General features: G+C 61.3%; 30 protein-coding genes, 1 tRNA gene, 1 rRNA gene and 2 pseudogenes (1 of these 34 running past the window's edge). 13 read left to right on the top strand and 21 right to left on the bottom strand.

Annotated elements, in window-relative coordinates; all coding sequences use genetic code 11:
* From IFT98_RS07530 to dibA, 6 genes are all read right to left on the bottom strand, one after another.
* A protein-coding gene (locus IFT98_RS07530; RefSeq protein WP_122480632.1) for a sulfate/molybdate ABC transporter ATP-binding protein crosses the window boundary here: on the bottom strand, positions 1-440 show its start. Its footprint begins 550 nt before the window's first position; the window shows 440 of its 990 coding nt (coding positions 1-440); it begins with the start codon at positions 438-440; its stop codon lies off the left edge, out of view.
* Between the two features lie 3 nt (positions 441-443).
* Entirely contained in the window at positions 444-1,310 is an 867-nt protein-coding gene (cysW, locus tag IFT98_RS07525; RefSeq protein WP_122480633.1) for a sulfate ABC transporter permease subunit CysW, read from the bottom strand.
* A 14-nt stretch (positions 1,311-1,324) separates the two neighbouring features.
* Complete coding sequence (gene cysT / locus IFT98_RS07520) at positions 1,325-2,143, bottom strand: sulfate ABC transporter permease subunit CysT (protein WP_122714254.1); 819 nt, start codon at positions 2,141-2,143, stop codon at positions 1,325-1,327.
* Positions 2,144-2,272: 129 nt separating this feature from the next.
* A complete protein-coding gene (locus IFT98_RS07515; protein WP_192047929.1) occupies positions 2,273-3,283 on the bottom strand; it encodes a sulfate ABC transporter substrate-binding protein in 1,011 nt (336 codons plus the stop codon).
* A gap of 58 nt (positions 3,284-3,341) precedes the next feature.
* Positions 3,342-3,524: a sulfur starvation response protein OscA gene (gene oscA, locus IFT98_RS07510; protein WP_043191814.1), complete on the bottom strand. Its 183-nt coding sequence runs from the start codon at positions 3,522-3,524 to the stop codon at positions 3,342-3,344.
* A gap of 117 nt (positions 3,525-3,641) precedes the next feature.
* Complete coding sequence (dibA, locus tag IFT98_RS07505) at positions 3,642-5,507, bottom strand: phosphodiesterase DibA (RefSeq protein WP_192047928.1); 1,866 nt, start codon at positions 5,505-5,507, stop codon at positions 3,642-3,644.
* 146 nt (positions 5,508-5,653) lie between these two features.
* On the opposite strand from dibA, the gene desA reads away from it, so the two are divergent.
* The 3 genes from desA to IFT98_RS07490 all read left to right on the top strand — a co-directional run bounded on the left by desA (position 5,654) and on the right by IFT98_RS07490 (position 8,664).
* Positions 5,654-6,838, top strand: a complete 1,185-nt coding sequence (gene desA, locus IFT98_RS07500) for a delta-9 fatty acid desaturase DesA (RefSeq protein WP_122480636.1) — start codon at positions 5,654-5,656, stop codon at positions 6,836-6,838.
* Positions 6,839-6,999: 161 nt separating this feature from the next.
* On the top strand, positions 7,000-7,989 hold the full coding sequence (locus IFT98_RS07495) for a GGDEF domain-containing protein (RefSeq protein ID WP_240998864.1): 990 nt from the start codon (positions 7,000-7,002) through the stop codon (positions 7,987-7,989).
* Positions 7,990-8,268: 279 nt separating this feature from the next.
* Positions 8,269-8,664: a hypothetical protein gene (locus IFT98_RS07490; RefSeq protein WP_192047927.1), complete on the top strand. Its 396-nt coding sequence runs from the start codon at positions 8,269-8,271 to the stop codon at positions 8,662-8,664.
* 78 nt (positions 8,665-8,742) lie between these two features.
* Here IFT98_RS07490 and IFT98_RS07485 read toward each other — a convergent pair whose 3' ends face one another.
* Complete coding sequence (locus tag IFT98_RS07485; protein WP_192047926.1) at positions 8,743-9,960, bottom strand: HDOD domain-containing protein; 1,218 nt, start codon at positions 9,958-9,960, stop codon at positions 8,743-8,745.
* A gap of 143 nt (positions 9,961-10,103) precedes the next feature.
* Between IFT98_RS07485 and IFT98_RS07480 the strand changes: the two genes are divergently transcribed.
* Positions 10,104-10,688, top strand: a complete 585-nt coding sequence (locus IFT98_RS07480) for a hypothetical protein (protein WP_192047925.1) — start codon at positions 10,104-10,106, stop codon at positions 10,686-10,688.
* 45 nt (positions 10,689-10,733) lie between these two features.
* Here IFT98_RS07480 and gabT read toward each other — a convergent pair whose 3' ends face one another.
* Both gabT and gabD read right to left on the bottom strand, forming a co-directional pair.
* Positions 10,734-12,014, bottom strand: a complete 1,281-nt coding sequence (gene gabT, locus IFT98_RS07475) for a 4-aminobutyrate--2-oxoglutarate transaminase (protein ID WP_122714248.1) — start codon at positions 12,012-12,014, stop codon at positions 10,734-10,736.
* Positions 12,015-12,138: 124 nt separating this feature from the next.
* Entirely contained in the window at positions 12,139-13,581 is a 1,443-nt protein-coding gene (gabD, locus tag IFT98_RS07470) for an NADP-dependent succinate-semialdehyde dehydrogenase (RefSeq protein ID WP_122795954.1), read from the bottom strand.
* Positions 13,582-13,889: 308 nt separating this feature from the next.
* Between gabD and IFT98_RS07465 the strand changes: the two genes are divergently transcribed.
* The 3 genes and pseudogenes from IFT98_RS07465 to IFT98_RS21190 all read left to right on the top strand — a co-directional run bounded on the left by IFT98_RS07465 (position 13,890) and on the right by IFT98_RS21190 (position 16,265).
* Positions 13,890-13,966 (top strand) — tRNA-Arg (locus tag IFT98_RS07465).
* A 265-nt stretch (positions 13,967-14,231) separates the two neighbouring features.
* A pseudogene (locus IFT98_RS21195) lies at positions 14,232-15,410 on the top strand (methyl-accepting chemotaxis protein); the annotation flags it as partial.
* The gene (locus IFT98_RS21190) at positions 15,393-16,265 is read left to right on the top strand and encodes a methyl-accepting chemotaxis protein (RefSeq protein ID WP_446730821.1); all 873 of its coding nucleotides are present in this window, start codon (positions 15,393-15,395) and stop codon (positions 16,263-16,265) included. The pseudogene IFT98_RS21195 and the gene IFT98_RS21190, both read left to right, overlap by 18 nt.
* Positions 16,266-16,393: 128 nt before the next feature.
* On the opposite strand, the gene IFT98_RS07455 is transcribed toward IFT98_RS21190, so the two are convergent.
* Positions 16,394-25,408 (bottom strand): two-partner secretion domain-containing protein, encoded by a 9,015-nt coding sequence (locus tag IFT98_RS07455; RefSeq protein WP_192063049.1) that lies wholly within the window; start codon positions 25,406-25,408, stop codon positions 16,394-16,396.
* Between the two features lie 25 nt (positions 25,409-25,433).
* The gene (locus IFT98_RS07450) at positions 25,434-27,143 is read right to left on the bottom strand and encodes a ShlB/FhaC/HecB family hemolysin secretion/activation protein (RefSeq protein ID WP_192047923.1); all 1,710 of its coding nucleotides are present in this window, start codon (positions 27,141-27,143) and stop codon (positions 25,434-25,436) included.
* Positions 27,144-27,772: 629 nt separating this feature from the next.
* On the opposite strand from IFT98_RS07450, the gene IFT98_RS07445 reads away from it, so the two are divergent.
* The 3 genes from IFT98_RS07445 (at position 27,773) to IFT98_RS07435 (ending at position 30,475) form a co-directional block, all read left to right on the top strand.
* Positions 27,773-28,402, top strand: coding sequence for a LysE family translocator (locus IFT98_RS07445; RefSeq protein WP_122714237.1), 630 nt, complete (start codon positions 27,773-27,775; stop codon positions 28,400-28,402).
* A 111-nt stretch (positions 28,403-28,513) separates the two neighbouring features.
* Positions 28,514-29,401 (top strand): bestrophin family protein, encoded by an 888-nt coding sequence (locus IFT98_RS07440; RefSeq protein WP_122714236.1) that lies wholly within the window; start codon positions 28,514-28,516, stop codon positions 29,399-29,401.
* Between the two features lie 78 nt (positions 29,402-29,479).
* The gene (locus tag IFT98_RS07435) at positions 29,480-30,475 is read left to right on the top strand and encodes a zinc-binding alcohol dehydrogenase family protein (RefSeq protein ID WP_192047922.1); all 996 of its coding nucleotides are present in this window, start codon (positions 29,480-29,482) and stop codon (positions 30,473-30,475) included.
* Positions 30,476-30,508: 33 nt separating this feature from the next.
* Here IFT98_RS07435 and IFT98_RS07430 read toward each other — a convergent pair whose 3' ends face one another.
* From IFT98_RS07430 to IFT98_RS07400, 7 genes are all read right to left on the bottom strand, one after another.
* Entirely contained in the window at positions 30,509-31,948 is a 1,440-nt protein-coding gene (locus IFT98_RS07430; protein ID WP_192047921.1) for an efflux transporter outer membrane subunit, read from the bottom strand.
* Positions 31,945-32,835 carry an efflux RND transporter periplasmic adaptor subunit gene (locus tag IFT98_RS07425; RefSeq protein WP_192047920.1) on the bottom strand — a complete coding sequence of 297 codons (891 nt, stop codon included), beginning with the start codon at positions 32,833-32,835 and terminating at the stop codon, positions 31,945-31,947. Before IFT98_RS07425 ends, IFT98_RS07430 begins: the two co-directional genes overlap by 4 nt.
* Entirely contained in the window at positions 32,832-33,041 is a 210-nt protein-coding gene (locus tag IFT98_RS07420) for a DUF1656 domain-containing protein (RefSeq protein ID WP_043191852.1), read from the bottom strand. Before IFT98_RS07420 ends, IFT98_RS07425 begins: the two co-directional genes overlap by 4 nt.
* The gene (locus IFT98_RS07415; protein ID WP_122801310.1) at positions 33,038-35,128 is read right to left on the bottom strand and encodes an FUSC family protein; all 2,091 of its coding nucleotides are present in this window, start codon (positions 35,126-35,128) and stop codon (positions 33,038-33,040) included. The genes IFT98_RS07420 and IFT98_RS07415 overlap by 4 nt, the downstream gene beginning before the upstream one ends.
* A complete protein-coding gene (locus IFT98_RS07410) occupies positions 35,125-35,577 on the bottom strand; it encodes a MarR family winged helix-turn-helix transcriptional regulator (RefSeq protein ID WP_122480647.1) in 453 nt (150 codons plus the stop codon). Before IFT98_RS07410 ends, IFT98_RS07415 begins: the two co-directional genes overlap by 4 nt.
* Before the next feature lie 338 nt (positions 35,578-35,915).
* Positions 35,916-37,292: an HlyD family type I secretion periplasmic adaptor subunit gene (locus tag IFT98_RS07405; protein ID WP_122714232.1), complete on the bottom strand. Its 1,377-nt coding sequence runs from the start codon at positions 37,290-37,292 to the stop codon at positions 35,916-35,918.
* Positions 37,282-39,435, bottom strand: a complete 2,154-nt coding sequence (locus IFT98_RS07400; protein ID WP_192047919.1) for a type I secretion system permease/ATPase — start codon at positions 39,433-39,435, stop codon at positions 37,282-37,284. The genes IFT98_RS07405 and IFT98_RS07400 overlap by 11 nt, the downstream gene beginning before the upstream one ends.
* An 848-nt stretch (positions 39,436-40,283) precedes the next feature.
* Between IFT98_RS07400 and IFT98_RS07395 the strand changes: the two genes are divergently transcribed.
* Together IFT98_RS07395 and IFT98_RS07390 are read left to right on the top strand one after the other, a co-directional pair.
* Positions 40,284-53,279, top strand: a complete 12,996-nt coding sequence (locus IFT98_RS07395; RefSeq protein WP_192047918.1) for a retention module-containing protein — start codon at positions 40,284-40,286, stop codon at positions 53,277-53,279.
* A 121-nt stretch (positions 53,280-53,400) separates the two neighbouring features.
* A complete protein-coding gene (locus IFT98_RS07390; RefSeq protein WP_122714730.1) occupies positions 53,401-53,739 on the top strand; it encodes a tryptophan synthase subunit beta in 339 nt (112 codons plus the stop codon).
* Between the two features lie 68 nt (positions 53,740-53,807).
* On the opposite strand, the gene lapD is transcribed toward IFT98_RS07390, so the two are convergent.
* A complete protein-coding gene (lapD, locus tag IFT98_RS07385) occupies positions 53,808-55,760 on the bottom strand; it encodes a cyclic di-GMP receptor LapD (protein WP_192047917.1) in 1,953 nt (650 codons plus the stop codon).
* An 11-nt stretch (positions 55,761-55,771) separates the two neighbouring features.
* Positions 55,772-56,464: a cysteine protease LapG gene (gene lapG / locus IFT98_RS07380; RefSeq protein ID WP_192047916.1), complete on the bottom strand. Its 693-nt coding sequence runs from the start codon at positions 56,462-56,464 to the stop codon at positions 55,772-55,774.
* A 229-nt stretch (positions 56,465-56,693) separates the two neighbouring features.
* Here lapG and IFT98_RS07375 point away from each other — a divergent pair.
* Positions 56,694-57,336 (top strand): annotated as a pseudogene (locus IFT98_RS07375) (GntR family transcriptional regulator); the annotation flags it as partial.
* A 44-nt stretch (positions 57,337-57,380) separates the two neighbouring features.
* On the opposite strand, the gene rrf reads toward IFT98_RS07375, so the two are convergent.
* Positions 57,381-57,496: ribosomal RNA gene (gene rrf / locus IFT98_RS07370) — 5S ribosomal RNA — on the bottom strand.
* Between the last annotated feature and the right edge of the window lie 175 nt (positions 57,497-57,671).

Here is a 57,671-nt window from a genome sequence, read left to right as displayed (position 1 = left end):
AGGGCAATACGCTGGCGCTGGCCACCGGACAACTGCTCGGGGTAGCGATCGTGCAGCCAGTCCAGTTGCACCATGTTCAACAGCTCATGCACTTTCTGCGCAATCACCGTTTCGGTGGGCCGCTCGCGCTTGGGTTTCATGCGCAAGCCGAACGCGACGTTGTCGAACACCGTCATGTGTCGGAACAGCGCGTAGTGCTGGAACACGAAACCGACGTTGCGATCCCGTACATCGTGGCCGGAAACGTCCTCGCCGTGGAACACGATGCTGCCCTGGTCGGGGGTTTCCAGGCCGGCAATGATGCGCAGCAAAGTGGTCTTGCCGCAGCCGGAAGGGCCCAGCAGAGCCACCAGCTCGCCACTCTGGATGTCCAGATTGATGGAGTCCAGGGCCTGGAAGGCATTGAAGCGCTTGCTGACGTTACGAACTTCGATCGACATTAATCATTCCTCCGCGGCGCTGTTGCGCAGGCGGTCAATACGGGACTCGCTCCACTGCTTGAGCAGCAGGATGAAGAGCGCCAGGATCAGCAACAGGCTCGCAACGGCAAAGGCAGCGACATGGTTGTATTCGTTGTAGAGAATCTCCACGTGCAGCGGCAGGGTGTTGGTCACGCCGCGAATGTGGCCGGACACGACCGACACGGCACCGAACTCGCCCATGGCCCGCGCGGTACACAGCACCACGCCGTAGATCAGCCCCCACTTGATGTTCGGCACGGTGACATACCAGAACATCTGCCAGCCGTTCGCGCCCAGCAAACGCGCCGCCTCCTCCTCCTGCGTGCCTTGTTCCTGCATCAGCGGGATCAGCTCGCGGGCCACGAACGGCACGGTGACGAAGATGGTGGCCAGCACGATACCCGGCAAGGCGAACACAATCTGGATGTCGTGATCCTGCAGCCACGGGCCGAACAGCCCCTGAGCGCCGAACATCAGCACATAGACCAGACCGGCAATGACCGGCGACACCGAAAACGGCAGGTCGATCAGGGTGACCAGAATGCTCTTGCCGCGAAACGAATACTTGCTCACGCACCAGGCGGCGCTGACGCCGAACACCAGGTTCAGCGGCACCGAAATGAGCACGGCGAACACCGTCAGCTTGAGCGCCGATAGCGCATCGGGCTCGAAGATCGCCGCGAAAAAGGTCCCCAGGCCCTGCTTCAAGCCCTGGGACACGACGATCAGCAACGGCAGCAACAGAAACACGGCGAAGACCAGCCAGCCGAGCGCGATCAGCACCCGCCGCGAGGTTGCGCTGCCACGTCGGGCCGCATTGGTGGAGGCAGCAATGGAAGATGCAGACATGTGCGGAGCCTCCTTCAAGGGGTTTCGATGCGCCGCTGCAACAGATTGATCAGCAGCAGCAGAATGAAGGAAACCACCAGCATCATCACGCCGATGGCCGTGGCGCCGGTGTAGTCGTATTGGTCCAGTTTGACCATGATCAGCAGCGGCAGGATTTCGGTCTTCATCGGCATGTTGCCGGCGATGAAAATGACCGATCCGTACTCACCCACGCCGCGGGCGAACGCCAAGGCGAAACCGGTTAGCCAGGCAGGCAACAGCGCCGGCGCCAGGATGAAGCGGAACACCTGCAGCGGTCTGGCGCCCAGGCAGGCCGCGGCTTCCTCGACTTCACGCGGAATGTCGGCGAGCACCGGCTGCACCGTGCGTACCACGAACGGCAAGGTGACGAAGGTCAGGGCCAGGGTGATGCCCAACGGGGTGTAGGCGATCTTGAAACCCAGGTCGGCGGCGAACTGCCCAACCAAGCCGTTGGGTGCATACAGCGCCGTCAGGGCGATGCCTGCCACGGCCGTGGGCAGGGCGAACGGCAGGTCGATCATCGCATCGATGATCTTGCGTCCGGGAAAGGTATAGCGCACCAGCACCCAGGCCAGCAGGGTGCCGATCACGCCGTTGATGATCGCCGCACACAACGCCGTGCCGAAACTGAGTTTCAGCGCGGCCAGTACGCGGGGTGCGGTGACGATGGTCCAGAACTGTTCCCAGGTCAGCTGCGCGGCATGCACGAACATGGCGGCCAGAGGAATCAGCACGATCAGGCTGAGGTACACGACGGTGTAGCCCAGCGTCAGCCCGAAGCCGGGTATGACGGGGGAGATACGACGCGACATAGAGGTCCTTGATGAATACGGTTTACACAATCGGGCCTCTTCGCGGGCAGAGCCCCGCTCCCACAGGCTTTACGGTGACCTGCGGGAGCGGGGCTCTGCCCGCGAAGAGGCCAGTCGCCTCAACGAATCTTATTGAGCCTGATAAATCTGGTCGAACACCCCACCATCGTTGAAGAATTTGGGCTGTGCGGTTTTCCACCCGCCGAAATCCTTGTCGATAGTAACCAGATTCAGCGCTGGAAATTGCTTCGCATACTTGGCTGCCACGTCCTTGTCGCGCGGACGATAGAAGTTCTTCGCAGCGATTTCCTGGCCAGCCGGGCTGTACAGGTGTTTGAGGTAGGCTTCGGCGATTGCCTCGTTGCCCTTCTTCTTCACGTTCTTGTCGACCACGGCCACCGGCGGCTCGGCCAGGATCGACAGCGAAGGCACGACGATATCGAACTTGTCCTCGCCTCCGTCTTCCTTCAGTGCCAGGAACGCTTCGTTTTCCCAGGCCAGCAACACATCGCCCTGCCCGTTGTTGACGAAGGTAATGGTCGAGCCACGGGCACCGGTGTCCAGAATCGGCACGTGCTTGAACAGCGTCTGTACGTACTCTTTGGCTTTGCCTTCGTCGCCACCGCCGGCTTTCAGGCCGTAGGCCCAGGCTGCCAGGAAATTCCAGCGGGCGCCGCCGGAGGTCTTCGGATTCGGCGTGATCACCGAGACATCATTCTTGATCAGGTCGCCCCAGTCCTTGATGCCCTTGGGGTTGCCCTTGCGCACCAGAAACACGATGGTCGAGGTGTAGGGCGTGCTGGCGTCCGGCAGACGGGTCTGCCAGTTCTCCGGGATGGACTTGCCCAAGCGGCTGATCTCGTCGATGTCACCGGCCAGCGCCAGGGTCACCACATCGGCGGGCAGGCCGTCGATCACCGCGCGGCCCTGTTTGCCCGAACCACCGTGGGATTGCTTGATCGACACGGTGTCGCCCGCGTGTTCCTTTTTCCAGAAGTTAACGAACTCGGCGTTGTATTCCTGGTACAGCTCGCGGGTCGGATCGTAGGACACGTTGAGCAGCTCGTAGTCCTTGGCGACGGCGGAGCCGGCAAACACGGCGCTGGCGAGGGCTGCCAAGGCATAACGGCGGATAGACATGGACGAAGCTCCTGGAATGGCGGGTATTTTTCTTATGGCTGCTACGCAGGACGCGTACTCAGCTGGGCTTGTTGCCCGGGTTCTGCAAACGGAATTTTTCCTTGCGTTCGATCTGCACGACTTGAGCGTTGTGTACGGTGATCTCCACCGCACCGAAACGCAGGTCGCGCAGCGCACTCTGAATTTCCCGCAGAATGGTGGCTTCGTCCTGTCCTTCGACGCTGCGTAGCGATGCGCTCATGATCATGCTCCTGGGTAAGGGGTGCCAAGGTGGCGTGAGCGCGATAGTAGAGGGCTCTTATTATTCTTAAAAATACTGTTTAAGAATTTTCATATAACCAGAAGTTTTTATCTGCCCTTATTGGACCGGCCATTGCAGCGCACCGGCTTCCACCGGACGGCCGAACCAATAGCCCTGACCCAGTCCGCAACCGTGCTCCAGCAGGAACTGCGCCTGATTCGCCTGTTCGATGCCCTCGGCATGCACCTGCATGCCCATGCTGTGCGCCAGCGCGATGATCGCCGTGGTGATCGCCACATCGTCCTCGTCGCCGGGCAGGCCGGCGACGAAACCCTGGTCGATCTTGAGCTTGTGGACCGGCAGGCGCTTGAGCCTGAGCAGGGATGAATAACCGGTGCCGAAGTCGTCGATCGCCAGTTGCAAACCCAGATCGCGCAGGTGATGCAATTGCTCGAGGGCGCGGTCCGGGTCATCCATCACCGCACTCTCGGTCACCTCCAGTTCCAGATGCGCAGGTGCCAGTTCCGTCTCGGCCAGAACCCTCTCGACCTGCCGGTAGAGATCATGGTGGCTGAACAGACGGCTGGAGATGTTCACTGCGACGAAATCCAGTGCCTTGCACTCGACCTGCCACTGACGCATCTGTCGGCACGCGGTGGCCAGCACCCAGGTGTCGATCTCGGCGATCAAGCCACTGCGCTCGGCGATCGGTATGAACTGCCCCGGCGGTACCAGGCCGCGCTCCGGGTGTTGCCAGCGCACCAGCGCCTCCACCCCGACCAGGGCCTTGTCGCGCAGCGCATGCACCGGTTGGTAGTGCACGCGCAGCTGGCCATCGGCCAGGGCCTGGCGCAGTTCTGCGGTCACTTCGATCTGCTGCTGGGCGCGGGCGGTCAACTCTTCGGTATACAGGGCATAGCTCGAACGGCCCCGTGCCTTGGCCTGGAACAGCGCCGAGTCGGCGTTGCGCAACAGCTGCTCGGCGCCCTGTGCGTCGTCGGGAAACAGACTGATGCCCATGCTGGCGCTGATGAACAAGGTGTGCCCGTCGATGGCGAAGGGTGCGCGCAGGCCTTCGAGCAACCCCTGCCCCAGCGCAGTCGCCTGCCCTGTGCGCAACTCACCTTCCATCAGCACGGCAAACTCGTCGCCGCCCAGCCGAGCCAGGGTCACCTCCTCGCCCAAGCCGGACTGCAGACGCTCGACCACGGCCATCAGCAACCGATCGCCCACGCCATGCCCGAAGCTGTCGTTGACGTTCTGGAAGTGGTCGAGGTCGATCAGCAGCAACGCGCAGCAGCGTTGGGCAAGCCTGGCCGTGTTCAAGGCGTGCTCGGCGCGGTGGCTGAACAGCAGGCGATTGGGCAGCCCGGTCAGCGGATCATGGTGTGCCAGATGGGCCAGCTCGCGCTGCGAATGCCTGATCGCGCTGATGTCGGAGAACACCGCCACATAGTGGCTCAGCTTGCCCCGATCATCGCGGATCGCGCGGATGGTCTGCCATTGCGGGTAGCTGTCGCCGCCCTTGCGCCGGTTCCAGATCTCGCCGCTCCACTGGTCGTGCTCGGCCAGCGTGCGAAACATCTGTTGATAGAAGGTCGGCGGATGCTGACCGGATTTAAAGGTATTCGGGTTCTGCCCGAGCACTTCGTCCTCTGCATACCCGGTGATCGCCATGAAGGCCCGGTTGACCTGCAGGATACGGCCTGCAGTGTCGGTCACCAGCACGCCGTCGGCGGTGCAATCGAAAACCGCTGCCGACAAGCGTCGGCTTTCGCGGTTGGCCTGCCGCGCGCGCAGCCAGGCAAAGGCGAACGCACTGCCCAGCAGCCACACACCGCAACCGGCCAGGTGAAACCCCCATCCGGTCGGCGAAGCGTCGAAAAGGCCGCTTGCCACACGACCGCACAACAGAAACCACACCACACAGACAATCAGGTAAATCACAACGCCGCGCGTTGTAACCCGAGATAAAACAGACATAGGGTCAATCGGCCACACAAAATGTGTACCAATTATAGAATAGAAACATTCAGCGACTCTTATCTAAAAGAGCGACTGGCTTTATCTGATAGCTAGTCGATAATGCGCTGCACGCATTACCCACCCAACCGAGGGCCTTCCCGCCTATGTGGTACAACGGTTTTCTCGATCTGTCCGCCTGGCAAGTGGTGGCAGTCACGTTGTTGCTGACCCATGTGACCATCATCAGCGTCACTGTCTACCTGCACCGCTATTCCGCCCACCGCTCGCTGGAACTCAACGCCGGGCTCAAGCACTTCTTCCGTTTCTGGCTCTGGCTCACCACTGCCCAGAACACCCGCGAGTGGACCGCCATCCACCGCAAGCACCACGCCAAATGCGAAACCGTCGACGATCCGCACAGCCCGGTGATCAAGGGCCTGGGCACCGTGATGCGTACCGGCGCCGAGCTCTATCGCAAAGAGGCGGAAAACCCCGACACCTTGCGCATCTATGGCAAGAACTGCCCTGAAGACTGGATCGAGCGCAACCTGTACTCGCGCTTCCGCCACACTGGCGTGGTCCTGATGCTGGTCATCGACCTGCTGCTGTTCGGCGCCCTCGGCCTGACCGTGTGGGCCGTGCAGATGATGTGGATTCCCTTCTGGGCCGCCGGTGTCATCAATGGCCTCGGCCATGCCGTGGGCTACCGCAACTTCGAATGCCGCGATGCGGCCACCAACCTGGTGCCGTGGGGCATCATCGTCGGCGGCGAAGAACTGCACAACAACCATCACACCTACCCCAATTCGGCCAAGCTGTCGGTCAAGAAATGGGAGTTCGACATGGGTTGGGCCTGGATCAAGCTGTTCACCTGGCTGCGCCTGGCCAAGGTCCAGCGCGTGGCACCGATTGCCCACCGTGTGGAAGGCAAAGGCCAGCTCGACATGGACACGGCCATGGCGATCCTCAACAACCGCTTCCAGATCATGGCGCAGTACCGCAAGCTGGTGATCGCGCCGCTGGTGCAACAGGAGCTGAGCAGGGTCGACGAATCGGTACGTCACCAGTTCCGCCGGGCCAAGCGCCTGCTGTCGCGTGAAACCAGCCTGCTGGACGAAGGGCATCACCTGCACATCCAGACGATGCTCGAACACAGCCACGCGTTGCGCGTCATCTACGAGAAACGTCTGGCCCTGCAACAGATCTGGGCGCGCACCAGCTCCAACGGTCATGATATGCTCGCCGCCATCAAGGATTGGATCCAAGAGGCCGAAGCCAGTGGCATTCACTCGCTGCGCGACTTCGCGACCCAGCTCAAGACGTACTCGCTGAGGCCTGCTGCAGCCTGAGCCGTTTATCGGTGCGCCTTGGCCCCAAGGCGCGCCGTTCGGAACTTCGTTACAATTTTCCGCTCTCAGACTCATAGCGCTACCGCCTGGGATCATGCCTTGGCCGCGCCTTTTCGCGCATCCGTTCGCAGTAATCCCAACGCCTCTGAGATGCCGTGATGATGGTCAATAAAAAATTACCTTCTACACCCGTCAAACCTCTACCCGAAGCCGCTGAAACCCTATTGGCCTTGATGCATGCCCAGGGTGAGGTCGCGCGGCTCAAGGAGCGCGAGCAGCTGTTCAGCTCGCTGTTGGTCAGCGTCAACGCGGTACTCTGGGCGTTCGATTGGGAAACCCAGCAGATGATCTACGTCAGCCCCGCCTACGAACGGATTTTTGGCCGCTCGGTGGGTTTGCTGCTGGCCGACTACAACGAATGGCGCGACAGCATCTACCCGGATGACTTGGACTACGCCGATCGCAGCCTGGCCGAAGTGCTCGACAAAGGCGCCGTCGAAGACCGCGAATACCGCATCATCAGCGCTGACGGCCAGATCCGCTGGCTCAGCGACAAATGCTTCGTCAGCCATCAGGTGGATGCTGGCCAACGCGTGATCGTGGTGGGTATCGCCGAGGACATTACCGAAAAGAAGCACCTTGAAGGCGAGCTCCAACGCCTCGCCACCACCGACGTCCTGACCCAGAGCAGCAACCGTCGACACTTCTTCGAATGCGCCCACCGCGAGTTCGAACAGTCCCGCCTCAACGACACGCCCATGGCCTTCCTGCTGCTGGACATCGATGATTTCAAGATGATCAACGATACCTATGGCCACCAGGAAGGTGACCACGTGCTGCAACGCATCGCCGAAACCGGCCGCGCGGTACTGCGACGTGGCGACTTGTTCGGGCGCATTGGCGGTGAAGAATTCGCCGCCGTGTTCCCGGGCTGCGCGCCGGACATGGCCATGCAGATCGCCGAGCGCCTGCAGCGCGAAATCCAGCGTCTGAGCTTCCACCACAACGGCAAGAACTACGGCGTTACGGTAAGCCAAGGCCTGACCAGTATTCAGCCGCAAGACGAAATGCTCGACTCCCTCTTCTCGCGTTCCGACGCCGCCATGTACCAGGCCAAGCGCCAGGGCAAGAACCAGATCGTACCGGCCTAGTCAGCGAACCATTGGTGGCCCCGGCCATTCGTTTAATTGCGACATACCTATTTTATGCAACCGTGCTGGATTGATCGCGTCTGGCCCATAAGGGAATTCAACCATGTTGTATCAATTTGCAGAATTATCTACCTAGATCAAAGCCCATTGGGTTGAGGGTATGCTAGCCAACTTCATCATTCTCTATTAGAAAGACATATTCGTTTCCTTGAGCCATACGTTAGGTCATGGTTTACTTTTCCATGGAGCTACGGAGAATTACCACTCAAGGAGTTGCACATGAAACAATTATTTATACTTGTCCAGCTCATACTGCTTTCCACTGCAGCTATTGGAGGCAGTGAGTCAGAGCTCGAATTTCCGCCAGCGAACTCGGTTTTGAGGACAGTAGATCCGGAAGACTGGAAATCTGTAACGCAAGAATTCAGAGATAGTGCGCTATGGAACAAAAGTACTACCAAAATACAATCATGTGACAGCCTTTATACTTTACCTGTATCAGTGTCGCGCGAAGGCAATGTTAGCCTTGGCGGTATCTGCACCATTGCCGGGTCTGGCCAAAAAGCGTTCATATGTGTAGACCGCATGCTCGGCCGCTTTGAGGTATTTCCAGAATATCAGCGTGACCTGCCCTGGATCGCCCAGACAATATTCGACCATTGCTGGGGTGGTTGATCCCCACCTCTCTCGATCACCGCCAAGGCCAGTGATCAGATAGAGGCCTTTATTCATGTCTCGGCATAGCCCAGCACGTCAGCGAATCATTGGTGCCCCCCGCCACCAGTTCAACTGCGACACGCCTATCTTGAGCAACCGTGCTGGTTTGCCTTGGGCTATCTGGGTGACGTCTTCGTCGGCGCCCAGCGATGCCATCTGCGCTGCAATATTCACGATCAGTTTTTCCCTTGTGTACACCCCGCCGCCCAACTGGTAGGCCGCAGCGATCATCTCGCGCAGCTCGAGCGGCAATCGCCAGCGTCGGCGCAATTCCGAGCCATAAGGCGCACCAAACGTTCGTAGCGCGTAAGTCAGCGTCGTCTGGTCAAGCTCACCGCCTGCCAGACGCCATTCCTGCAAAACGCGCAGCAGCGCCAGATCGCCCAGGCAGTGCAACACGCCTGCGCAATAGCAGCGCCACTCGTCCACATTCTGTTGGCGGGCAATGTTGCGAGCGAATTCGGCCGTGTGGGTCGAGCGGTTCCAGCAGATTTCGGCTTGTTCGAGCAGCAGCGGGTCACTCAGGTAGGCACTGGGCCGGGTGGTCATGCCCAGCAGCAGATTCATGCTCTGCGTAGGACCCAGCGCTTGCAAGGCCTGCATCAGCGTCAACACCGGCGCCGCGCCCTGTTTCGCCGCACTGTTGGCGGCGCTGACCAGCACCCCGGTGACTTGCGGGTCGCTGCGAACATTGGCTTCCAGCACCTTCAGGTTCAGGCCCTCTGGCCCCAGCGCCCGCTGTACCGCCGCCTGCACGTCACACAGCAGCGGCCCACCGTCGCAGTCCAGGCGGCGGCGCGTCAGATACTGTTCCAAAGTGGTACCGGCAGCGATCTGCGGAATTCGGCAGACGACCGCCTCAGCGGAGCCAGACAACAGCGTCTGCAGGCGCGCCTTCAAACTGGTCATATTCAAGGGTTTGGTCAGATAGGCCGTCGGTGCCAGGGGAAGTACTTCGCGCACGCTCGCGCTGTCGCTGCGCTCGCTCAACAAGATGAACGGTAAAGCCGACAGACGAGGGCTCTTGCGCACTCCGCGCAGTAGGTCCAGACCGCTGATGCCCAGCAACTCGCGCGCTACAATCACCAAGTCCGGCGGCTCACGCAGATGCTCCAACGCCTCAGGTCCCGTGGCGCACGCCTGCAGGCGCGCATCGCAACGTACACAGAGCAGCATCTGCGACAACAGATCACGCATCCAAGGGTCGGATTCGGCGATCAACACACGAGGGGGCATGCTGGTAGCGGTATTCATAGGCGCACTCCATGGGCCAAGGGTGACAGCATGACTCTCGATAGTGAGTCTGAACGGTACTGCAAAAAACGGATTCAGCAGAGGGTTTTAGCGCATGACGCGCCTGGCTGCAAACGGGTTGCGTTTGCCGCGGGTCGCTTGTCATGCGTTTGGTAACGGCTGCCCAGGACGCCATGGGCAGGCATATCACGTGTTCCGTTTGCTCGCTTCATAATGTGACGGTCAAAGGACTGCACGCCTCGGAAAAACTCAGTAACCGTTGCTTACCAGCGGATACATCAGGGTCGTTGAGACACCTAAGTGATCATGATTTACTTCGTGCTGCATTCGCAAACGCCTGCGTGGTTGTTCATTACAGCTTCAAGCAGCGGAACTGTACTCCGCAGTTCGAATCTTTACGTTCCCTGCTTTCTGTTACCAAGGATGGTGTGAAAAAGTGCTTTGCTCTTACCATGTTAATATCGTTGGCTGTCGAAGCCAATGAAGAAAACGCCATCCAGATACACACATGTGAAAGCCTGGCCTTGCCGTCAAATAAACTATCTAAGTACAAAGAACGCTGGGGCGGTGTATGCGGTGCTGACAATACCAAAGAAAATGGTGGAGTGTGCATCGATCAAATAATAGGAGATCTGACGGTATTGCCTTATTTCGAAAACAACCCCGATTGGATAGCTCGCGCCATACTCGAACACTGCATAAGCAACCAAACTAAAACCACCCCATAAAAAAAACCCGCCGAAGCGGGTTTTTCCTACAAACATTCACATCACTCACGCCAGCTCAGCGAAGCACTCTTCGATGATGGCCAACCCTTGGTCCAACAGCTCGTCAGGCGCCGTCAGTGGAACCAGGATGCGCAGGACATTTCCGTAAGTACCGCACGACAGCAGAATCAAACCCTTGTCGCGCGCCTTGGCTACGACCTGGGCCACTGCTGCGGCATTCGGCTTGTGGGTGTCGCCGCCTTCGAACAGCTCGATGGCAATCATCGCGCCCAGTGCGCGCACATCACCGATCACCGGGTACTTGGCCTGGATGGCGCGCAGGCCCGCCACCAAGTGCTCGCCGACTGCCTTGCTGCGATCGAGCAGGTTCTCTTCCTCGAACACTTCCATCACGGCCAGTGCCGCCGCGCAGGCGATCGGGCTGCCCGCGTAGGTGCCGCCCAGGCCACCTGGAGCGATGGCATCCATGTACTCGGCTTTGCCGCACACGCCGGCCAGAGGGAAACCGCCAGCGATGGACTTGGCGAAGGTGGTCAGGTCGGGCGCAACACCCATCTGCTCCATGGCGAAGAACGTACCGGTACGGCCTGCGCCGGTCTGCACTTCATCGGCGATCAGCAGGATGCCGTGCTGGTCGCACAGGGCGCGCAGACGCTGCATGAAGGCTTTCGGCGCGACATAGAAACCGCCCTCACCCTGCACCGGCTCGAGAATGATCGCTGCGATGTCACGCGGTTCAGCGTCGTTCTTGAAGATGCGCTCGATGCTGGCGATCGAATCGTCGACGCTGACGCCGTGCAGTTCGCAAGGGTACAGCGCGCGGAACACACCGCCGGGCATCAGGCCCATGCCAGCCGAGTACGGCACGACCTTGCCGGTCAGGCCCAGTGTCATCATGGTACGGCCGTGGTAGGCGCCGGTGAAGGCGATCACCCCGGCACGGCCAGTGGCAGCGCGGGCGATCTTGATGGCGTTTTCGACCGCTTCGGAGCCAGTGGTGACCAGCAAGGTCTTCTTGTCGAAATCGCCGGGTACCTTGGCGTTGATCTTCTCGCAGACTTCAACGTAGGGCTCGTAAGCCAGCACCTGGAAGCAGGTGTGGGTCAGCTTGTGCAATTGCGCTTGCACAGCAGCGATCACCTTCGGATGAACGTGACCGGTGTTGAGCACCGCGATGCCGCCGGCAAAGTCGATGAATTCGCGACCTTCGACGTCGGTAACCGTGGCGTTCTGCGCCGACTCGGCAAAGATCGGATGAATCTGGCCCACACCGCGTGGCACGGCAGCCTGGCGGCGTTGCATCAGGGATTCGTTGGTCTTGCTCATGACATTCCTCATTCGCCGCTCATCGGTCGGCGTGATTCAAGGATAAAGCGGCCGGTAAGTACCGCAGCAGCATACGATGATCGACTGCTGCGGCCGCCGGCCGCCAAGGGTTCTGCGCGGTGGGTTACACCGAAATGCAGAGGTATTTTATTTCCAGGTAATCTTCGATGCCGTACTTGGAGCCTTCGCGGCCCAGGCCCGAGGCCTTGATGCCGCCGAACGGCGCCACTTCGTTGCTGATCAGGCCGGTGTTGATACCGACCATGCCGTATTCCAGCGCCTCGGCAACACGGAACACACGGCTCATGTCGCGGGCATAGAAGTACGAAGCCAGGCCGAACTCGGTGTCGTTGGACATGGCAATCACTTCGGCCTCGTCCTGGAAGCGGAACAGCGGCGCCAGTGGGCCAAAGGTTTCTTCCTTGGCCACGGCGGCATCCTTGGAGACGTTGACCAGCACGGTCGGCTCGAAGAAGTTGCCCTGCAGCGCGTTGCCACCGGTGAGTACGGTTGCGCCCTTGCTGACCGCGTCGGCGATGTGTTCCTTGACCTTGGCCACGGCCTTGTCATCGATCAGTGGCCCGGTAGTGGTGCCTTCTTCCAGACCGTTGCCGATCTTGAGCTTGCTCACCGCAACCTTCAGCTTCTCGGCGAACGCGTCGTAAACGCCGTCCTGCACATAGATGCGGTTGGCGCAGACGCAGGTCTGGCCATTGTTGCGGTATTTGGAAATGATCGCGCCCTCGACCGCCTTGTCCAGATCAGCGTCGTCGAACACGATGAAAGGCGCGTTGCCGCCCAATTCCAGGGACACTTTCTTGATGTCCTTGGCGCATTCGGCCATCAACTGGCGACCGATCTCGGTCGAGCCAGTGAAGCTCAGCTTGCGCACGATCGGATTGCTGGTCAGCTCACTGCCGATGTCGCCGGCGCTGCCGGTCACGACGCTGAACACACCTTTGGGAATGCCTGCGCGTTCGGCCAGCTCAGCCAGCGCCAGTGCCGAGAACGGCGTCTGCGAGGCAGGCTTGAGCACCATGGTGCAGCCTGCGGCCAGCGCCGGGCCCGCTTTGCGGGTGATCATCGCGGCCGGGAAGTTCCACGGAGTGATGGCGGCGGTCACGCCGATTGGCTGCTTGATCACGATCAGACGCTTGTCCGGCTGGTGGCCGGGAATGGTGTCGCCGTAGACGCGCTTGGCTTCTTCGGCAAACCACTCGATGAACGAAGCGGCGTAGACGATCTCGCCCTTGGCTTCGGCCAATGGCTTGCCCTGCTCCAGGGTCATCAGCCGGGCGAGGTCATCCTGGTTTTCGATCATCAGTTCGAACCAGCGGCGCAGCTTGTTCGACCGCTCCTTGGCGGTCAGCGCACGCCATGCCGGCAGTGCCTTGTCGGCAGCCTCGATGGCGCGGCGGGTTTCCGCGGCGCCCATTTTCGGCACGGTGCCGAGAATTTCGTTGGTAGCAGGGTTGCTGACCTTGATGGCCTGCCCACTGTCGGCGCCCAGCCACGCACCATCTATATAGGCTTGCTGGCGGAACAACGAGGTGTCTTTGAGCTGCATGTCGGCTTCCTTGATGGCGCCGTACGTGACGGCACGAATGGAGGGATGAAAAGGCGCCCGGGCTGAGGTGAAATACCGCATGGATGAACGCATGCGCATCGGCAACCAGACAAGAGCGTTTGAAATCTCAAACGAATCCTAGGATCTATGGCACCAAAGGACAATAGCCGTTCGAAAAAAAGAACGACACGTCTTGCAAGCCTGGGTATGGTCGGCTTGCGCGAGTGTTACCGTAGCAGATTACAAACGATGTGCAGGTTATCGCAATGGACGACCACCCCCGACATGGGTATCATGGCGCCCGCGTCGCACCAGTAGCTCAGCTGGATAGAGTACTGCCCTCCGAAGGCAGGGGTCATGGGTTCGAATCCCGTCTGGTGCACCATCTTCTCCTTTTCGTCCAACACGTCCTTGTGCTGCACGATCTCAGCTTGATCGCTTCAACCCCTCGCAGCCTTTCAAATCGTCTTCGCATCCAAAAGTGACGCATGCACGTCGCAGACAAACGTCAGTATTCGCGTCTATGGCGTCAAGGCTACTCAAAGGTGACGCTGTTGCTGCCATTTTGCAGGCGAGCAGTAGCTTCCTGGCGCCTCGACCGGCTCAATATTTATCTTTAAATATATTGAACTTTTCATGTTTCAAGCAGCATGTTAGAAAACCTTCTTTTTGTGAAAATCTTCGCTAAAGATTCCCTGTGCGCTGCCGATTGGATGAACGCAGCACTGGCATGGAGTAGCCGACCGGAGAAACTAAAACAGCGATTTCGAGAGGCTAACATGTTGAAAAGTGCTTTAACCAACTTAACGGTCAGATCGAAGTTAATACTTGGCTTCACACTAGTTATCATACTTACCGTATTGATTGCCCTGACGGGCTGGAGAGGCATCGCCTCATTGAGCGAACGCAGCGAGCGTATATCGGATATCGCAAAACTGAGCACCTTGACGCGAGACATGCGCATTGCGCGGTTGGTCTACAGTCAGAACTCGGATGACGCCAACGCCGCGAACTGGCTTGCTGCCTATGACAATCTCGATAACCACCTCACCTACCTCAATGCCGTATTGAACTCCGAACTCAATATTCCTCATGTCCGAACTGCAGCAGCCGCCATGAAGGAATACAAGGATCATTACAACAATATTGTCAATGCCACGCACGCGCGTGAGGACAGCAGAGTAGTGTTGGGCACCCATGCCGACAGTGTGGACGCAAAGCTGCGGCAGCTGAACGGGCGGGCCAACTCGTTGGACGGCGACGCCGCACAGCGCGACGCTGTCATGCGAGCCATCACGCTGTTTCAGAAGATGCGCTTCGATGTTCGCGGATACACTTACACACTGAAGCCCGACGCCCAGCAAATGGCTGTCGCTTCGATAACTGCAGCGTCCGACTACATGCAAAGCCTCACCACCTCAGGCCTTGATGCCAGCGCCGTCGCAGGCCTGTCAGATTCGATGGACAAGTACGCTGCCGCCATCGGTCAATTTTCGTCTGCCCAGGCCACCATCAATCAGGGGCAGGCGGGCATCACCAAGAACATCGAAATCCTGCTCGGTTCGGCCAACCAACTGGCGCAGAACCAGGTCGACCTGCGCCTTGCAGACGTCAATCAGGCCAACCGGATGTTGATTTTGTGGCTCACCGCAGCACTCGTCATGAGTGCACTGGCGGCGTGGATCATCACTCGCCTCATAGTCGTTCCGCTGCGCGACACACTGCAGTTGGCTGACCGTGTGGCCCGCGGTAATCTGACCCACAATGAGCCAAGCACGCGCAAGGACGAAATCGGCATGCTGCAGACCAGCATGTACCAGATGACCCTGAACCTGCGCCAGTTGATCGGCGGCTTGCGTGATGGCGTCACTCAGATCGCAGGCGCGGCCGAACAGCTTTCAGCCGTCACCGAGCAAACCAGCGCCGGGGTCAATAGCCAGCGCAGCGAAACCGATCAGGTAGCGACGGCCATGAATCAAATGGCAGCGACCGTTCAGGAAGTGGCGAAAAATGCAGAGCAGGCTTCGGATGCGGCAGTCAGCGCTTCCAAGGAAGTGCGCGAAGGCGATGCCGTGGTGTCCAAGGCTGTGCTTCAAATCGAAACGCTTGCGGCTGAAGTCGGTCGATCCAAAGTGGCCATGGATGAGTTGAAACAAGAGAGCAACAAGATCGGTGGCGTGCTCGACGTGATCAAGGCGGTTGCCGAGCAGACCAACTTGCTGGCACTCAACGCCGCCATCGAAGCCGCCCGCGCGGGCGAGGCCGGACGTGGGTTTGCCGTGGTCGCCGATGAAGTCCGAAGTCTCGCCCAACGTACTCAGACTTCCACCGAAGAAATTGCCACCCTGATCGACGGCCTGCACAGCCGAACTGCACAAGTAGCGACCACCCTGGAAAACAGCCGCCTGCTGACGGATGACAGCGTTGCCTTGACCCGTGATGCGGGCACCTCCATAGGCAACATCAGCCGATCCATCACGACCATCGAATCGATGAACCAGCAGATAGCCGCTTCTGCCGAAGAGCAGAGCGCGGTGGCTGAGGAAATCAACCGCAGTGTGATCAACGTTCGGGACATCTCCGAGCAGACGGCTTCGGCGAGTGAGGAAACGGCATCGTCCAGCGTTGAGCTGGCGCGACTGGGTGTGCATTTGCAGGCGCTGATGAGTAAGTTTGTGCTGTGATGTAGGGTTTGGAAGAGCTGAGACCGTGGGGAGCCCCAAGTGAGCGCTTGGGGCTTGTTTGGGGTGGTTACTGGAGTTGGGAGGTTTGGTGCAAGATGAGTGATTAGGCTCAGGGGTAACTCTTGGCTTCAAGCGCCTGAGCCGTCCCTCCCTAACCGGTTTTGCAGCTCCTGCACAACCGAATCGACCTTGGCGCCCGCCGTGACCTGTGCCAGGGCGTTTTGAACTTCATGGTTCTCGGCCAGCAGGAGCGAAAAAACGTGCTGAGCATTCGGAGTCACAGCCGTTGCTGCTAGGTCTTTGAGCTGCTCTGCTCTGGCCTGAGCATTGGCTACCATCGACGATGTGCTGGCACAGGAGTCAGGGTTGGCAGCGCAAGACTGGAACGCTGCAATTTCCTGCTCACGGCTCAGCGTAACGAATTTTTGAAGAACATCCTCTGAGCAACCAGCGTCTTTGGCGGCGCAGGCGTTGAGCTCTTTGGCTGCGCGCGTGAGGTCGCTGTGGCTCAGGTGGTTGTATTGGGTGGCTGTCGCTGCAATGTCGGCCGCCACCTGAGGATCGCCGCCTGTCACCACGCTGGACAGCAGGCCTACCACATTCGACATGGCCAGCAGATTGGCCTTGGCCTGTTCGGCGCCCCCTTTGCCGGGCTCATAGCCTTCAGGCACAACCAGGTCCGCCAGGTAGCTGACCATGGCTTCATTCGCGCCACCGGCCAGGGCACCGGTCTTGAAGTCCTCGCCCATGGCCAATGCCTTCATGCCACCCAACAGGGCGTGCGCCGCAACCTTGCTGGGGCTTCCTTCAACCATCGCAGAGCTGCCTAGCGCGTTTGCGCCTTGGGCACCCGCAGCAGTAATAAGTGCGCTGACCATGCTGCTTGCAAAGTTGTCGCTGAGGCTGCCGCCGGTGATGGCTGTCTTGGCCAGTGAGTCGGCACCGGCTTTGGCAGCGACCATACCGGCACTCTCCGCGTTGAGGCCGAGCTGGGTGGGGTCGTAGCCTAGCTGGCCTGCAATGCCAGCGCTGGTAGCAGCGAGTGCATACCCTTTGAGGCTATTACTGTTGAAGGTATCGCTGAGCGTATCGCTGACGTTGCCTTTGTTGTTGATGGCGCTGACGGTTGCGGTACTTGCCATGGACGTAAGCGCGGCAGTCGCTGCCATATTGCCCAGCCCTGCAGAAGCGGTAGCAGTGGCCGCGGCCATGGTGCCGGTGGAAGAAGCGCCTAATGCGGTTCCGGCTGAGGCAGCGGCGCCGCTGGCAACTCCTGCGGTGAGAACCGACACAATGATCACGATGGCCAACATCGCCCCTTGGCCCAGTCCAGAGTGCCCATACTTGAACGACTCGTGCACTTCCTCGATCTGCTGCCAGTTCACATCCCCGCGTGCCTCTGCCTCTTTCAACCAGGCCAATTGAGGGTCCGCCTGGACCATGGTGTCGATGGTCTGGCTAACGGTGTTCTGATCGATATGCTTGATATCGATGTTTAGGCCTTCGGTAGCTTTGATTGCCAAGGTTCCTTGCGCAACCAACTCACTCTGCCGCACTGTCTCATCAGTCCTGCCCTTGCCCCCCATGGACATCCAGGCGAGATCACTGCTGCTCTTCTCGTGGCTCTCCTGCTTGAGATCCTTCACACCTTCGAAATCAACGGCGCCGCCGCTGTCCAGGGTCAGGTCCTTGCCGCTTTCCAGTTTGGCGACCTGATACTTTTGATCGCCGCCGCTTTCCAGGGTGAGGTTGCCACCGGTCTTGATTTCGGTGCCCACGTTGGTAACGGTGGTCGTCTCGTCGCTCTGGGTCTTTTTGCTGCCCAAGCTGCCTTTTTTCTTTTTATCGTAAAGGGAGTGGTCGCTGTCCTGAGCGGCCAGCAATTCCAGGTTTTCACCGGCGTACAGATAGGCTTCGTCGCCTGCGGTGATACGGCTGGAGACCAGGGCCATGTCCCTGCCCGCCGTCAGGGCGATGTCGCCGCCTGCATCGAGCGAAGTGCCGATCTGGCTGACGTGATCTTGCTGTGCGGTGACCTTTTTGGTTTTGGAATAGGTGTGCTGTTCGTTTGCTGCGGAACTCAGCGTGAGATCACCGACGGCTGCCATGGCGATATTGCGTTTGGCGTCGATGTCGCTGGCAATGGCCGTCAGGTCACGACCGGCGGTGGCGATGACGTCCCGGCCTGCGGCGAGGCTGGAGCCGTGCTGGGTGACAGAACTGCTGTGGGCTTTGCGGCCGCGGTCTTTGCTTTCAATCTGCTCGGCTGAAGCGAAGTTGATATCTCGACCGGCGGCCAGTGCCAGGTCGTTGCCAGCTTGCAACACCCCACCCACATTATTGACATCCCGCCCTGCCCACACGCTCAGATCATTCGCCGCCTCGATCCGAGCGGCCGTGTCCGCGAAGTCCCTGCGTTCGCTGCGGTAGCCGCCACTGCTTTGATGGCTGGTCACCGTGCGCTCGTTGATCACGTCGCCGTTGACGGCGGTCAGGCTCACGTCGCGACCGGTGATCACGCCACCGGCCTTGTTGACGAGGGTGTTGCCCGTCAGCAGGTCGAGTCGGTTACCGGCCTGCACCAGGCCGCTGTTGACCAGGTTGTTGCCGGCGCTGGCGCTAAGGTTGTTGCTGGCTTTCAGGGTGCCTGCGTTGGTGAGATCGTTACCGGAAACCAGGTTGACGTCGCGGCCGGCGACCAGCGCGCCGTTGGGGCCGAGGCGGTTGTTGGCATGAGCCAGGTACAGCACGGGCACCAGCACGTTTTGGCCGTTGACCTTGTACTCTTCCAGCCAGACGATGTCGTGGGTTAGTGCTGCGATTTGCGCCGAGGTCAGCGTGGTGCCTACCGACAGGTTGAGCTGTTGCTTGCTGGCGATGGCGTTGTTCATCAGGTACTTGAACAGAGCTTCGTCGGAGTGCTGGCCGTCGATGAAGCGTTGGCCGGTGCGGGCGACTAGGGCCTGCTGGATCAGCTTCTGTTCGTAGAATCCGTCGCCCAGGCGCTTGGCGCTTTCGTCCGGGTTGTAGCCCAGGCCTGCCAGCAGGTAGTCCGAGCTCAGAAATTGCTTGAGGTCGGTGAGTGCCGGGTTGGTTTCGATCAGGTATTTGTGTGGTTGTGAAGTACGCTGCGCATCGGGCAGACCCTGAGCGCGGTTGATGGTGACTGGAATCCCTTCCCCGGCGCGACCGGGCGACGATGCATCCGTCACTGTCGAACCGCCAGCGCCGGAGACGGGGCCGAGTATGTTATCGATGTTCGGAGCCTGGTGAGAGGCAACGTGAACGTCGGGATTGATGACGTCGAAGGGAACTCGGCCCTCTACCTGAAAGGTACGGCCCTGGCTTATATCGGCGGTCTGGGTGCGCTGGGCCACATCGATGCTGGCGCTTCCAAGTGTCCAGTGTTGCGGGCCGCTATCGGTCTGTTTGGCAGCACTGTCCGTGGCGGGTCGGTCACTGAGGCGGAACAGGCCGTTTTGCCCAGTGGGGAGACTGAAGCCTGACAGGGCCAGCGGGTTGATCTGTTGTTGGGCAAGGTCGGGAGGCAGTTGCGCGTCGAGACTGACCCGAGTGCTGAAATCGCTGCCTGAAGCACCGGTGTCGGTGCGGGTGCCGCTGCCGAGGTAGTGGTAGTCGTTGCGTACTACGCTGTTGTCGAAGTTGTTCTGGGTGGTGATGTTAACGTCGCCGATCGCTTGAATGACCGCCGCATAGCCTTGATCGCTGGTCGACAGTTGTGTCACACGGGCGAACTCCGGGAGCTCGGTCTCGGTGTAGGCCAGGAAGTTGCTGATACCCGCTTCCAGACCGCTCAGGTTATTGACGTCGTACCGAGCACCTTCAAGCCAGTAGTGCTCGTTGAAGGCATTGGCTTCCGAAAGCAGCCCGCTGGCACCTCGCTGGCGGCTGGTGCGGAAGGTCCGCACGTATTCGGTATCGCCCGTTTCAATGCCGCGGTTGAACACGTTGGCGACCGAGGCGCTGAGGTTGCCACCCGTGGCAATGGTGCTGCTCTGGTTAAGCAGGTCGCCGCCGTTGAAACTCAGGCTGCCGCCTGCGGTGATGCTCGATGCCTGGCTCGCCTCGGTGACTTCCAGCTTTTGGCGTTCCAGGACTTCGAAGACGAAATTGCGTTTACCAGAGCAGTCGCCGGCGTTGACGCCCTCGACACAGGCCACTTGGTAGATCTTGCCGGTATAGATGCCAGCGTCATTGGCCGTGAGTACTGCGCGCACGTTTTCGATGGTGCTGGCAGCCAGGCTCATGCTGCCGTCACTTTGCAGCGTCGAAGAGCTGTTGCGAATCAGGCTGGCATGGCCGCCACTGCCGTCGCGATCAATACGCAGATTGGCCAGGCTGTAGACGTCGGCGTAACGGTTGGTGAAGCTGTCGACCTGCAAGCCCATGTCACCGCCGCTGAAGAGCAGTCCCCGCTCGTTGAGCAAGGTGCCGGTCTTGAGCGTGAGGGATTGGGCACTGCCGAGGGTGCCGTAGTTGTCGATGTTGCCGGCCGTGATCCCGGCGGCGTCCACAGAAGTGATGCGACCCTGATTGAACAAGGTGCCGCCGATGCTTAGCGACAGGTCACCGTTACTGGCCAGCTTGCCCTCGTTGCTCCAATTGGCGCCTTCACCGCGCAGGCTCTGCGAAGCGAGCAGCTGGCCGCTGGCGGTCTGGTGAAAGTTGCCGACCTTGATGGTCAGGCGCCCGGCTTGCAGCACGCCGCTGTTGGTCCAGCTGTCGGCATTGAGGGTGAGGCCACCACGGGTGACCAGGCTGCCACCAGCGGCGGTGACGTTGGCGCTGGAGATATTCAATTCACCCAGGCCTACGTGCAGCAGAGAGCCGTTGGTATTGCGGAAGCTGCCCGCGTCGATCGTCAGATCGGCGTTCGCAATCTCGATCACGCCACCCTGATTATCCAGTACACCGCCCACGCGATACACCGAGGCACCGTGTGTGCCGAATGCACGCACGGTGCCGCCCTGGTTATCGAAGTCAGCGGCAGTGATGTCGAAGGATGAGTCGCTTTCGATGATGCCGAACGGATTCATCAGCGCGCCGCCTAAAGCGAAACGTACGCGGCCTCCGGCAATTTGGCCCGCGTTGGTGGCGGTGTTGCCGGTCACGTCGATCAGACCTTTGGCATACAGCCCGCCTGCGCGGTTGTTGAAGTGGACGGCGGTGATGCTGGCGTCGCCGCTTTGCGCGACGATGCGGCCATTCTGGTTGTCGAGCCCGGCCAGGGCCAGCAAGGTCAGGCGTTCGCCTTGAAGGGTACCTTGGTCGTTGAGCAGACCGCCAGCCATGCGCACCTCTAGAGCCCCACGCAGGCTTGAGAGGATGCCGCCGCGATTGTCCAGGCTACCGGCCCCAAGTATCAGGTCGTCGTTCTGGGTGATAAGACGACCGTTGGCATTGTTGATCGCGCCACTGATTTGCAGGGTCAGGCCGGTTTGGCTGCGCACGACGCCCCCGCTGTTTTCTAGCGCATCAGCGCTAAGGCTGACGACGCCGTTCTGGCTGTAGATCAAACTGTCGGGGTGGCTCTGCTCGCTGCCACTGGCGTTGAGGGTCAGTTGATCTAGCAGAGCCAGCGGCCTTGGGTTGGGGTTGTCCAAGCTGCTGGCGAACAGGCTGCGCAGGTTATGCCTGACCATCTGCCCATCGTGGTTGTCGATGTTTGGGGCGTGTTGAATGCGTGGGGGTCTGCTGCTGGCGAGTTTGCGCTGAGCATTGATCAAAGTGCCCAGCAGTTCGAGGGTAATGTTACCGTTGCTGGCCAATTGGCCGCCGGTATTGTCCAGCTCCTTGCCGGTCAAACTTAGGGTCTGCTGGCTATTGACGATCCCGGCACGGTTGCTCAGGTCGGTGGCATGGACAGTTAGCTCCGCGCCACTGTCGATCAGGCCGCCTTGGCTGTTGTCGAGCGTGTCGTGCACTGAAAGGCTTTGGCCAGCGCTGCTGCTCAAAATGCCGCCTTGGCTGTTGTCCAGGCTGGCACTGTCGATGTCGAGACGTCCGCCACTGGCCAACGCTCCGGCGTTGCTGTTGAGCAGCGCCCCGCTCAGACTGACCGTCAGGTTGCCGCTGCGGCTGGAAACGGTACCGTTGTCGCGGTTGTCCAGGCTGCTACCCTGCAGATTCACACCCTGCCAGCCGGACAGCAGGCCATTGCTGTTGATGATGGCGCCGCTGACGACGGACAGCTGGCCGCTGCTGATGATTTTGCCAGCACGGTTGTCGAGCTGCGCACTGGCCAGGGTGTAACCCTGATTGCTGGAGATCTCGCCGTTGCGATTGTCGACGGCGCCGATGCCGTTAAAGGTCAAAGGGCCTTCACCGTTGATCAAGCCGGCGCTGTTGTTCAGCGTGCCACCGTTGAGATCTAGACGCACAGCGCGGTTGCCGAGCAACTGGCCGCTCTGGTTGTCGAGGGCGGCGCTGTGGATGTCCAGCACGGTTGCCGCGTTGATCAGGCCATTGTTGCGGTTAAGCAGGCTGCCCCGGCTGATCAGTTTCAGGTCGCTGCGGCTGGTGAGCACGCCTTCGCTGTTGTCCAGGCTACCGGCCTGCACGCTGAGCGCGGCGGCGGCAATCTGGCCTTTGAGGTTGGCCAGGGCTCGCTCGATGTGCAGGGTCAGGGTGTGGTTGCTGAGCAGCTTGCCGGCGTTGTTGTCCAGGCTGCGGGCATTGAGCGTGAAGGCCTGGCCGCTGGAAATTTCACCGCCTTGGTTGTACACGGCACCGACGTTGCGCAAGGTTAATTCCGGTGCGTTGAGCAGGCCTTGTCGGTTATCGAGGTCGGCGCCGTTGAGGTCCAGCGTCAGGGCGCTGTTGCTGAAAAACTGCCCCGCCCGCGTGGCAAGACCTTGCAGGCTGGCAGTCAAGGCCAGTTGGCTACCAATACGACCGCTGAGGTTACTGACCTGCTGTGCGCTCAGCTCGAGGGTGTTGGCACTGCTGACCAACCCGCCATCGTTGTTGAAAGCTCCGGCTGTCAGGTTTACTGCGCCCTTGCCGCTGATGCTGCCGCCCTGTCCGTTGTCCAGGCTGGTGCTTAAGAGGGTCAAGCCTTCATCAGTGACCAGTTCGCCACCACGATTGAGGATCAGGCCGCGACTTTCGAGGGTCAACAAGCCTGCACTGGACAGGCTGCCGCCACTGTTGTCGAGGCTGCTGGCACGCAGGTGCACAGTGCCTTCGCTGCTGATCAGACCTTGCCGGTTAGTGGCCGAACCGGTGAGCGAGACGTCAATGTTGCGGGGACTCAGCAAGCGCCCGCCGCTGTTGTCCAGGCTGCCGGCGTGCAGGCTGATGCCCGTCTTGCCGGATAGCAGGCCCTTGGCGCGATTGAGCATATCGACGTAGGCGAGAGTGAGGGAGCCTTGCGCCAGCACCTGGCCGGCATCTTCGTTGTTGAGCCGGTTACCGGACAGCTCGATGTCAGCCTGCGAAGACAATTCACCGCCACGGTTATCCACAGTGTCGACGTGAAGTTTCAAAGTTCTGAGTGCCGCCACCAAACCGTTCTGGCGGTTGTCGAGTCGCGCGCCCGCAAGCAGGAGCGCGCCTTCGGCGATCAGTTTGCCGTTCTGGTTATCCAGCCCTGCTGTACGAACTTCGACGTCTCGCTTGCCGGCGATCTCACCTTCACGGTTGTCGATGCCGGCCGCCTGCACACGCAGCAGTCGGTCGCCGATCAAGGTCCCGGCGCGGTTGTCGAACAGGCCGCTGGATGTGATATCAACCGTACCATGGCTGCTGAGCAGACCTTGCCGATTGTTCAGGCTGGCGGTTTGCAGGATCAAGTTGCGGGCCGCGATGCGGCCTTTGCGGTTGTCCAGGTTATGCGCGCGCAGGTCAAGACGGGTGCTGCTCAGCGTGCCGTTGCGGTTATCGACGTCACCTGCGCTGACGAGCTTCAGGTTGCGGCTGGCGATCACGCTGTTGCGGTTGTTGAAAGCTTGCGCATCGATGCGTACGTCGCCTCGAGCGTTGCGACTGTTGTCTGCATTGATCCCGGCTTCGATGATGCCGCTGTTGGTCAACTGCCCGCCGCTGCTCAGGGTGATGCTGTCGCGGGCGGTCAGGTTGTCGCTGACGGTCAGGTTGCCACGGGTCTGCACCCGCAACTGGCTGCCTGCATGGACTGGGCCTTGGACGTCGAGGCTTTGCGCCGTGACGTTCACGGCGCCGCTGGCCGCCGCCTGGGCCAGCCTCAGATGGCCGTTGGCGTCGAGCTGGATGTCACCGGCGCTGGCCGCCAGATGACCGGCCAGCTTCACCCCGACGCCGGCTTCGGTGCCCACCAGCTTGATCGCACCTGCATACATGCCACCCAGCGCGGAACTGTCGATGGCCAATTGCGGCTTGGCCGAGCCGTCATCGCCACGGGCGGTGGCCTGCAGGGTCGCGGCATCAACATCGTTGCGCCCTGCGACGATGGCGAGATTGCCAGCGTTGATCCGTGCATTGATGTGGGCCGAGCGGGTGATGATCTCGAAACCATCGACATTGCTGGCGTTCAGGCCCTGGCCGTCGATGGAGATCGCACCGCCATCGACCTGATAGCGCTGCACCCGCCCGTTCTCGACGATCGGCTTGCCGGTGGTCAGGGTCACCTGCGGGGTGTTGATGAAGCCGCAACCATTGCACGTCATGCCATAGGGGTTGGCGACAATGACCTTGGCCGACTGACCGGCGACTTCGGTATAGCCACGCAGCTGGCTGGAATTGCCGCCGGTGACTTCGTTGAGAATGACGTTGGCGGCGGAGCCTGCCAGGTTCGGATTGCCAACGATGATGCCGCCCAGCTGAGTGTTCTGGGTGCGGCCGGTGGCGTTGTTGAGGATTACGCCCTGGCTGCCGACGTTGTAATCCTTGTACTGGTTATGGGACAAGCCTGAGGAATTGGGTGTGGCAATGTTGACGATCGGCACACCGTTGCCGGCCTGTTGCAGGCTGGTGCCTGGACCACTCACCACGATGCCTTCGGCTTGCGCCCACAGCGGTTGCCAGAACATGACGTTGGCCAGCAGTAACGCCAGCGCGCGCTTGGGCAAGCCGCAGAATTGCTCACGGGGCTGAATCCGGGCCGAAGCTTGTCGGGCCAGAAAAGCGAACTGGCGAACGTCCATGTCGATTACCTACTGAAACGTGAAATCAGAGAAAGAGGTCTAGGCGAAAGTAGATCGGTGTTTCGCGATCGCTCAGTGCGTCGGGGCGTTCCAGCGAATGGGCGAAAGTCACCGAAGTCGCGAAATGCTGGCCGCGGGCGAACAACTCGACCGAGTTGCTGGACACGCGACCATGCTGGTCGTCGTTGTGACGATCACTGCGGATCACACCTTGGTCGTAGCCCAGGCCGATGCCATATTCATCAAGGGCAGGTCGTAACCAGGCGAGGCTTACCGGACGCGTCCAGCGCAGGTCGTTGCGCCAATAGCCACCGCTGTCGCCAGACAGGTTCTGGTCCTTGATGCCACGCATCGACGACTGTCCGCTCAGGCTCATGCGTTGCGGGCTGAACAGCACATCTTCACTGCGTTGCCCGTTAGCCAGGCTGGTGAAGCTGAGCGTTTCGCCCCAGAGGTTGAAGCCCTGCAGATAGCTCAAGGTGGCGGTGTATTTGCGATAGCGATCGTTGGGATCGCTGTGCTGTTCGATCTTGCGACTTTGCGCGTCGAAGGCGCCGATGCCTTGCTGCATGCCTAGGTCGAGGTTAACGAACGCATTGCCGATACGGCGGCCGTGGTTGAGCCCGAACTGGGCCTCGCTGATGCGGTTGCTGCTGACTTCCAGGCGGTTGCCGCTCAAGTAGTTGTTGCTGCGCAAGTAGGCCAGGCCGCCGTTGACCGACGTTTTGCTGACCGCGTCGCGATGTATCACGCGCTCTGCACGAAACTGATGATTCTGGCTGTCACCGTTTTGCTTGAAGGCGAACCCGTTGCCATAAGCCTGCGAGCCGTATTCGCTTTGGCTGTAGGAGTAATTTAAGTTCCACCAGCCCCACGGCACGCTGTAGTAAACCGTGGTGCTTTTGGAGCCGCGATGATGGTCGCTGACCGCATCGTGGCTGCCACGCAGCACCAACTGGTCGGCTAGGCCCAATGGGCTGTCCCAATCAAGACCCGCACTCCACTGCTGCTGACCGGTGCTGCGCTGGCCATCGTTGTTGCGCGACAGCGAAGCACGCCAAGGCTTCTGGGTCGTGTTCCTGACCAGCACGTTACTGCCACCCAAAACCTCGCCCGGCGCCAGCTCTATTTGCGCATGGTTGGATGGCAGGCGGTTGAGCTGGTCGACCAGTTGCTCGACTTCGCGCAAGTTGAGCAGTTCGCCTACTTGGCCCGGAAACGCCATGTTCACTTCCCGTGGCGATAACCCGCTGTCATCGGCAGGTCGAATGCCTTCCAGGCGGCCTTCAACCACTTGAAGCGTGAGGATGCCGGTGGACAGGTCCTGTTGCGGCAGGTAGGCACGACTGGTGACCAGCCCCAGTTGCAGATAGCGATCGGTGACGCCCCCCAGCAACTCGTTGAGTTGCGCAACACCCAGGCACTGGCCCAAGTATGGCTGCACGAGTTCGGCCATTTGGGCAGGAGCAAGGGCATCGGCGCCCTGGATGTCGATACGCTGAATGGTGAAGCAGCGAACATCCTCCACGGTTGGAGGCGCAGCAGCGCTGAGTTGCTCACCAGGCAGGTTCTTGAGCTCCTCGAGGCGCTGCCGCTGCTCTTGAAGCAGGCGATCCTGACGGTCGCGAATGAAGTCCTGCTCGCCCGGGGTAGTGGCAGCGGCGAAGGCCTGAGTTACACAGAAAATGCAGGCTACGAAATACCACGTTATATAGCGCGCTGCTATTACCCACATATTCAATCCCTGATACCGGAGAGGTCTTGTATCTACTCAATGCAGCGGAATGATATTTAGCCATCAAATTCACGTCAAAGATCATATGTGTCCATATCCGACAGCATCTGGGCTCTTTGAGATTTTCAGAAATAACTTTATTGATCGCTATGGGTTTTTAGGTCATTAACTAGCAGCACGCACAGCTTCAATATTATATATTTACAAGCTAAATCAGTAGGTTAGCTCAATTCATCGCACTTATCCCGTTAGACCACCGGTGACTCGATGCTTGAACATTTCCCTACCCGCTCGTAGGCAAATTCTTATAGACAGCGTTATGTAGTTCTGACCGATGCAATAAAGCTTGCCGATCTTCGCAACCTCGACAAGTAAAGGGCCAAAATTTTCGAAACAAACCCAAATTTGATAGCAATAAACTTTAACACTTGGTGCAAAGCATGCAGCCCGCCAAATCACAATGAGAACTTCGGCTCGTCGACGCATTGTTGCGTTCACCTTCCTAGCTGATCTGGACCGATGTGAAGCGACGCCTGAGGTATCAACGTTGCGGCTTGGCGAGGGTTTCTCTACATTCTCCAGGTGATCTTCGAGTACCTAGGTTCCCTCTCGCGAAAGAGACGCAGAAAATGGACCTCACCACCCTCCTGCTTTTCATCCCCGCCTGCTTTGCCCTGAACATGGCCCCAGGGCCAAACAACCTGTTGTCCATCAACAACGCCGCCCACCACGGCTACAGGGCCGCGTGCCTGGCCGGGTTCGGGCGGCTGGTAGCATTCAGCGCGATGATCGCGCTGGCGGCCATGGGGCTGGCGGCGGTGTTGTTTGCATCCGAATGGTTGTTTCTGGCCATCAAGACGGTGGGCGCGCTCTACCTGCTGTGGCTGGCGTGGAGCCTGTGGACCAGCGAGCCCGTCGACATGGCAGCGGACTCCACGGCCGGTGGTACCAACCTGTGGCGGATGCTGCGCCGCGAGTTCCTGATCGCCGCGGGTAACCCCAAGGCGATCCTGATATTTACCGCGTTCCTGCCGCAGTTCGTCGATCCGCAACAACCCGTTGGGGCCCAGTTTGCGGTGCTCGGCGCGCTGTTTCTGGTTTTAGAATGGGTTGCGGTTGGGCTGTATGCGTACCTGGGCGTAAACCTCAAGCGCTGGCTGAATACGGTGCAGGCCAAACGTCGCTTCAACCGCGCCTGTGGTGGCTTGCTGGGGCTGGCAGGCGTTGGCCTGCTGTTCGCCCGCCGCGGGCATGCCTGAAGTGCCAGTATTGGCCGGTAGCAACTGGTAACGGCCATTCGTTAGCGTGCAACGAACCTTGTTGCAAAGCCGGCGTCCGACCTAGGCACGCTCATCGCCTAGGGTCCGCTTATGAAAGAAGCCATCGCCAAGAAATACCGTTTGATCATCAAGACCATGGGCTACGTCGGTTGGTCGCTGTTCTGGCTGCTGCTGTGGGATATCGCGGTGACCGTCGACTTCATGCTGTTTCTCAACACCAAGCTGAGCCTGCCGATCATGCCGCTGACGCTGCTGGGTTCGGCGCTGATCGTGCTGATCAGTTTTCGCAACAGCAGCGCGTACAACCGTTGGTGGGAAGCGCGAACGCTGTGGGGGTTGCTGGTCAATGCGTCGCGCAGTTATGCGCGCCAGGTGCTGACCTTGATCGACGACGCGGGCGATGACGTGAATCCGGTCAAGGCCACCTTGCTGCGGCGCCATGTGGCCTATGTGAACTGCCTGGCAGCGCACGTACGGCACATACCCTGCCCACCGGAAGTGGCAGCCTTCATCAGCGCCGAAGAATTCGAACGACGCGACAGCACCAATAACTTTTCCAACGACCTGCTGACCGGCTCGGCGACTCTGCTCGCCCGCGAGTACAAGGCCGGGCGCCTGGACAGCATTCGCCTGGCGCGCCTGGAATCGACGCTGGTGGACATTTCCAACTGCCAGGGCGGCATGGAGCGTATCGCCAACACGCCGTTGCCCTACCCGTATGTCTATTTTCCGCGCCTGTTCATCACCGTGTTCTGCCTGATCGTACCGATCGGCCTGGTAGATTCGCTGGAATGGTTCACACCGCTGGCGTCTACCGTGGTCGGTTTCATGCTGCTGGCCATCGAGCGGATCGGCACCGACTTGCAGAGTCCGTTCAAGGTCAGCGAACATCAGATCCAGATGGATTCGCTGTGTGAGAACATCGAACGCAACCTGCAGTCGATGCAGCGAGATACTCAGGAAATGCGCTCCGCCTAGTCCTCTGCCCTTTTCGTGACCCGCGAGCGCCCTTTGCGAAGGGCGCGCCGACCCATAGCACCCACTTGGGAACCCCTTATGAAAGCCATTGCGTATACCCAGAACGGCACGGCGTCCGTGCTCACCGACCTGCAACTGCCCGCGCCCACCCCGGGCCCGCGTGATCTGCTGGTGCAGGTCCAGGCCATTTCGGTCAACCCGGTCGACACCAAGGTGCGCAGCGGCGCCGCCGTCACCGAGCCGCGCGTGCTGGGCTGGGATGCGGTCGGCGTCGTTCAGCAGGTGGGCGATCAGGTGAGCCTGTTCAAGGTCGGCGACAGCGTGTTCTACGCCGGCGCCATCGACCGCCCGGGCAGCAACAGCGAGCTGCATCTGGTGGACGAACGTATCGTCGGGCACAAGCCGCAAAGCCTGGACAACGCCCATGCCGCCGCCCTGCCGCTGACTTCGATCACCGCGTGGGAGTTGCTGTTCGACCGCCTGGGCGTGCCCGAGGGCGGTGGCGAAGGCCAGAGCCTGCTGATCATCGGCGCGGCCGGTGGCGTCGGCTCGATCCTCACCCAGCTGGCGCGCAAGCTCACCAATCTGACCGTGATCGGCACCGCCTCGCGGGACGAAACACGCCAGTGGGTGACCGACCTGGGCGCCCATCATGTCATCGATCACAGCAAGCCGTTGGTGGCGCAGCTGGAGGCCATCGGCGTCGGCCAAGTCGACCATGTCGCCAGCCTGACCCACACCGACACGCACTTCGCGCAATTGATCGAGGCCCTGCGCCCCCAAGGTCAGCTAGCCCTGATCGACGATCCGAAGAGCCTCGACGTGATGCCGATGAAGCGCAAGGCGCTGTCGCTGCACTGGGAGCTGATGTTCACTCGCTCATTGTTCCAGACCCCGGACATGATCAAGCAGCACGAGCTGCTCGAACGTGTGGCCGAGCTGATCGACAACGGCGTGCTGCGTACCACCCTGGGCGAGCACTACGGCGCGATCAATGCCGCCAACCTGATCCGCGCTCACGAGCTGATCGAAAGCGGCAAGGCCAAGGGCAAGATCGTTCTGGAAGGCTTCTAAGCCCCTCAACCGGCCCGACCAACGTGGCCCGACTCAACGCGCGCCCGGCACCTGCCGGGCGCTTTCCCAACCGCCGCCCAAGGCCAGGAACAGGTTGATCTGCTCCATGGCCACCTGGGTGTTGGCCGCCGCCAGTTCGCCACGCACGTCGGTATAGGTGCGCGTTGCCTGTAGATCCGCCAGGAACGATGCGCGGCCGGCTGTGAAGAACTGATGCGTTTGATCCGCTGCCTGCTTCGCTGACTGCTCGGCGTCGGCCAGGGCATCGCGGCGCTGCAGCAGGGCAGCGTACTGCGCCAGGCCCGTCTGGGTTTCGCGGATGGCGTTGAGTACCACACCGTCGAAATTGGCCAAGGCGGCCTGGGTCGACGCTTCGGTTTCGCGAATCCGCGCACGCGCCCCGTTGGTGGGAACGTTCCAGTTGATCAACGGGCCGATGCCCCAGCGGTTGGTCGCCGGGTGCCCAAGGTCGTCGAGAATACCGACCGTGCCAACCGTGGCGCCAATGCTGATGTCTGGATACAACTGCCCGGTCGCCACACCGATGTTGGCGGTGGCTGCCGCCAGCCGGCGTTCGGCCTGGCGGATATCGGGACGGCGCTTGAGCAATGCGGCACCGTCGCCGACCGGCATCAGCTGGTTGATGTGGGGCAGCTCCGCACACCCGACCACATCGGCCGGAAGCTGTGCCACCGGTGTCGCCAGCAGCATCGACAGTTTGTACAGGCCCGCCTGGCGTGATGCCTGATAGCGCGGCAGCTCTGCACCCAGGGACTTGTACTGGGTTTCGGAGCGGGTGACCTGGGTCTCGTCGCCACGGCCGGCATCGCGCAGGCGCTGGGTCAGCTGCACGCCCTCTTGCTGCAACTGCAGCGAGTGCCGGGCGATCTCGTATTCCTCGTTGGCTGCACACACCTGGGTATAGGCGCGCACCACATCCGCCACCACGGTGATGCGCGCCGTATCGGCAGCTGCCTGGGTGGCATCGGCATTGGCGCGCGCCGCTTCGATGCCACGCTTGAGCGTGCCCCACAGGTCGAACTGGTAGGACAGGTTGAGCGAAGCGCTGCCCAGGTTATCCACCGGCAGCTTTTCCGTCATCAGGAACGCCTCGCCCGACTCCTGCAACCGCTGCGCCTCGGCCTTGGCGTTGAAATCGAAACCGCCTTCGGCCTGGGCCTGCTCGATCTGCGCGCGCGAACGGGCAATGTTGGCGGCCGCCACACGCAGGTCGGTGTTGGAGGCCATGGCCTGACGCACCAGCGCATCCAGGCGCGAGTCGTGGTACAGCTTCCACCAGTCCTGCGGAACCGGTGCCGAGACCACGTTGCTGTCACCTTCGACCAGCGCGCCCTGCAGATCGGCGCGGTTGAGCGCGGCCTCCGACGGGGTGTGGTAGTCGGGCCCGACCATCTGGCAGGCCGACAGCAACAGCGCGGCAGCGAGGCTGGACAGACGCAGGGCCTTGCTCATGGCGTCGCTCCCGCCACCGCACCGTCTTCGATGATGGACACCGTGGCGGTGCGGCCGGCAATCAGGCGATAGCCGTCGGGCAGGTTCTCGAAAGCGATGCGCACCGGAATCCGCTGCGCCAGACGCACCCAGCTGAAGGCGGGGTTGACGTTGGGCAGCAGGTTGCTGCCACTGCTGCGATCGCGGTCCTCGATGCCCGCCGAGATACTCTGCACCCGGCCCTGCAAGCGGGTGTTGTCGCCCATCATGCGAATGTCCACCGCCTGGCCAACATGGATCACGCCCAGTTTGGTCTCCTCGAAATAGCCATCGATATGGAACGAGGTGCCATCCACCACCGCCATCACGGCGCGGCCTGCGGTGACGAATTCATGCGGGCGTGGTGCGCGGTCATTGATGAAGCCATCCACCGGACTGCGGATCACCGAACGATCGAGGTTCAGTTGCGCGGCATCCACCGCAACCTGGGCCTCGGACAAGGCGGCCTGGGCACGCAGCTGGCGCGACTGGCTCTCTTCGAGCTGCTCGCGGGCCACCAGATTGCCGAGGCTGCGGTTACGCCGCAGCTCGCGTTCGGCCTGGGCCACGGTTTCCTTGCGCTCGGCCATGCTCGCCTGGGCCTGGCGCAGGGCCAGACGAAAGCGGTCCTGGTCGATGGTGAACAGCACGTCACCGGCCTTGATCGATTGGTTGTCGTGCACGTTGACGTGTTCGATCAGGCCGGACACGTCCGGCGCGATCTGGATGATGTCGGCGCGCACGTGCCCGTCACGGGTCCAGGGCGCATACATGTAGTACATCACCATGCGCCAGACGATGAACGCGGCCAGGCACACGAACAGCAGGGTCAGGACCAGGCGGCCAAAGGTGAGGATCGGTTTTTTCATAGCATCAGGCTTCGACAGATGGCGTCTACCGCGCCGAGCAGCACAGCGTAGAGAGCGACGTTGAAAAGAGCCCGGTGCCAGACCAGGCGGTAGAAATGCAGGCGGTTGAGCACGCCATGCAGTAGCAGAAACAGGCCGTAGGTGAACACCATCATCACCAGCACGGTGGGCAGGAAGATCCCGCTGATATCCAGTTCACCAATCACAGCGGTGCTCCATCGATGCCATGCGGCAGGTGTTCGGCGGCATCGCCCGCCTCGGTGACCACTTCGGCCCCTGGCAGCAGCGCCAGGCGCAGGCCGCTCAGCGCGTGCAGCAAATGCTCGCGGGCTTCTTCGGCCTCGCCCATGGCTTGCACGGTCAGGCCACGGCGCGCGCGGTCCATGGTCATGAGCAGACCCATGGGGGCCGGCAGGCGTTCACTGGCCTTGCGACAGGCCTGGAAATACCCGCCCACCTCCTCTATCACCTGATGCAGCAACGGCCGTACGGCAGCGGGCACCCGCGGGCTGTAGGCCTGCATGTCGAGCAGGTTCAGCGCCACGCGCACATCGCGCAGCGCAGCACTGGTGTCCTGGCCGGTCATGGTCAGGCGCGGCAGGTGCTGCATCAACCGGTCGAGCATCTGCACGCCCATCGCCCGCTGTTCGGCCAGGCTCGCCGGACGGGTGATATGCACCACGTCGCGCCAACTGAAACGGGTCAGGCGCTTGGCCGCCAGTTCCACGCCGAAGGGGCGCACCACCAGGGTCCAGATGAACGCGAACAGCAGCCCTACGGGGCCTGCCAGGTTGCTGTTGGCAAAATTCATGAAGTCCGCGTCGTAGGCGCCCTGGATGCTGATGAACGACGACGTGTTGACGATGGTCAGCAAGGTGCCGAGGAAGAAACGTGGCTGCACGGTCAGCGTGCCGACGACGATGAAGGGCACCGAGAAGGCCAGCACCAGCATCGGGAAGTCATGCAGGTTGGGCAGCACCAGAAATAGATAGAGGCTGGCAAACACCACCGACATCACGGTCCAGAAGAAGAACCGGTAGATCTGTGGCGCCGGGTCGTCCATGGCGGCGAAAAAACTGCAGGCCACTGCTGCCAGAATCACCGCGCTGGCACCGTCGGTCCAGCCCAGCAGAATCCACAGTACCGAAGCGACGATGATCGCCGTGACCGTGGAAAACACCGAATACAACATCAGGCCGCGATCCAGGAACGGCTTGAGTCGGCCCAGGCGCCAGTGCCGGTAGACCGCTCGCCAAGGCACGCGGCTATCGGTCTTGATCGCCAGTTCCAGGCTGCGCAGGTCCTGCCACAGGTCGATCCATTCGCCCAGTCGATACACCGCGTTGGAAAACAGCAGCTCGCGACGGTCGTCCAGTTGCGCAGGACTCGGGCGGATGGCTTGCAGCTCATCGCGCAGGGCTTGCCAGCGGGCCTGGCTGGGATCGTCGACGCTGTCCTTGAGCCACTGCCGCGCCAGGGCCATGACCGGCGCAAGGCGTGCCACCAGTTCGGGGGTGCGGCGTTCGATGGCAAACAGCGCATCGTCCAGCGCATCGATGACCGGCAGCAGGTGGATCATGCGTCCGCGCAGTTCCCCCGCGTTGCGCACCAACTGCGGCCGCGCGCCTTCGTGGGGAAGCTGGCCGATCATCATTTCCAGCGAGTTGAACGTGCCGACCATGGCCGAACGCAGCGGGCCTACTTCGTCGGCTTTCACGTCGCGCGCCAGAAAGTGGTCGCTGTAGCCGGCGGCATCTTCGAACCACTTGCCGGCGGCGCCGATGAACACCGGCGTGAGCCGACGCGGCCAGAACATTGCGCCCACCACAGCGGCGCAGACGATGCCCAGGCAGATTTCCTGGAAACGCGAGCTGGCGATGTCGAACACGGCGGTGGGGTTGTCCACCACGGGCAGGGCGATCAGCGGCAAGGTGTAGCCCGACAGCATGAAGGCGTAGCTGTTGGCCGTGCGCAGGTGCAACGACAGGTACAGCAGTGTGCCGGTCCACAGGGCGATGACCGTGGCCAGCAGGAAAGGCGTCTGCACGAACAGCGGCACGAACAGCACCGCAGCGGCAGCGCCGGTGAAGGTACCTACCGCACGGTACACCGCCTTGGAACTGGTGGGCCCGACGAAGGGGCTGGAGACGATGTAGACGGTGGCCATCGCCCAGTAGGGCCGTGGCATCTGCAGGAGCATGGCGATGTACAGCGCGATCATCGACGCGGCGAAGGTTCGCACGCCGTAGAACCAGTCTCGGGCCGGTGGCACATCGCTGAAAAAACCTTTCACGGGTAGCCACCCGGCGTGCCCTGTCCTGCTTCCTCGAAGGCACGCACCACACGCAATGCCGCTTCCAGGTCCGCCGGAGCGATGTCCTTGAGCACTTCGCGGCGCAGGCGTACCAATTCGCCTTCGATGGATTCGGCCAGATCGCGGCCGCTGGTGGTCAGGCTCAGGGCCTTGGCGCGGCGGTCGGTCGGGTCTTCGGTGCGGACCACGAAGCCAGCCGTGCAGAGCTGGTCGAGCAGCCGCACCAGCGAGGGGCTTTCCAGGCCGGCCGCCTGGGCAACCGTAACCTGCCGGACGCCGTCACCCAGGCGCACGATGAGCAGCAGCGGCACGGCGCAGGCTTCGGACACGCCATAGTTGGCCAGGGTGGCCTGACAGATACGGCGCCAGTGACGCGAAGCGACCACCATGCCGCTGCTGATGTTCAGCTGGAGCTTGTCGATATTCATCGGAAGGATGCGAATATTCATAGTTTGCTAACTATCTATATTCGCGGAACGGAAACATTTCGTCAAGAATTGGCGACCGAATGCAATCCCTTGTAGGAACGGTCATCGGCCGTGAAAAATACGCCGCAGGGTTTCAGACACACCCTACAAGCCCTTCGCGGCCACAGACCGCTCCCACAGGCGATCGCATTTCACCCGTGGGAGCGGTCATCGGCCGCGAAAAGCGCACAGCGGTATACCAGACACACCCTACAAACCCTTCGCGGCCACAGACCGCTCCCACAGGCGATCGCATTTCACCCGTAGGAGCGGTCATCGGCCGTGAAGGGCTTGCGAACCTACCGCTCGTGCAACGCTTCGGCGCGGGACTTGATGATGGGCTTGAGCAGGTAGCTCAGCACGCTCTTCTTGCCGGTAATGATGTCAACCGACGCCACCATGCCCGGGATGATCAGCAACGGCTTCTCATCGGAGCCCAGGTGGCTCTTGTTGGTCCGCAGCTTGATCAGATAGAACGTGTTCTTCTTTTCTTCATCCTGCACCGTGTCGGCACCGATCTGTTCGAGAGTGCCTTCCAGCCCGCCATAGATGGTGTAGTCATAGGCCGTGAACTTGATCATCGCCTTCTGCCCGGGGTGCAGGAAAGCGATGTCCTGCGGACGAATGCGCGCCTCCACCAGCAAGCTGTCATCCAGCGGCACGATCTCGGCCATGTCGCTGCCGGGCTGGATCACTCCACCCACGGTGTTGACCAGTACCTGCTTGACGATCCCGCGTACTGGCGAGGTCACCATGGTACGGCTCACCCGATCTTCCAGGCCCTTGGCCGTGGCCTGGGTCTTGGCCAGATCGGTACGCGCCTCGTTCAACTGGGTCAGCGCCTCGCTGCGGAACTTGCCGCGCGTTTCGTCGATCTTGCGCTGCACCTCGCCGATGGCCGCCTGGGCCCGCGGCACTGCCAGCGTGGTACCGTCGAGCATGCCGCGGGTTTCCACTTCCGAGCGCCGCAGACGCAGCACTTCGACTGGCGAAATCGCACCCCTGGCCACCAACGGCTCCGACATGCTGATCTCCTGGCGCAGCAGGTTCAGGCTGTTGCGGTACTGTTCGGCCTTGGAGCTGAACTCACGCAATTCCTGCTGACGCTGCACCAGCTGTTGCTGCAAGCCACCGATTTCATCGGCCAACTGCTGGCGACGGCTCATGTACAGCGACTCTTCGTTGGCCGCCTGGTTGGGTACCGACTTGCGTGCCTGGGCGGTAATGTTCAACGGCCGGTTTTCCACCTCGGCACTCAGACGCTCCACGCGCAGCTCCATGGCCACACGATCGGCTTCGGTTTCGCCGACATTGGAAGCGAAACGTGTGTCGTCCAGACGAATCAGCGGTGCGCCCGCCTCCACGATCTGCCCTTCCTTGACGTAGATCTGGGCGACGATACCGCCCTCCAGGTTCTGGATTTTCTGGATCCGCGACGAAGGGATTGCCTTGCCGTCGCCCTTGGTCACCTCGTCGATCACCGCGAAGTGCGCCCAGGTGAGCAGGAACACGAAGAATGCGATGACGCCCCAGATGGTCAGGCGCACGATGCGCGGCGCATCGTCGATCAGCGCCTTCTCGACCTCGGGCAAGGGCTGGCCTTCCAACGAATCGGAGCCCTTGAAATAACGTACGAGGGAATTCTTGAAGCCGCCGGAAGAGGATTTAAGCAACACTGATCTGCCCCTTCTTCAACGCTTCCATGACAGCAGCCTTCGGCCCGTCAGCCAGAATCTGCCCACGGTCGATCACCAACAGGCGGTCGACCAGGCTCAGCAGCGAAGCGCGGTGGGTAACCAGAATCACGGTCTTGTTCTCGATGACGGCTTGCAGGCGCGCCTTCAGGCGCTCCTCGCCGGTGTTGTCCATGGCGCTGGTCGGTTCGTCCAGCAAGAGAATCGGTGGGTTGAGCAACAGTGAGCGCGCCAATGCCACGTTCTGCCGCTGGCCGCCGGACAGGTTCTGTCCGCGCTCGCCGACCTGCAGTTCATAGCCCTGCGGATGCAGGCGGGCGAATTCATGCACGCCGGCCAGTTCGGCGGCCTGCAGGACCATTTCATCATCGACGTAGCGGGCCCCGGACACCAGATTGTCACGCAGCGTGCCGGACAGCAGCTGAATGTCCTGCGGCACGTAGCCGATGTTGTGGCGCAGTTCGCTGACGTCGATCTGACGAATGTCCACGCCATCGACCAGCAAGGAACCGGCATCCGGCTGGTACAGCCCCACCAGCAACTTGGCCAGCGAACTCTTGCCCGAACCACTGCGGCCAATGATGCCGATCTTCTCGCCGGGGCGCACGGTCAGGTTGATCCCGTGCAAAGCCTGGTTCTGCTGATTGGGGTAGGTGAAATCGACGTTGCGAAACTCCATCGCACCCTGCAGCACCTGACGGCTCAGCGGACGCTCGTCGAAGTTGCGCTCCTGCGGCAGCTCCATCATCTGGTCGACCGAGACCATGGTGACCTTGGCCTGCTGGTAGCGAGTCAGCAGACCGGACAACTGTGCCAATGGCGCCAGCGCGCGACCGCTCAACATGTAGCAGGCCACCAGGCCGCCCATGCTCAGGTTGCCTTCGATGATCTGATACACACCGAAAATGATGATCGCCACACCAGCCAGTTGCTGGATCAGCAGGGTGATGTTCATCGCCAGGCTGGACAGGGTCTTGACCCGCAATTCCAGGCGGCTGAGCGTGCCGATGGTCTGTTCCCACTGGTACTGGCGCTCGCTTTCGGCGTTGTTGACCTTGACCGCATCGAGTCCGCCCAGGGTCTCGATCAGGCTCGACTGACGCTCGGCGGCCAGGGCCATGGTCCGCTCCAGGGTCTTGGTCAGCGGCTTCTGCAAGAAATGGCCGATGCCCAGCGCCAGCGGGAAGGCGATGATCGGAATCCATACCAGGTGCCCACCCAGCAGGGCGATGACCAGCAAGATCAGAATGGTGAACGGCAGGTCGATCAGGCTGGTCAGGGTCAGCGACGTCAGAAAGTCGCGCATGCCCTGGAATTCGTGGATGTTCTGCGCGTAACTGCCTACCCGAGCCGGGCGGCTTTTCATCGACATGCCGACGATGCGTTCGAACAGCGTCGCCGAGATGATCAGGTCGGTCTTCTTGCCGGCCAGATCCAGGCACAGGCTGCGCAGGCCCTTGAGCAACAGGTCGAACAGATAGGCACCGCAGATCCCCACGGCCAGCACCCACAGGGTCGCGGTGGCCTGGTTGGGCACGACTCGGTCGTACACGTTCATCACGAACAAGGGTGCAGCCAGGGCGATGATGTTGATCACCAGGCTGGCGGCAATGGCGTCGGCATACAGCCAACGCGAGCGCTTGAGGGTGTCACGGAACCACGAATGAGCGCGGGGGATCAGCGAGCCGTTGGTAACGTCGAACTTGTGCTGCGGCTGAGCGAAAAACACCCGGCCAGTGAAGTCTTGAGTCAGCACCTCGCGCGCCACGCGCACTTCACCGCCATCGCTTTCGCTGAGCAGCAAGCGCGCGGTATCGCCTTCCCAGCCCAGCAGCACGGCGCACCGTGCGTCCTTTAGCATCAGCATGGCCGGCAGTGCGATGGACGGAATCTGATCCAGCTTGCGCTGCAACACGCGGCCCTGCAGACCGGCACGCGCGGCGGCGCGCGGCAACAGGTCAGCGGTCAGGCGCTGCGAAGGCAGCGGCAGGCCTGTGGTCAGCATGGCCCGGCTGGCGGGCTTGTGATGCAGCGAGCACAGGGTCAGCAGGCCATCGAGCAACGGGTCGTCGTGCTGACTGCGTGGATCCTGGCTGAGTAGTACCGAACTTAATTCCGAATCCACGCTGACACTCTCTTATCGCTCATTGAACACCTTGGTCCCATCGGGATCATTTCATCCCGCCTGGTCTTGTAGCGGTTTGGGTTGTATCTGCACAACGGATGCCAGCGTACACGGGGGTGGCTGGCTGCGCATGGGCTCGTTTGATGAATGGCCGTCGAGGGTGTTTCACCGCTGAGCCAAGTCACCCGCTTCTGCAGCCTCATTCGCCAAGCAACGGTCGGTCACCATTGGCTGCTCCGAGTGTCATTCAGAGATTTTCTTCAATAAACACAAAGAGTTAACGGTTATTACTTGCACACTAAGTATTACGAACTTTCTAATACGATGTTTGTCCATCGGTCGGCACTATCAGTGCGGCATTTATCGATGACTTGCCTACATGCGTTTCACATCCCCGACTTGCATCATTGGCACAAGCTTATCAGCGTGCTCATGCACGGGCTACGCGGCGCCCACTCTGTGCCTGGCAGGATTCGTGCTACGTGCAGCCTTTGACTGGACCTGGTCGCGAGAACATCCCTCGTGCCATTGGCTGCGATATTTCACAAGCGACTTTTTTTGTCACATCCATCTGCAAAAAACGTCAGTCGCAGTCGTCTTGACGTCAATGAACTCACCCTGTTGAAGCGTTTTGCATAGCCGAGAAATATCAATGTGACATTACACAATGGATTGTTTAGGATGGCGCCAAATAGGTCAATACATTGTCAGAAAGTTCATTTCTGCGACTTTTAGACAATTAGTTGGCGTCAATATTACAGCATAAAAATGTACCGAATGCCCGTCGCCGTCTCTGGTGATGTTCAGGCACCGTACCAACGAATGGTCACCCCCGGAGAGTCCCCTACATGAGCAGTGTTGTTGCCATCGTCAAAAGCATTGTTGGCCAAGTGTTCGCAGTGTCCCCAGAGGGGATTCGCCGTGTGCTCATCGAAGGGGATCGTCTGTTCGCCGGAGAGCAAGTGGTTACCGGCGCCGCGGGTGCCGTTACGCTGGAGCTGGCTGACGGCCGCACCATCGATCTGGGACGCGAAACGCAATGGAGCGCCAACACCCCGGACTCCAGCACTGATCTGAGCGCGGCCACTGCCCAGGCGGCCCCTTCGGTAGCGGAATTGCAGCAGGCCATCGCGGCCGGCGCCGACCCTACCCAAGACCTCGAAGCTACCGCTGCAGGCCCCGGCGCCAACGACACCGGCGGTGATGGCGGCGGCAGTCACAGTTTCGTATTGCTCAGTGAAACTGCGGGTGAAGTCGATCCAACCGTGGGCTATCCCACCGAAGGCCCAAACGGCGCTGCAGGTCCGAACGCGCGGGAGATCGTGGGCGATACCAACCCGATCAACGCTGATACCGATGCCGACGGGCCAGTCCTGCGCACCGCTACGCTGACCGTGACCGCTACAACCGCCATCACCGAAGCCGGCGGCGTGATTACCTACACCGCCACCCTGACCCAGGCGCCGTCCAGCGACCTGACCGTCACCTTGTCCAACGGCCAGTCGGTGCTCATTCCCGCAGGCCAGACCACGGGCGCGGTCAACGTCACCGTACCGGACACCAACACGCCATATATCGACCCGTCGCAGATTTCCGTGGTGGTCACCGGCACCACTGGCGGTGGCGATCTGGTGGTCACTACCGACCCGACCCCAGCCGTTACCCGTGTCGACGACACCATCGACGTCACCACCGTGACCCTGACCGTGGGCAACAACCCGGTCACCGAAGGCACCACCATCACCTACACCGCGGTGCTCACCAACCCGGCGCAGACGCCGGTGACCGTGACCCTTTCCGACGGCTCCACCATTACCATCCCGGCAGGTCAGTCTTCGGGGTCGGTCGATGTCGCCGCGCCGGCCAATGACGTCTACAACAACCCGACGACCATCAACACCACGATCACCGGTGCTACCGGCGGCAACTTCGAAAGCCTGGTGCCAAGCCCGGCGCCCGCAGTGGTCAATATCGTCGACTCGATCGATCCGACGACCGTCGTCCTGACCGCTACCGTCCCTGCGGGCGGCGCCCTGGAAAACGGCACTATCGTCTACACCGCTACCATCGGTGCGCCAGTGACTGGCTCGCCTGTTGTCGTGACCCTGTCGAACAACCAGACCATCACCATCGGTGTGGGTGAAACCAGCGGTTCGGTTTCTTTCCCTCTGGGCAACGATGTCTACAACGGCGCTGACACCGTCAGTACCGCGATCACCGGCGTAACCGGTGGCAACTATGAGCAACTGACTCCGAACACCACGCCGGTAGTAACGCCAGTCGGCGATAGCATCGACGTCACCAACGTCGTGCTGACCGCCACCGTCCCTGCGGGCGGCGCTCTGGAAAACGGCACCATCGTCTACACCGCCACCGTCGGTGCGCCAGTGACTGGCTCCCCGGTTGTAGTGACTCTGTCGAACAGCCAGATCATCACCATTGCCGTAGGCGAAACCAGCGGCACGGTTTCTTTCCCTCTGGGCAATGACGTCTATAACGGCGCTGACACCATCAGCACTGCTATTACTGGCGTGACTGGCGGTAACTTCGAACAGCTGACTCCGATCACCACCCCAGTCGTGACCCCAGTGGGCGACAGCATTGATGTGACCAACGTCGTGCTCACCGCTACCGTCCCTGCAGGCGGCGCCTTGGAAAACGGCACCATCCTCTACACCGCCACCGTCGGTGCGCCTGTCACTGGCTCCCCGGTTGTAGTGACTCTGTCGAACAGCCAGATCATCACCATCGCTGTCGGCGAAACCAGCGGCACGGTTTCTTTCCCACTGGGCAACGACGTTTACAACGGCGCTGACACTGTTTCTACAGCCATTACCGGTGTGACTGGCGGTAACTTCGAACAGCTGACCCCAATCACCACTCCAGTCGTGACGCCAGTCGGCGACAGCATCGACGTCACCAACGTCGTGCTCACCGCCACCGTCCCTGCGGGCGGCGCGTTGGAAAACGGCACCATCCTCTACACCGCCACCGTCGGCGCGCCTGTTACCGGCTCGCCTGTTGTCGTGACCCTGTCGAACAGCCAGGTCATCACCATCGCCGTCGGTGAAACCAGCGGCACGGTTTCCTTCGCGCTGGGCAATGACGTCTACAACGGCGCTGACACCATCAGCACTGCGATTACCGGCGTAACCGGTGGCAACTTCGAACAGCTCACCCCGAACACCACTCCAGTGGTGACGCCTGTAGGCGACAGCATCGACGTCACCAACGTCGTCCTGACCGCTACCGTCCCTGCGGGCGGCGCTCTGGAAAACGGCACCATCCTCTATACCGCCACCGTTGGCGCGCCAGTAACTGGCTCACCAGTCGTCGTGACCCTGTCGAACAACCAGATCATCACCATCGCCGTGGGCGAAACCAGCGGCACGGTTTCCTTCGCGCTGGGCAACGACGTCTACAACGGTGCCGACACCATCAGCACCTCGATCACCAGCGCCACCGGTGGCAACTACGAGCAGCTGACTCCAATCACCACCCCAGTCGTGACGCCAGTCGGCGACAGCATCGACGTCACCAACGTCGTCCTGACCGCTACCGTCCCTGCGGGCGGCGCTCTGGAAAACGGCACCATCCTCTACACCGCTACCGTTGGCGCGCCTGTCACCGGTTCGCCGGTTGTCGTGACCTTGTCGAACAACCAAGTCATCACCATCGCCGTCGGTGAAACCAGCGGTTCGGTTTCCTTCGCGCTGGGCAACGACGTCTACAACGGTGCCGACACCATCAGCACCGCGATCACCAGCGCCACCGGTGGCAACTACGAGCAGCTGACTCCAATCACCACCCCAGTTGTGACGCCAGTCGGCGACAGCATCGACGTCACCAACGTTGTGCTCACTGCCACCGTCCCTGCAGGCGGTGCTCTGGAAAACGGCACCATCCTCTACACCGCCACCGTCGGCGCGCCAGTGACTGGCTCGCCGGTTGTCGTAACCCTGTCGAACAGCCAGACCATCACCATCGCCGTCGGCGAAACCAGCGGCACGGTTTCCTTCGCGCTGGGCAATGACGTCTACATAGGCGCCGACACGATCAGCACCGCGATCACCGGTGTAACCGGCGGCAACTTCGAACAGCTGACCCCGATCACCACGCCAGTCGTAACCCCGGTTGGCGATATCATCGATGTCACCACCATCGGCCTCACCGGCGATGCGTCGGTCACCGAAGGCCAGTCCGCGACCTATACCCTGACATTGAGCAACCCGACCAATGTCGACACGCAGATCACCCTGAACCTGAGCTACGGCGGCACTGCTTCGCGCAGCGACTTCCAAGGTCCGGATACGATCACCGTGACCATCCCGCGCGGCCAGACCAGCGTGCAATTCCAGCTGCCGATCCTCGATGACAGCCTGGTGGAAGGCCGCGAGAACGTCGTGGTCACCATCGCCACGCCGACCGGCGACAACTTCGAGAGCCTGGTGGTCGATCCCCAGGCGTCCAGCGTCGATACCGCGATCATCGACAACGATGCTCCGGTGGTGGGTGACAACGACGGCGTTCCAGGCAACAAGCTGACGGGCACCGAAGACACCGTACTGGCACTGGACTGGGCCTCGTTCAACATCCAGCCGACCGCCAACCCCGGCCTCGACCTGGGCATCAAATTCACCAGCCTGCCGGCGAACGGCTCGCTGCAGTTCAACGACGGCACGGGCTGGAGAGACCTGACCCAGGCCGATCTGGGCACCACCTTCAGCAAGGCCCAGATCGACACCGGCGCACTGCGTTTTGTCCCGGTAGCCGACGAGTCGGGCAGCGACGCCTACAACAACGGTGGCACAGGCGACCAGCGCAGCGATTACGCCAACTTCACCTTCACCCCAACGGTCGATGCCCTGGTGGGCAAGCCGGGCACCATGGTCATCGACATCAGGCCGGTGGCGGACGTCCCCATGCTGTCCGTGGCCCAGGGTATCTCGGGTCTGATCAAGTACACCTACACCGACTTGCAGGGCCTGGGCACCAACGGCGAAGGCGCTGATCCTGCACTGATCAAGTCCACCATCGAAGCGGCCGGCAGCCGTCCGGGCGTGATCATTTCCGATGTGGGCGACGCCAACATCGTGCAGGGCACCGGGACCAAGGTCACCGGCCTGATCTTCCTCGAAGCCGGCAAGGTCTACACCTTCAGCGGCAAGGCCGATGACGGCCTGCTGATCAATGTCGGCGGCAAGGACCTGGACGGCGCTCACTGGGGCGCAGGTATCGACCCAACCTCGGGCGACTACAGCGGCAGCATCACGCCGACCGAAACCGGCTACTACAGCATCGACCTGTACCACTACAACCAGAACGGCCCAGGCTTCTACGGCCTGAACCTCTCGGTCGACCAAGGTCCTGCGACCTCGATCGGCCAGAGCGGCGTGCCGGTCTACAGCGATATCAGCGACATCATCAAGCAGGGTATCGATGTGGTTCCGCACGTCGACGCCAATGGCGATGGCTACTACGCCGGCTACGAACTGAACCACGGCGCCGAAGACACCGCGATCCAGCTGAGCTCCATCGTTGTTTCCTTCGGCGATGTGCGCGACGGCTCCGAGCAGCACGTTCTGCAGATCAGCGGCATTCCGGTCGGCGCAGAACTGCGTGACGCCGCTGGCCACAGCTACACGGCCCAAGCTGGCGGCAACGGCACGGCCAACATCACCGACTGGGATCTGACCACCCTGACGTTCACCCCACCGACCGATTTCAACGGCACCGTGGCCCTGACCGTCACGGCCATCGCCACCGAAAACGCAGACCCGGCGAACCCGGCGTCGGTCAGCCAGCAATTGAATGTCATTGTGGACCCGGTCACCGACGTGACCAACGTGGTCCTCACTGCCGAGGTTCCAGCAGGCGGCGCGGTCGAGAACGGCACCATCGTCTACACCGCCACCGTCGATTCGCCGGTGACCGGCGCACCTGTGGTGGTCACCTTGTCCAACAGCCAGGTAATCACCATTGCCGTCGGCGCCACCAGCGGTTCGGTGTCCTATGTCATCGGCAACGATGTGTACAAGGGCGCTGATACCGTCAGCACTGCAATCACCGGTGTGAGCGGCGGCACCTACGAGCAACTGACCCCGATCACTACCCCGGTCGTCACCCCGGTTGGCGACAGCATCGACGTGACCACCATTGGCCTGACCGGCGATGCGTCGGCCACCGAAGGCCAGTCGGCCGTCTACACCCTGACCCTGAGCAACCCGACCAACACCGACACCCAGGTGACCCTGAACCTGACCTACGGCGGCAGCGCGACACGTGCCGATTACCAAGGCCAGGACAGCATCACCGTGACCATTCCGAAGGGCCAGACCAGCGTCCAGTTCCAGCTGCCCATCGTCGATGACAGCCTGGTCGAAGGCCGCGAGAACGTCGTGGTCACCATTGCCACGCCGACCGGCGACAACTTCGAAAGCCTGGTGGTCAACCCGCAGGCCGCCAGCGTCAATACCACCATCATCGACAACGATGCTCCGGTGGTCGGCGACAACGGCGACAACAACGGCGTGGCCGGCAACAAGCTCAGCGGTACCGAAGACACCGCCGTGGCACTGGACTGGGCCTCGTTCAACATCCAGCCGACCGCCAACCCCGGCCTCGACCTGGGCATCAAGTTCACCAGCCTGCCGGCGAACGGCTCGCTGCAGTTCAACGACGGCACGGGCTGGAGAGATCTGACCCAGGCCGACGTGGGCACTACCTTCAGCAAGGCCCAGATCGAAACCGGCGCACTGCGCTTTGTCCCGGTAGCCGACGAGTCGGGCAGCGATGCCTACAACAACGCCGGCACCGGTGATCAGCGCAGCGACTACGCCAGCTTCACCTTTACCCCGACGGTCGATGCCCTGGTGGGCAAGCCGGGTACCGTCACCATCGACATTGCGCCGGTGGCCGACGCGCCGATCCTCAGCCTGACCCCGGGCTACGTCGTTGCGACCGGGCTGATCAAGTACACCTACACCGACCTGCAGGGCCTGGGTACGACTGGCGAAGGCGCCGATCCTGCGCAGATCAAGTCCACCATCGAAGCGGCGGGCAGCCGTCCGGGCGTGGTCATCGCCGATGTCGGTGACAGCAACATCGTGCAGGGCACCGGGACCAAGGTCACCGGCCTGATCTTCCTCGAAGCCGGCAAGACCTACACCTTCAGCGGCAAGGCCGACGACGGCCTGCTGATCAACGTTGGCGGCAAGGACCTGGGCACTGCTCATTGGGGTGCTGGCATTGACCCGACCTCGGGCGATTTCAGCGGCAGCATCACCCCCGCTGAAACCGGCTACTACAGCCTCGACCTGTACCATCACAACCAGAACGGTCCAGGTTTCTATGACCTGAACCTCTCGGTCGACCAGGGTCCTGCGACCTCGATCGGTCAGAGCGGCGTGCCGCTGTACACCGACATCGCCGATCTGGTGAACCAAGGCATCAACGTCACCTCGCACGTCGATGGCAACGGTGACGGCTACTACGCCGGCTACGAACTGAACCACGGCGCCGAAGACACCGCGATCCAGCTGAGTACCATCAACGTCTCGTTCGGCGACACCCGTGACGGCTCCGAGCAGCATGTGCTGCAGATCAGCGGCATCCCCGTAGGCGCAGTGCTGCGTGACGGCGCCAACCACAGCTACCTTTCCAACGACGGCGGCACTGGCACAGCCGACATCACTGGCTGGGACCTGAAAACCCTGAGCATCACCCCACCGGCCAACTACAACGGCACTCTGGCCTTGACCGTTACGGCCACTGCCACCGAAAGCGCCGATGTGGCCAATCCAGCGTCGGTCAGCCAGCCGTTGAACGTCATCGTCGACCCGGTTACCGACGTCACCAATGTCGTGCTCACGGCACAAACGCCTGCAGGCGGCGTGCTGGAAAACGGCACCATCGTCTACACCGCGACCGTAGGTGACATCGTGACCGGCACACCGGTCGTCGTGACGCTGTCGAACAACCAGACCATCACCATTCCCGTGGGTCAGACGTCGGGCTCGGTGTCCTACGTGGTTGGCAACGATGTGTACAAAGGCGCCGACTCGATCGCCACCACGATCACTGGCGCCACCGGCGGCACCTACGAGCAACTGACCCCGAACACCACCCCGGTCGTGACCCCGGTTGGCGACAGCATCGACGTGACCACCATCGGCCTGACCGGCGATGCGTCGGCCACCGAAGGCCAGTCGGCCGTCTACACCCTGACCTTGAGCAACCCGACCAACACCGACACCCAGGTGACCCTGAACCTGACCTACGGCGGCAGCGCGACACGTGCCGATTACCAAGGCCAGGACAGCATCACCGTGACCATTCCGAAGGGCCAGACCAGCGTCCAGTTCCAGCTGCCCATCGTCGATGATAGCCTGGTCGAAGGTCGCGAGAATGTTGTGGTCACCATTGCCACGCCGACCGGCGACAACTTCGAAAGCCTGGTGGTCAACCCGCAGGCCGCCAGCGTCACTACCGCCATCATCGACAACGATGCTCCGGTGGTCGGCGACAATGGCGACAACAACGGCGTGGCCGGCAACAAGCTCAGCGGTACCGAAGACACCGCCGTGGCACTGGACTGGGCCTCGTTCAACATCCAGCCGACCGCCAACCCCGGCCTCGACCTGGGCATCAAGTTCACCAGCCTGCCGGTCAACGGTTCGCTGCAACTCAAAAACGACAATGGCGAGTGGAGAGATCTGACCCAGGCCGACGTGGGCACCACCTTCACCAAGGCCCAGATCGACAACGGCGCACTGCGCTTTGTCCCGGTAGCCGACGAGTCGGGCAGCGATGCCTACAACAACACCGGCACCGGTGATCAGCGCAGCGACTACGCCAGCTTCACGTTCACTCCGACGGTCGATGCCCTGGTGGGCAAGCCGGGCACCGTCACCATCGACATCGCGCCGGTGGCCGACGCGCCGATCCTCAGCCTGACTCCGGGCTACGTCGTTCCGACCGGGCTGATCAAGTACACCTACACCGACCTGCAGGGCCTGGGTACGACTGGCGAAGGCGCCGATCCTGCGCAGATCAAGTCCACCATCGAAGCGGCAGGCAGCCGTCCGGGCGTGGTCATCGCTGATGTCGGTGACACCAACATCGTGCAAGGCACCGGGACCAAGGTCACCGGCCTGATCTTCCTCGAAGCCGGCAAGACCTACACCTTCAGCGGCAAGGCCGACGACGGTCTGTTGATCAACGTTGGCGGCAAGGACCTGGGCACTGCCCATTGGGGTGCCGGTGTCGACCCGACCTCGGGCGATTTCAGCGGCAGCATCACCCCCGCTGAAACCGGCTACTACAGCCTTGACCTGTACCATCACAACCAGAACGGTCCAGGCTTCTACGACCTGAACCTGTCGGTCGACCAGGGTCCTGCGACCTCGATCGGTCAGAGCGGTGTGCCGCTGTACACCGACATCGCCGATCTGGTGAACCAGGGCATCAACGTCACCTCGCACGTCGATGGCAACGGTGACGGCTACTACGCCGGCTACGAACTGAACCACGGCGCCCAGGACACCGCGATCCAGCTGAGCACTATCAACGTCTCGTTCGGCGACACCCGTGACGGCTCCGAGCAGCACGTGCTGCAGATCAGCGGCATCCCGGTAGGTGCAGAACTTCGTGACGGCGCCAACCATGTATACAGCGCGAAAGACGGTGGCAACGGCACGGTCGATATCACCAACTGGGATCTGACCACCCTGACCATCACGCCGCCGACCGACTTCAGCGGCACCTTGGCCCTGACCATCACGGCCACCGCCACTGAAAGCGCCGATCCGGCCAACTCGGTATCGGTCAGCCAGCCGCTCAACGTCATCGTCGACGCCGTGAACACCGCGCCAGTGGTGATCATGGACGAGCAGGTAGTCTTCAACGAAGGCTCGGCAGAATCGGTCAACCTGGTCTCGGGCCTGAGCATCAGCGACAAGGACAACAGCGCCGGCGATCAACTGCAGGGCGCGAAGATCGTCATTCAGAACACCATGGCCGGTGACACCCTGAGCTCGGCGTTCGAAACCGGCAATGGCACCACTGCCCAAGGCATTGGCTACAAGGTCGGTGGCGTTGCCAGCGATGGCACCATGACCATCACCCTGGAAGGCATGGCCAGCCGCGCCGCGTATCAGGAGCTGATCAACTCGATCAAGTTCCAGGCGACCGGCGAGCATCCGGAAAGCACCGTGCGCCAGGTGTCGGTCGAAGTGACCGATACTGGCGTGCAGAGCAATGGCGTGAACGGCGCGACTTCGGTGGTGGCCAACAGCATGCTGGCGGTCAAGCCGGCAGTCGTCGTAACCCTGTCCGCCGAACCGCAGGCAGTCGAAGGCGGTGTGATCAAATACACCGCGACCCTGACCGACCTGCACGGCAATGCCGTCAACGCCCTGGAAACCGTCCGGGTCGACATCGGCAATGGCGACAGCATCAGCATTGCCAAAGGTGCCTCGGCAAGCGCCATCACGGTCGCTGCGCCGCTGGATGACGTCTACAAGGATGCCGACTCGGTCAGCCGCACTATCCAAAATGTGACCGGTGGCGGCGACGTCACATTGGTCCCAGGCACCACGCCGGTCAATGTGCTGGTAAACGACACCATCGACGCCACCAAGGTCACCTTGAACGCCACCTCGGCGGTCAACGACGGCGGCGTCATCACCTACACCGCCACGCTCGACCATGCCGCCGACAAGGCTTTGAAACTCGTGCTGTCGAACGGCCAGACCATCGACATCGCCGCCAATGCCAAGCAAGGCTTCGTCAACTACACGGTGGGCAACGATGCATCGCGCGCCGGCATCCTGACCGTTGCCATTGCTGGCATCGCCAGCGCTGCCGATGGCAAGCTGATCGACGGCAACTTCGAAAACCTGCAGTACAAGGATGCCTCAGCCAGCACCACCGTGACCGGTCCACAGACCACCATTGGTATCACCGGTGCCGAGCGGATCATCGAAGGTCAGTCGGCGATCTACACCCTGACCCTGAGCAACGAAACCAAGAGCCAGGTCACCGTCACCCTGAACTACTCGGGCAAGGCCGCCAACGGCGCGGACTTCCAGGGTCAGACCACCGTAGTCATCGGCGCCGACAAGTCCTCCGCGACCTTCCCCATCAGCGCCCTGAGCGATCAACTGCGCGAAGGCACCGAACAGCTGGTGGTGACCATCGACTCGGTCACCGGTGGCAACTTCCAGAGCCTGACCACGGATCCGGCCCACGCCAGTGTCGCCATCAACATCATCGACAACAACTTGGTGGTCGATACCGCCACGGTCGATGAAGGCGTCACACTGAACGGCAACGTGCTGACCAATGATCGCGACGGCGACAACAGCCTGACCGTGGCCAAGTTCAGCATCGGCGGCACCAGCTACGCGATGGACGCCAGCGGCCATGCCTCGGCGCCGGTCACCGCAACCGTCGGCAACCAGTCGGTAACGGTCGGCAACCTCACCATCGCCAGCGATGGCAGCTACACCTACACTCCGGTCAAGGCCTACGAGAACTGGAGCGGCAGCCTGCCGACGGTCACCTACACCACCGATACCGGTGCCGTGAGCACCTTGAACGTCACCGTGGCGCCCGTCAGCGATACTCCGCTGCTGAGCGTTGCCAATCCGACTTCGTGGACCCTGTCTGGCGACGCCAGCACCGTCACCAGCGGCCAAGTGAGTCAGTTGGGCGAAGCGTGGAAAAACAGCGATGCCAACGGCTACATCGAGGTCAATCCGTACAGCCTGTATAACGGCTCGGCAGACACCACCAAGGTCATCGAGCTGGAAAGCTACCTCGGCGCCCCCGGCGACCTCTATACCGTCGTTGGCAATGCCAAGGCGGGCTCGCTGTACACGCTGGAATTCGACTATTCGCCGCGTAAAGGCCATGAAGGCGATTCCGACGTCAAGGTCATGTGGGGCGACAAGGTTGTGGCCGTGATCAACGGCACCACACCGGGCATGGTGCACTACAGCCTGCAGCTGCCGGTAGACAGCACCGCCAGCAAGACCTTGACCTTCGCTTCGGTGGACAAGAACTCGTACGGTGGCCTGCTGGACAACATCACGCTGTCCACTACCGGCAACACCGGCGTGGCCGGCAAGGCAATCGCGCTGTCAGCGATCTCTTCGGAACTGGTCGACCGTGACGGCTCCGAAACCCTGACCACGACGATCTCCAACATCCAGGCCGGTGCCACCCTCAGCGACGGTACCCACAGCTTCACGGCGAGCAGCACTGCCCAGACGGCGGATGTCAGCAACTGGAACCTGGCTGCCCTGACGCTCACCACCGCAGCCAACGCCCCGGTCGGCGACATCAACCTGAAGGTCAATGCCACTGCCAAGGACGGCAGTGCCGAGGCCGCATCGGCTGCCGAGCAAACGCTGACCGTGCACGTCGTGGCGACGCAGCAGAGCTACAGTGTGATCACCGGCAACGCCGGCACCGAAACGCTGGACGGCACCACCGGCCGCGACATCATCGTCGGCGACGTGACCCCGACCCAGACCCAGAACGGCGCCAGCTACAACATCGCCTACATCCTGGATCGCTCGGGCAGCATGAAGGACACCCTGGCCAGTGCGAAGGACTCGGTCGCCACCGCAATCCAGCAGCTCTCGCAGAACCTGGGCGGCGGCACGGTCAAGGTGACCATCGTCGACTTTGGCACCGACTCCAAGCAAGGCGCCACGCTGACGCTGACGCCGAACATGTCGGTGGATGCCATCAAGGCAGGCCTGGGCCTCAATGCGATCACGGCAACCGGTGGCACCAACTACGAGTCGGCGTTCTTCAAGGCGGCGACCTGGTTCAACGGTACCGAGGCCACCAGCAACACTGGCGCGGTGAAGCTCAGCTACCTGATCACCGACGGCGAACCGAACTACTACCTCGACGCTGCCGGCAATCGCCAGGGCAACGGCTCTACCACCACCAGTGCCGTCATCGATGGCTCCGCCGAAGGCTTCGCAGCCTTGGCCAAGGTGTCGACCGTGGAAGCCATCGGTGTTGGCAACAACGCCAACAGCGCCACCGTGGCAACCTTGCAGAAATTCGACAGCGATGGCGAAGTACAAAGCAAGATCGACGTCACCAATATCGCTGCGGCACTGAAAAACAGCCTCATTACCGCCGGTGGCGACACCATCAACGGCGGCGAGGGTCACGACATCCTGTTCGGCGACACCATCTCCTTCACCAAGGCAGGCGTGACCACCGAGGGCACGACGGCGCTGAGCGAGTACGTGAAGTCGGTCACCAACACCAGCTCCGTCACCTCCGAGCAGGTGCATGACTACATCACCAAGCACGCCAGTGAGTTCAACGTCGGCGCTGCCAGCTCAGACGGCCAGGCCGGTCTGTTCACCGTCGCCAAGGGGGGCAACGACTTCCTCAACGGCGGTGATGGCAACGACATCATCTACGGCCAGCGCGGTGATGACACCATTCGCGGCGGCGCCGGCAACGATGTACTGTTTGGCGGCGCCGGCAAGGATACGTTCGTGTGGAAGACCGGTGACGTAGGTACCGACACCATCAAGGACTTCAGCCATGCCGAGGGTGACAAGCTGGACTTGTCCGACCTGTTGCCATCGGACGCCGAGACCAACCTGGCGAACTACTTGAAGCTGAGCACCGACACGGCCGGCAACTCGACCCTGCAAATCAGCACCAAGGGCGGTATGACCTCGGCTTCGGCCACGGTCACGCCAGATGTCACCATCAAGGTCGACAATGCGCATTGGGGCAGCGGCACCGATGCCATCAAGTCGCTGATCTCCGGTGGCGACCTGCTGGTCAAGCACCACGACTGATGCAGTCGGCGGCCAGCCCATCGGGTTGGCCGCCAATGTCATCCACTGGTTCTGAATCCGTGTAATCTCTGCCGAGACTGCCCTGCAGTCTCGGCAGGTTTTTTTCGATGGGAGCGCTTCGATGTTCTACGTGCAACGCGATCGACAAGGTGCATTGGTCCGCGTGGAAGCGGCAGCCTATGCCGAAGCCACAGAAACCCTGCCGGCCGATCACCATGAAATACAGGCGTGGTACGCCAACGATGTGGTCGAAACCAGCCTGAAACAGCTCAAGCAGAGCGATCTGGACATGATTCGGGTACTCGATGACCTGATCCAGGTACTGACCAGCAAAGGCATCATCCGTGTGACCGATCTACCGGCAGCGGCCCAGGCCAAGCTCAAGGATCGTTCCAGCGCACGGGTGGCGCTTGGCGGCCTGAATCAGTTGATCAACGACGACGAAACCGGCTTGATCTGAAGCCTGCGCCCCCTCCACCACCGCGCCCGAAACGGCACGGTCCGAAGGCAGGCGAAGGCACCCACAACCTAGTCAAGCTTCCAGGGCTGCGGCTCGCCCACCAGCTGTCCTTGGACGCCGGCAATACCCATCTCGCGAATCACCTGCAACTCCCCTTCCGTCTCGACCCGCTCGGCAATCAGCGGCAAGTCGATACTGTGCGCTGCCCGCTGAATGGCTTCGATGAACAGACGCTTGTGGCTTTCCTCGTTGATCGCACGAATGTAGCTGCCGTCGATCTTCAGGTAACCAAGGCCCAGGTGGGCCAGGTTGCCGATCATGCTGAAACGCCCGCCAAACCGCTGCAGGCTCAGGCTGTAGCCCAGGCTGCGCAAACGCCGCGTGAGCTGCTCGAGCACGTTCTGCTCGGGAATTTGTTCCTCGCCTATCTCCAGGGTAAGGCGCGAGCCCAGGGCGGGATGCTGCGCCAGTCTCTCGAACAAGCCCTCCAATGCCTGCGGATCGTTCAAGGTAGCCGCCGACAGGTTCAAGGCGAGTGTGGCATCGTGCTTGCGCAAATGCTCCAGGACCAGCTCCAGCATCAGCCGATCCAGTCGCGCCGACCAGCCGAAGCGTTCCAGCCAAGGCAGAAACCGACCAGCGGCGACCGCCTGGCCCTGCTCGTCGATCAGCCGTGACAGCACCTTGTGATGCAGCACGCGCGTGGTATCCACGCTGCTCACCACCGGCTGGAAGTACAGCTGGAAGCGGCCTTTGGCCAAGGCCTCGTCGAGCAGCGTGTGCCAGGCGTGGTGGTCATTCTCCACGGTGGCCAGCGCCATGTGCTCCAGACACACCCAATTGCACTCGCCAGCACCCTCGGCTTGCGCCAGGGCCTCGTCCGCCAGCTTGAGCAATGCCTGAGGGTCGTCACCGGGGGTGTACGGCGCCAGTCCGAGGTGAGCCACCGGCAGCAGATCGGTAGCGCCGGTCTGCGCCAGACTGCGCAGGTTCGCGTCGAGCTCCTGAGCGAGCTGCTGAGCCTCTTCGCGCACCATGCCTGGTGCCAGTATGGAAAACTCGCCACCCCGGCTGCGGGTGATCAGGTTGTGCGTCTCAGGGTGACGCGCACAGGTGCGCAGCAACTGCTGCCCCACTGCCTGCAGCAACTGATCGGTTCGCTGTCCGCCCAGGCGCTGGTTGAGGCCTGCCAGATCGTTGATACGCAACAGCACCAGATAGCCCGCACTGGCCTCCTCCAGGTTGCTGACACGCGTGTGCAGCTGCATCTCGAAGTAGCGTCGGTTGGCCAGGCCCGTCAGACTGTCCTGGTACGACTCGATACGCAGCCGTTCACTGCGCACGGTCTGCTCGTGGAACAGTGCCTTGAGCTTTTCCACCATCTGGTTCATCGCCTGCACCACCCGGCGCAGCTCGGGAGTGCGCGGCAGATCCGGCAGGCTGAGGAATTCCCTGCGTGCAATGGCGTGCGATTGCTCGACCATGTAATCCAGCGGCTTCAGCTGGCGACGCAACAACAGTGCACCCAGCGCAGCACTGACCGCGCCGCACAGCAACAACCAGCCCAGGCTGCCCAACGCGCCCTGCCACAGCTTGGCCACGGCAAACATCGGATGGCTGACCACCTCGACCCGCGCTGCCTGCTCCCAGCCGCGGCTGACGATCGCGTCACCGCCGGCCGGTGCCAGGTTGATCATCTTGACGAACCAGGCCGGCACGCCGCTGCCGTCCGGCTCGGCCGCACGCTCGACGATGACACTGTCGTCCGCCAGGTTGACCACGCGAATGCTGGCGTAATAGCCGCTGTCGAAGATCGAGCTGACCATCAGTTCGACCATTGCCGGGTCGTCGATATTGGGCGTGAGCGACAACGCCAGTGCCGTGGCCGCATCCTGGGCATGCGAGCGCAGCTGGTTGACGTACTGAGTGCGCGAACTTTCCAGGCTGACCATGAAGCTGCCAGTGAAAGCCACCACCAGAAACAGGCATATCGCGATCAACAGTTGTTTGAACAGAGACATCGTTGCTCCACTTAATAATCCAGACTCGCCGGAAAGCCTTCTGCGGTCATTTTCTTCAGTACGTCCTGCCAACGCGACAGGCGCTTGGTATCCCCTACCTTCTTGTTGCCACCAGCGCCGGTGAGCCACAACCCTTCACCGTTGAAGGCGTAGACCGGCAGCAAGTCCTGGCGCTGGCTGGCAGGCAGAATTGGGTCCATCAGACTGTCCAGCACCAGGGGCATGGCCGTCGGCGTGGCGTAATAGGTGAGCACCATGTGCGCGCGGTTCTGTCGCAACGCCTTGACGTAAGTGATGCGCAGTTTGTCGGCGGCGACGCCCAAGTGGCGCAGGCTGAAGTACTTGGCGATCGCGTAGTCCTCGCAGTCGCCGGCGCCCTTGAGCAGCGACTGCACCGGCGTGGCCCAATAGTCGACTTCGCGCCACAGATCGAGATCCTCTCGATACCGTAGTTGATGATTGAAGAACTGATTGACCACTTCCAGTTGCTCGCCCTCGCTCAACGGCTTCTGGGTTGCCAGCAACCGTTGCCACGCATCAATGCGCTGTGCGCCTTCGCCCAATGGCCCATACAGACCCTCGGCACGGCGACTGATCTGATTGAAGTCCCAGTCGGCGCGAAGCCCGCCCAGCAATGTGCCTGCCAAGGCAAAGGCAATCGCAAGACAGCGCACCGTCTGTAGGTACTTCAGCCGTGTAACCAACGTGTTCGATCCGCCAGGGAGGCACCGCAGCCCACCATGGTGCGGGGGCGCATGACAAAAAACAATGGCACGATGAAATCACTTTCTCGTGAGCCTGTGCAGCCTGTTCGTCGCTTCAACACTGCACTTCGTCTGGCTACCGGCTTGGGAGGGTGTTATTCAAACGTGCCAGCTTTCAATGTGTAACTGGTTACGTCACGATGGCGCAAATTGATTGAGGTTGTTTGGCGTGACTGAAAAATCCACTGTGCTGGCCAGCATTCTGGGCAGTGAACAGGTGCCGGCACACTTGGCACGCTCGGTGATCGAAGAAAGGATTCGCGCCGCGATCTATGACGGGCGCCTGCCATGTGGCATGGCCATCCGGCAGCAAGAACTCGCCACCCTGTTCGGCGTCAGTCGAATGCCCGTGCGCGAAGCGCTGCGCCAACTCGAAGCACAAGGTCTGCTCAAGGTGGTGCATCACAAGGGCGCGGTGGTGGCCCCCCTGATCAATCACGATTCAGTGGAAACCTACGCCCTGCGCATGCTTCTGGAATGCGAAGCCTTGCGCCTGTCGGTGCCCTTGTTGGACGAGCCCGATTTCGCCTTCGCCCAGGACTGCATCGAACGCCTGGAACGGACATCGGACTACGTCGAGATCAGTCGCCTCAACCGGGCCTTCCACAGGACGCTTTACGCACAGGCCGGTAACCGCCGGTTATTGCATTTGATAGATGAAGGACTCATTGAGGAAGAGCGCTTCCTGCGCTTCAATCTGGAAGCCATGGGGTTGCGCAATATGGCTCAGGACGATCACCGCAACCTGTTGCAGGCTGCAAGGCAACGCGATGTGATGCTGGCTGTCGAGTTGCTGCGAGAGCACTTGCAGCNAAAACCCCTACCTGCTTACGCAGATAGGGGTTTCGGAATTCAATCTTGACGATGACCTACTCTCACATGGGGAAACCCCACACTACCATCGGCGATGCATCGTTTCACTGCTGAGTTCGGGATGGGATCAGGTGGTTCCAATGCTCTATGGTCGTCAAGAAATTCCGTGTGCCGGGTTGGCTTAGCCAACCTCAGCGAAATATTGGGACTTCTACTTATAGACAAAACCCCTACCTGCTTACGCAGATAGGGGTTTCGGAATTCAATCTTGACGATGACCTACTCTCACATGGGGAAACCCCACACTACCATCGGCGATGCATCGTTTCACTGC

The organism is Pseudomonas sp. CFBP 8770 (genome assembly GCF_014841705.1).
Classification (GTDB): domain Bacteria; phylum Pseudomonadota; class Gammaproteobacteria; order Pseudomonadales; family Pseudomonadaceae; genus Aquipseudomonas.
The sequence above is the reverse complement of the archived record's forward strand: the minus strand, read 5'-3'. Positions and strand labels throughout refer to the sequence as shown.

Excerpts from the sequence above, each read along its gene's own strand:
- cysW (WP_122480633.1), bottom strand. The coding sequence starts at position 1,310 with ATGTCTGCATCTTCCATTGCTGCCTCCACCAATGCGGCCCGACGTGGC.
- cysT (WP_122714254.1), bottom strand. The coding sequence starts at position 2,143 with ATGTCGCGTCGTATCTCCCCCGTCATACCCGGCTTCGGGCTGACGCTG.
- IFT98_RS07515 (WP_192047929.1), bottom strand. The coding sequence starts at position 3,283 with ATGTCTATCCGCCGTTATGCCTTGGCAGCCCTCGCCAGCGCCGTGTTT.
- oscA (WP_043191814.1), bottom strand. The coding sequence starts at position 3,524 with ATGAGCGCATCGCTACGCAGCGTCGAAGGACAGGACGAAGCCACCATT.
- dibA (WP_192047928.1), bottom strand. The coding sequence starts at position 5,507 with ATGTCTGTTTTATCTCGGGTTACAACGCGCGGCGTTGTGATTTACCTG.
- desA (WP_122480636.1), top strand. The coding sequence starts at position 5,654 with ATGTGGTACAACGGTTTTCTCGATCTGTCCGCCTGGCAAGTGGTGGCA.
- IFT98_RS07495 (WP_240998864.1), top strand. The coding sequence starts at position 7,000 with ATGGTCAATAAAAAATTACCTTCTACACCCGTCAAACCTCTACCCGAA.
- IFT98_RS07490 (WP_192047927.1), top strand. The coding sequence starts at position 8,269 with ATGAAACAATTATTTATACTTGTCCAGCTCATACTGCTTTCCACTGCA.
- IFT98_RS07485 (WP_192047926.1), bottom strand. The coding sequence starts at position 9,960 with ATGAATACCGCTACCAGCATGCCCCCTCGTGTGTTGATCGCCGAATCC.
- IFT98_RS07480 (WP_192047925.1), top strand. The coding sequence starts at position 10,104 with ATGCGTTTGGTAACGGCTGCCCAGGACGCCATGGGCAGGCATATCACG.
- gabT (WP_122714248.1), bottom strand. The coding sequence starts at position 12,014 with ATGAGCAAGACCAACGAATCCCTGATGCAACGCCGCCAGGCTGCCGTG.
- gabD (WP_122795954.1), bottom strand. The coding sequence starts at position 13,581 with ATGCAGCTCAAAGACACCTCGTTGTTCCGCCAGCAAGCCTATATAGAT.
- IFT98_RS21190 (WP_446730821.1), top strand. The coding sequence starts at position 15,393 with ATGTACCAGATGACCCTGAACCTGCGCCAGTTGATCGGCGGCTTGCGT.
- IFT98_RS07455 (WP_192063049.1), bottom strand. The coding sequence starts at position 25,408 with ATGGACGTTCGCCAGTTCGCTTTTCTGGCCCGACAAGCTTCGGCCCGG.
- IFT98_RS07450 (WP_192047923.1), bottom strand. The coding sequence starts at position 27,143 with ATGTGGGTAATAGCAGCGCGCTATATAACGTGGTATTTCGTAGCCTGC.
- IFT98_RS07445 (WP_122714237.1), top strand. The coding sequence starts at position 27,773 with ATGGACCTCACCACCCTCCTGCTTTTCATCCCCGCCTGCTTTGCCCTG.
- IFT98_RS07440 (WP_122714236.1), top strand. The coding sequence starts at position 28,514 with ATGAAAGAAGCCATCGCCAAGAAATACCGTTTGATCATCAAGACCATG.
- IFT98_RS07435 (WP_192047922.1), top strand. The coding sequence starts at position 29,480 with ATGAAAGCCATTGCGTATACCCAGAACGGCACGGCGTCCGTGCTCACC.
- IFT98_RS07430 (WP_192047921.1), bottom strand. The coding sequence starts at position 31,948 with ATGAGCAAGGCCCTGCGTCTGTCCAGCCTCGCTGCCGCGCTGTTGCTG.
- IFT98_RS07425 (WP_192047920.1), bottom strand. The coding sequence starts at position 32,835 with ATGAAAAAACCGATCCTCACCTTTGGCCGCCTGGTCCTGACCCTGCTG.
- IFT98_RS07410 (WP_122480647.1), bottom strand. The coding sequence starts at position 35,577 with ATGAATATCGACAAGCTCCAGCTGAACATCAGCAGCGGCATGGTGGTC.
- IFT98_RS07395 (WP_192047918.1), top strand. The coding sequence starts at position 40,284 with ATGAGCAGTGTTGTTGCCATCGTCAAAAGCATTGTTGGCCAAGTGTTC.
- IFT98_RS07390 (WP_122714730.1), top strand. The coding sequence starts at position 53,401 with ATGTTCTACGTGCAACGCGATCGACAAGGTGCATTGGTCCGCGTGGAA.
- lapD (WP_192047917.1), bottom strand. The coding sequence starts at position 55,760 with ATGTCTCTGTTCAAACAACTGTTGATCGCGATATGCCTGTTTCTGGTG.